General features: G+C 37.2%; 54 protein-coding genes, 4 tRNA genes and 2 pseudogenes (2 of these 60 only partly in view). 22 read left to right on the top strand and 38 right to left on the bottom strand.

Annotation, left to right across the window (positions count from 1 at the left end; genetic code table 11):
• The 12 genes from rpoB to NSCAC_RS01660 form a co-directional block, all read right to left on the bottom strand.
• Window positions 1-2697: the 5' portion of a DNA-directed RNA polymerase subunit beta gene (gene rpoB / locus NSCAC_RS01715; protein ID WP_197744711.1), read on the bottom strand. 1413 nt of this gene lie to the left of the window's left edge; the window shows 2697 of its 4110 coding nt (coding positions 1-2697); its start codon is at window positions 2695-2697; the stop codon falls past the left edge of the window.
• Between the two features lie 199 nt (window positions 2698-2896).
• Window positions 2897-3274, bottom strand: a complete 378-nt coding sequence (gene rplL / locus NSCAC_RS01710) for a 50S ribosomal protein L7/L12 (RefSeq protein WP_197744710.1) — start codon at window positions 3272-3274, stop codon at window positions 2897-2899.
• Window positions 3275-3327: 53 nt separating this feature from the next.
• Window positions 3328-3852: a 50S ribosomal protein L10 gene (gene rplJ, locus NSCAC_RS01705; protein WP_197744709.1), complete on the bottom strand. Its 525-nt coding sequence runs from the start codon at window positions 3850-3852 to the stop codon at window positions 3328-3330.
• Between the two features lie 87 nt (window positions 3853-3939).
• Complete coding sequence (gene rplA, locus NSCAC_RS01700) at window positions 3940-4629, bottom strand: 50S ribosomal protein L1 (RefSeq protein ID WP_197744708.1); 690 nt, start codon at window positions 4627-4629, stop codon at window positions 3940-3942.
• A gap of 2 nt (window positions 4630-4631) precedes the next feature.
• Window positions 4632-5063 carry a 50S ribosomal protein L11 gene (gene rplK, locus NSCAC_RS01695; protein WP_197744707.1) on the bottom strand — a complete coding sequence of 144 codons (432 nt, stop codon included), beginning with the start codon at window positions 5061-5063 and terminating at the stop codon, window positions 4632-4634.
• A gap of 65 nt (window positions 5064-5128) precedes the next feature.
• Window positions 5129-5683: a transcription termination/antitermination protein NusG gene (gene nusG, locus NSCAC_RS01690; protein WP_197744706.1), complete on the bottom strand. Its 555-nt coding sequence runs from the start codon at window positions 5681-5683 to the stop codon at window positions 5129-5131.
• Between the two features lies 1 nt (window position 5684).
• Window positions 5685-6032 (bottom strand): preprotein translocase subunit SecE, encoded by a 348-nt coding sequence (secE, locus tag NSCAC_RS01685; RefSeq protein ID WP_197744705.1) that lies wholly within the window; start codon window positions 6030-6032, stop codon window positions 5685-5687.
• 94 nt (window positions 6033-6126) lie between these two features.
• A tRNA-Trp gene (locus NSCAC_RS01680) sits at window positions 6127-6202 on the bottom strand.
• 24 nt (window positions 6203-6226) lie between these two features.
• Window positions 6227-7417 carry an elongation factor Tu gene (gene tuf / locus NSCAC_RS01675; protein ID WP_197744704.1) on the bottom strand — a complete coding sequence of 397 codons (1191 nt, stop codon included), beginning with the start codon at window positions 7415-7417 and terminating at the stop codon, window positions 6227-6229.
• 46 nt (window positions 7418-7463) lie between these two features.
• A tRNA-Thr gene (locus NSCAC_RS01670) sits at window positions 7464-7539 on the bottom strand.
• 70 nt (window positions 7540-7609) lie between these two features.
• Window positions 7610-7683, bottom strand: a tRNA-Gly gene (locus NSCAC_RS01665).
• Between the two features lie 19 nt (window positions 7684-7702).
• Window positions 7703-7787 (bottom strand) — tRNA-Tyr (locus tag NSCAC_RS01660).
• Window positions 7788-7912: 125 nt separating this feature from the next.
• On the opposite strand from NSCAC_RS01660, the gene galE reads away from it, so the two are divergent.
• Genes galE through ubiB form a run of 7 tightly spaced genes read left to right on the top strand, consistent with a single transcriptional unit; the run spans window position 7913 to window position 14322 of the window.
• Window positions 7913-8905, top strand: a complete 993-nt coding sequence (gene galE, locus NSCAC_RS01655; protein WP_197744703.1) for a UDP-glucose 4-epimerase GalE — start codon at window positions 7913-7915, stop codon at window positions 8903-8905.
• 52 nt (window positions 8906-8957) lie between these two features.
• Window positions 8958-9497 carry an ATP-dependent protease subunit HslV gene (hslV, locus tag NSCAC_RS01650; RefSeq protein WP_197744702.1) on the top strand — a complete coding sequence of 180 codons (540 nt, stop codon included), beginning with the start codon at window positions 8958-8960 and terminating at the stop codon, window positions 9495-9497.
• A gap of 15 nt (window positions 9498-9512) precedes the next feature.
• On the top strand, window positions 9513-10838 hold the full coding sequence (gene hslU, locus NSCAC_RS01645; protein WP_197744701.1) for an ATP-dependent protease ATPase subunit HslU: 1326 nt from the start codon (window positions 9513-9515) through the stop codon (window positions 10836-10838).
• An 18-nt stretch (window positions 10839-10856) separates the two neighbouring features.
• A complete protein-coding gene (locus NSCAC_RS01640; protein WP_197744700.1) occupies window positions 10857-11258 on the top strand; it encodes a gamma-butyrobetaine hydroxylase family protein in 402 nt (133 codons plus the stop codon).
• The gene (gene ubiE / locus NSCAC_RS01635; RefSeq protein ID WP_197744699.1) at window positions 11258-12004 is read left to right on the top strand and encodes a bifunctional demethylmenaquinone methyltransferase/2-methoxy-6-polyprenyl-1,4-benzoquinol methylase UbiE; all 747 of its coding nucleotides are present in this window, start codon (window positions 11258-11260) and stop codon (window positions 12002-12004) included. Before NSCAC_RS01640 ends, ubiE begins: the two co-directional genes overlap by 1 nt.
• Before the next feature lie 21 nt (window positions 12005-12025).
• Window positions 12026-12637: a ubiquinone biosynthesis accessory factor UbiJ gene (locus NSCAC_RS01630; RefSeq protein ID WP_197744698.1), complete on the top strand. Its 612-nt coding sequence runs from the start codon at window positions 12026-12028 to the stop codon at window positions 12635-12637.
• On the top strand, window positions 12634-14322 hold the full coding sequence (gene ubiB / locus NSCAC_RS01625; protein WP_197744697.1) for a ubiquinone biosynthesis regulatory protein kinase UbiB: 1689 nt from the start codon (window positions 12634-12636) through the stop codon (window positions 14320-14322). The genes NSCAC_RS01630 and ubiB overlap by 4 nt, the downstream gene beginning before the upstream one ends.
• Before the next feature lie 2 nt (window positions 14323-14324).
• On the opposite strand, the gene NSCAC_RS01620 is transcribed toward ubiB, so the two are convergent.
• The 3 genes from NSCAC_RS01620 to NSCAC_RS01610 are packed head-to-tail and all read right to left on the bottom strand — an operon-like array spanning window position 14325 to window position 16838.
• Entirely contained in the window at window positions 14325-14939 is a 615-nt protein-coding gene (locus tag NSCAC_RS01620; RefSeq protein WP_408609562.1) for a flavin prenyltransferase UbiX, read from the bottom strand.
• Window positions 14939-16315 carry a UDP-N-acetylmuramate:L-alanyl-gamma-D-glutamyl-meso-diaminopimelate ligase gene (gene mpl, locus NSCAC_RS01615; protein ID WP_197744696.1) on the bottom strand — a complete coding sequence of 459 codons (1377 nt, stop codon included), beginning with the start codon at window positions 16313-16315 and terminating at the stop codon, window positions 14939-14941. The genes NSCAC_RS01620 and mpl overlap by 1 nt, the downstream gene beginning before the upstream one ends.
• Window positions 16316-16328: 13 nt before the next feature.
• Window positions 16329-16838, bottom strand: a complete 510-nt coding sequence (locus tag NSCAC_RS01610) for a hypothetical protein (RefSeq protein ID WP_197744695.1) — start codon at window positions 16836-16838, stop codon at window positions 16329-16331.
• 165 nt (window positions 16839-17003) lie between these two features.
• Here NSCAC_RS01610 and NSCAC_RS01605 point away from each other — a divergent pair, with 165 nt between their 5' ends.
• The gene (locus NSCAC_RS01605; RefSeq protein WP_197744694.1) at window positions 17004-18251 is read left to right on the top strand and encodes an SAM-dependent methyltransferase; all 1248 of its coding nucleotides are present in this window, start codon (window positions 17004-17006) and stop codon (window positions 18249-18251) included.
• Here the strand turns inward: NSCAC_RS01605 and secD are convergent.
• Genes secD through tgt form a run of 3 tightly spaced genes read right to left on the bottom strand, consistent with a single transcriptional unit; the run spans window position 18240 to window position 21603 of the window.
• Window positions 18240-20090 (bottom strand): protein translocase subunit SecD, encoded by a 1851-nt coding sequence (gene secD, locus NSCAC_RS01600; RefSeq protein WP_197744693.1) that lies wholly within the window; start codon window positions 20088-20090, stop codon window positions 18240-18242. The two genes, NSCAC_RS01605 and secD, sit on opposite strands and share 12 nt — an antisense overlap.
• A gap of 18 nt (window positions 20091-20108) precedes the next feature.
• On the bottom strand, window positions 20109-20453 hold the full coding sequence (yajC, locus tag NSCAC_RS01595; RefSeq protein ID WP_197744692.1) for a preprotein translocase subunit YajC: 345 nt from the start codon (window positions 20451-20453) through the stop codon (window positions 20109-20111).
• A 34-nt stretch (window positions 20454-20487) separates the two neighbouring features.
• Window positions 20488-21603 (bottom strand): tRNA guanosine(34) transglycosylase Tgt, encoded by a 1116-nt coding sequence (gene tgt / locus NSCAC_RS01590; protein ID WP_197745256.1) that lies wholly within the window; start codon window positions 21601-21603, stop codon window positions 20488-20490.
• 96 nt (window positions 21604-21699) lie between these two features.
• Between tgt and pyrF the strand changes: the two genes are divergently transcribed.
• From pyrF to NSCAC_RS01575, 3 genes are read left to right on the top strand one after another with little or no spacing between them, the layout of a single operon-like run.
• Window positions 21700-22431 carry an orotidine-5'-phosphate decarboxylase gene (gene pyrF, locus NSCAC_RS01585; protein WP_197744691.1) on the top strand — a complete coding sequence of 244 codons (732 nt, stop codon included), beginning with the start codon at window positions 21700-21702 and terminating at the stop codon, window positions 22429-22431.
• Window positions 22428-23075: a hypothetical protein gene (locus tag NSCAC_RS01580; RefSeq protein WP_197744690.1), complete on the top strand. Its 648-nt coding sequence runs from the start codon at window positions 22428-22430 to the stop codon at window positions 23073-23075. Before pyrF ends, NSCAC_RS01580 begins: the two co-directional genes overlap by 4 nt.
• 22 nt (window positions 23076-23097) lie before the next feature.
• Window positions 23098-23943: an SDR family NAD(P)-dependent oxidoreductase gene (locus NSCAC_RS01575; protein ID WP_197744689.1), complete on the top strand. Its 846-nt coding sequence runs from the start codon at window positions 23098-23100 to the stop codon at window positions 23941-23943.
• Here NSCAC_RS01575 and NSCAC_RS01570 read toward each other — a convergent pair whose 3' ends face one another.
• From NSCAC_RS01570 to NSCAC_RS01560, 3 genes are all read right to left on the bottom strand, one after another.
• Window positions 23944-24327, bottom strand: a complete 384-nt coding sequence (locus tag NSCAC_RS01570; RefSeq protein ID WP_197744688.1) for a SirB2 family protein — start codon at window positions 24325-24327, stop codon at window positions 23944-23946.
• 107 nt (window positions 24328-24434) lie between these two features.
• Window positions 24435-27008: an ATP-dependent chaperone ClpB gene (clpB, locus tag NSCAC_RS01565; RefSeq protein ID WP_197744687.1), complete on the bottom strand. Its 2574-nt coding sequence runs from the start codon at window positions 27006-27008 to the stop codon at window positions 24435-24437.
• Between the two features lie 136 nt (window positions 27009-27144).
• Window positions 27145-27621, bottom strand: a complete 477-nt coding sequence (locus NSCAC_RS01560) for a glutathione peroxidase (RefSeq protein WP_197744686.1) — start codon at window positions 27619-27621, stop codon at window positions 27145-27147.
• Window positions 27622-27778: 157 nt separating this feature from the next.
• On the opposite strand from NSCAC_RS01560, the gene NSCAC_RS01555 reads away from it, so the two are divergent.
• Window positions 27779-28489 carry a type I restriction-modification system subunit M N-terminal domain-containing protein gene (locus NSCAC_RS01555; protein ID WP_197744685.1) on the top strand — a complete coding sequence of 237 codons (711 nt, stop codon included), beginning with the start codon at window positions 27779-27781 and terminating at the stop codon, window positions 28487-28489.
• A gap of 74 nt (window positions 28490-28563) precedes the next feature.
• Here the strand turns inward: NSCAC_RS01555 and NSCAC_RS01550 are convergent, their stop codons facing one another.
• Both NSCAC_RS01550 and NSCAC_RS01545 read right to left on the bottom strand, forming a co-directional pair.
• On the bottom strand, window positions 28564-29247 hold the full coding sequence (locus NSCAC_RS01550; RefSeq protein ID WP_197744684.1) for a lysophospholipid acyltransferase family protein: 684 nt from the start codon (window positions 29245-29247) through the stop codon (window positions 28564-28566).
• 22 nt (window positions 29248-29269) lie between these two features.
• Window positions 29270-30109, bottom strand: coding sequence for a PHP domain-containing protein (locus tag NSCAC_RS01545; protein WP_197744683.1), 840 nt, complete (start codon window positions 30107-30109; stop codon window positions 29270-29272).
• 64 nt (window positions 30110-30173) lie between these two features.
• On the opposite strand from NSCAC_RS01545, the gene NSCAC_RS01540 reads away from it, so the two are divergent.
• Window positions 30174-30788 carry a septation protein A gene (locus NSCAC_RS01540; RefSeq protein ID WP_197744682.1) on the top strand — a complete coding sequence of 205 codons (615 nt, stop codon included), beginning with the start codon at window positions 30174-30176 and terminating at the stop codon, window positions 30786-30788.
• 3 nt (window positions 30789-30791) lie between these two features.
• Window positions 30792-31091 carry a YciI family protein gene (locus NSCAC_RS01535; RefSeq protein ID WP_197744681.1) on the top strand — a complete coding sequence of 100 codons (300 nt, stop codon included), beginning with the start codon at window positions 30792-30794 and terminating at the stop codon, window positions 31089-31091.
• Here the strand turns inward: NSCAC_RS01535 and NSCAC_RS01530 are convergent.
• From NSCAC_RS01530 to NSCAC_RS01505, 6 genes are all read right to left on the bottom strand, one after another.
• Entirely contained in the window at window positions 31088-32515 is a 1428-nt protein-coding gene (locus tag NSCAC_RS01530) for a sulfatase-like hydrolase/transferase (protein WP_197744680.1), read from the bottom strand. The two genes, NSCAC_RS01535 and NSCAC_RS01530, sit on opposite strands and share 4 nt — an antisense overlap.
• A 21-nt stretch (window positions 32516-32536) precedes the next feature.
• On the bottom strand, window positions 32537-33250 hold the full coding sequence (phoU, locus tag NSCAC_RS01525; RefSeq protein WP_197744679.1) for a phosphate signaling complex protein PhoU: 714 nt from the start codon (window positions 33248-33250) through the stop codon (window positions 32537-32539).
• 19 nt (window positions 33251-33269) lie between these two features.
• A complete protein-coding gene (gene pstB, locus NSCAC_RS01520) occupies window positions 33270-34127 on the bottom strand; it encodes a phosphate ABC transporter ATP-binding protein PstB (protein WP_197744678.1) in 858 nt (285 codons plus the stop codon).
• A 14-nt stretch (window positions 34128-34141) separates the two neighbouring features.
• Window positions 34142-35803: a phosphate ABC transporter permease PstA gene (gene pstA, locus NSCAC_RS01515; protein ID WP_197744677.1), complete on the bottom strand. Its 1662-nt coding sequence runs from the start codon at window positions 35801-35803 to the stop codon at window positions 34142-34144.
• Between the two features lie 4 nt (window positions 35804-35807).
• On the bottom strand, window positions 35808-38063 hold the full coding sequence (locus NSCAC_RS01510) for an ABC transporter permease subunit (RefSeq protein WP_232086001.1): 2256 nt from the start codon (window positions 38061-38063) through the stop codon (window positions 35808-35810).
• A 71-nt stretch (window positions 38064-38134) separates the two neighbouring features.
• Complete coding sequence (locus tag NSCAC_RS01505; protein ID WP_197744675.1) at window positions 38135-39115, bottom strand: PstS family phosphate ABC transporter substrate-binding protein; 981 nt, start codon at window positions 39113-39115, stop codon at window positions 38135-38137.
• Between the two features lie 151 nt (window positions 39116-39266).
• On the opposite strand from NSCAC_RS01505, the gene NSCAC_RS01500 reads away from it, so the two are divergent.
• The 3 genes from NSCAC_RS01500 (at window position 39267) to NSCAC_RS01490 (ending at window position 43776) form a co-directional block, all read left to right on the top strand.
• Window positions 39267-40604: an OprO/OprP family phosphate-selective porin gene (locus NSCAC_RS01500; protein ID WP_197744674.1), complete on the top strand. Its 1338-nt coding sequence runs from the start codon at window positions 39267-39269 to the stop codon at window positions 40602-40604.
• Between the two features lie 501 nt (window positions 40605-41105).
• Window positions 41106-42254 carry an OprO/OprP family phosphate-selective porin gene (locus NSCAC_RS01495; protein WP_197744673.1) on the top strand — a complete coding sequence of 383 codons (1149 nt, stop codon included), beginning with the start codon at window positions 41106-41108 and terminating at the stop codon, window positions 42252-42254.
• A 115-nt stretch (window positions 42255-42369) separates the two neighbouring features.
• Window positions 42370-43776, top strand: a complete 1407-nt coding sequence (locus NSCAC_RS01490; RefSeq protein WP_197744672.1) for an OprO/OprP family phosphate-selective porin — start codon at window positions 42370-42372, stop codon at window positions 43774-43776.
• A gap of 4 nt (window positions 43777-43780) precedes the next feature.
• Here the strand turns inward: NSCAC_RS01490 and cysQ are convergent, their stop codons facing one another.
• The 7 genes and pseudogenes from cysQ to NSCAC_RS08860 form a co-directional block, all read right to left on the bottom strand.
• Window positions 43781-44611, bottom strand: a complete 831-nt coding sequence (cysQ, locus tag NSCAC_RS01485) for a 3'(2'),5'-bisphosphate nucleotidase CysQ (RefSeq protein ID WP_197744671.1) — start codon at window positions 44609-44611, stop codon at window positions 43781-43783.
• Window positions 44612-44620: 9 nt separating this feature from the next.
• Window positions 44621-45175, bottom strand: a complete 555-nt coding sequence (nudE, locus tag NSCAC_RS01480) for an ADP compounds hydrolase NudE (protein ID WP_197744670.1) — start codon at window positions 45173-45175, stop codon at window positions 44621-44623.
• 21 nt (window positions 45176-45196) lie between these two features.
• Complete coding sequence (locus NSCAC_RS01475; protein ID WP_232085956.1) at window positions 45197-46021, bottom strand: M23 family metallopeptidase; 825 nt, start codon at window positions 46019-46021, stop codon at window positions 45197-45199.
• Window positions 46022-46026: 5 nt separating this feature from the next.
• On the bottom strand, window positions 46027-46269 hold the full coding sequence (gene yidD, locus NSCAC_RS01470) for a membrane protein insertion efficiency factor YidD (protein WP_197744669.1): 243 nt from the start codon (window positions 46267-46269) through the stop codon (window positions 46027-46029).
• A 72-nt stretch (window positions 46270-46341) separates the two neighbouring features.
• A complete protein-coding gene (gene lolA, locus NSCAC_RS01465) occupies window positions 46342-46992 on the bottom strand; it encodes an outer membrane lipoprotein periplasmic chaperone LolA (RefSeq protein WP_197744668.1) in 651 nt (216 codons plus the stop codon).
• An 11-nt stretch (window positions 46993-47003) separates the two neighbouring features.
• Window positions 47004-48536 (bottom strand): annotated as a pseudogene (locus NSCAC_RS08865) (DNA translocase FtsK); the annotation flags it as partial.
• Window positions 48537-49718: 1182 nt separating this feature from the next.
• Window positions 49719-50306, bottom strand: a pseudogene (locus NSCAC_RS08860) (DNA translocase FtsK 4TM domain-containing protein); the annotation flags it as partial.
• A 442-nt stretch (window positions 50307-50748) separates the two neighbouring features.
• Between NSCAC_RS08860 and trxB the strand changes: the two are divergent.
• From trxB to ada, 3 genes are all read left to right on the top strand, one after another.
• The gene (trxB, locus tag NSCAC_RS01455; RefSeq protein ID WP_197744666.1) at window positions 50749-51711 is read left to right on the top strand and encodes a thioredoxin-disulfide reductase; all 963 of its coding nucleotides are present in this window, start codon (window positions 50749-50751) and stop codon (window positions 51709-51711) included.
• Window positions 51712-52053: 342 nt separating this feature from the next.
• The gene (locus tag NSCAC_RS01450) at window positions 52054-52515 is read left to right on the top strand and encodes an ester cyclase (protein WP_197744665.1); all 462 of its coding nucleotides are present in this window, start codon (window positions 52054-52056) and stop codon (window positions 52513-52515) included.
• 268 nt (window positions 52516-52783) lie between these two features.
• Window positions 52784-53839: a bifunctional DNA-binding transcriptional regulator/O6-methylguanine-DNA methyltransferase Ada gene (gene ada / locus NSCAC_RS01445; protein WP_197745254.1), complete on the top strand. Its 1056-nt coding sequence runs from the start codon at window positions 52784-52786 to the stop codon at window positions 53837-53839.
• Between the two features lie 128 nt (window positions 53840-53967).
• Here ada and NSCAC_RS01440 read toward each other — a convergent pair whose 3' ends face one another.
• Window positions 53968-55221, bottom strand: coding sequence for a M48 family metallopeptidase (locus NSCAC_RS01440; protein WP_232085955.1), 1254 nt, complete (start codon window positions 55219-55221; stop codon window positions 53968-53970).
• 87 nt (window positions 55222-55308) lie between these two features.
• Here NSCAC_RS01440 and orn point away from each other — a divergent pair, with 87 nt between their 5' ends.
• Window positions 55309-55863, top strand: coding sequence for an oligoribonuclease (orn, locus tag NSCAC_RS01435; protein ID WP_197744664.1), 555 nt, complete (start codon window positions 55309-55311; stop codon window positions 55861-55863).
• 1 nt (window position 55864) lies between these two features.
• Here orn and NSCAC_RS01430 read toward each other — a convergent pair whose 3' ends face one another.
• A complete protein-coding gene (locus NSCAC_RS01430) occupies window positions 55865-56722 on the bottom strand; it encodes a sulfurtransferase (RefSeq protein WP_197744663.1) in 858 nt (285 codons plus the stop codon).
• A gap of 198 nt (window positions 56723-56920) precedes the next feature.
• Between NSCAC_RS01430 and NSCAC_RS01425 the strand changes: the two genes are divergently transcribed.
• Window positions 56921-57671 carry the 5' end (the start) of an NAD(P)H-hydrate dehydratase gene (locus NSCAC_RS01425; RefSeq protein ID WP_197744662.1) on the top strand. Its footprint extends 770 nt past the window's final position, so the window shows 751 of its 1521 coding nt (coding positions 1-751); the start codon lies at window positions 56921-56923; its stop codon lies off the right edge, out of view.

Here is a 57671-nt window from a genome sequence, read left to right as displayed (position 1 = left end):
AGTTATTTTACCTACTAAAATATCACCAGGACTTACTTCTGCACCTATATATACAATGCCTACTTCATCTAATTTAGATAAAGCTGCCTCGCTTACATTAGGTATATCACTACTAATTTCTTCTGTACCTAATTTAGTGTCTCGAGCTAAACAAATAAGCTCCTCTATGTGAATTGAAGTAAACCTGTCCTCTTCTACCACTTTCTCTGAAATAAGAATCGAATCTTCAAAGTTGTACCCATTCCATGGCATAAAAGCTACAAGTAAGTTTTGTCCTAATGCAAGCTCACCCATATTTGTTGAAGGACCATCCGCTAAAACGTCCCCTGTATTTACTATATCGCCTGGTTTAACTAAGGGTCTCTGATTAATACAGGTATTTTGATTAGAACGAGCATATTTGGTAAGGTTATAAATATCTACACCTTGCTGTTGATCTAAGTTCGATTTTTGGGTATTTACTCTTACCACAATCCTTGTAGAATCAACAAAATCCACAGTGCCCGCACGATTAGCGTTAATCATCACACCTGAATCTCGCGCTACTACTCGCTCCATTCCTGTGCCTACTAGAGGTGCTTCTGATTTTAAAGTAGGGACTGCTTGGCGCTGCATATTAGAACCCATTAAGGCTCGATTTGCATCATCATGTTCCAAAAAAGGAATTAAAGATGCCGCTGCAGATACTATTTGCTTTGGAGAGATATCAATATATTGAACTTTCTCTGGTGGTAAAAGAGTAAATTCGTTTTTATATCGGCAAGATACTAACGTATCTGATAGATCACCTCTTTCACTAATAGTGGCATTAGCTTGAGCAATAACATATTCTCCCTCTTCAATTGCTGACAAGTAATCAATTTCTTCAGTTACTTTCCTTTCTATAACTTTTCGATATGGTGTTTCTATAAACCCATACTGATTAGTTCTAGCATAAATCGATAAAGAACTAATTAAACCAATATTTGGACCTTCCGGTGTTTCAATAGGGCACACTCGACCATAATGAGTAGGGTGCACATCACGTACTTCAAACCCTGCTCTCTCTCTAGTAAGTCCGCCTGGTCCTAGAGCCGATATTCTTCGCTTATGTGTTATCTCTGATAAAGGGTTATTTTGATCCATAAACTGTGAAAGCTGATTTGAACCAAAAAATTCCTTAATTGCTGCAGATACTGGTTTCGCATTAATCAACTCTTGAGGCGTTAACCCCTCTGATTCAGCAAGACCCAACCGTTCTCTTACTACTCGCTCTACACGTATTAAACCAATACGAAACTGATTTTCAGCCATTTCACCAACACTACGTATCCTGCGATTACCCAAATGATCAATATCATCTACACTTCCCAATCCATTACGAATTTTGATAAGTGCTTTAATAACATCAACAATATCTTCTTTTGATAATGTTCCAGAACCAGTAGTACTCTCTCTTCCAAGATGGCGGTTGAATTTCATTCGCCCCACTGCAGAGAGATCATAACGTTCAGGATTAAAAAATAAATTCTGAAAAAGATTTTGAGCCGCTTCTTTTGTAGGAGGTTCTCCAGGCCGCATCATTCGATAGATTTCTATCTGCGCCTCTAGAGCTGAGTTAGTGTAATCTAGTTGTAGCGTATCTGAAATAAATGAACCTTGATCTAGATCATTGGTATAAATAAGGTGAAAATGCGAAATATTGGCACTGTTTATAGTGTCTAATAATTCAATCGTAATTTTATTATTTGCTTTAGCTAAAATTTCTCCAGTATCTGAGTCGATGATATCTTGAGCCAGCGTCTTTCCTGTTAAAAATTCTCTAGCAGATTCGGGGATAGTTAATACGTTTATTTTTGCTTTTTCTATTTTTTTAATATGTAATGATGTAATTCTCCGATCAGCTTCGACAACTACTCTTCCGCTCTGATCTTTAATATCAAAAGAAAAAGTCTCTCCTCGAAGTTTTTGAGGTACTAAATCCAATGTATAGCTTGAATTTTGATGATGAACAGCAATTACCTCAAAAAATAAAGCAAGTATTTCTTCAGTACTATAGCCAAGTGCCCGTAACAATATTGTGATTAATAATTTACGCCTACGATCTATACGAGCGTATAGGCAATCTTTTAGATCAAATTCAAAATCTAGCCAAGAACCACGGTAAGGAATTATTCTAGCTGAAAAAAGCAATTTTCCAGAAGAATGAGTTTTTCCTTTATCATGCTCAAATACAATCCCAGGTGAACGGTGTAATTGAGAAACAATAACCCGCTCAGTTCCATTAATGACAAAATTACCTTTTGGTGTCATCATGGGTATTTCACCCATGTAAACTTCTTGCTCTTTTATATCTTTAACTATTTGCTCATTTGCAGAAACTTCCTTATCATAAAGAACAAGGCGTAAATTAACTCGTAATGGTGCCGCATAGGTTAATCCACGAGTATAACACTCTCTAATATTAAAAAGCGGAGATCCAAGAGAATAACTGACATAATGTAATTCAGCATACCCAGTATAGCTTTTAATTGGAAATATACTTTCGAATACAGCATGCAAACCCTTGTTATCTCTTTTCTCTGGAGATATATCCTTTTGTAAGAAATCTGAAAAAGAGTTAATTTGTGTTGCTAGTAGGTTAGGAATATCTAATATACTATAGAGTTTACTAAAATCCTTGCGAATGCGTTTCTTCTCAGTTAGTGAGTAAGACATTTCAATTACCCTGTTTGGCGCTTATATAAAAATCAATACCTAACTCTAGAAATCCAGAATTAGGTGTCTCTATTGAAATAATATCTAAAAAAGAAAAAGGCTGGTAAATATTTACCAGCCCTCTTAAATGGAGAAAGTAAAAATCATAGACTATATATTTATAGATTATATATCTAAGCTATAGCTATACGACTCTTCATTATTTGATTTCGATAGTAGCGCCAGCTTCTTCAAGCTGTTTTTTAATATTTTCTGCCTCTTCTTTGGAAGATCCTTCTTTAACTATAGAAGGAGCACCCTCCACCATATCTTTAGCCTCTTTAAGGCCTAAACCAGTAATGGCACGTATCACTTTAATAACCTGTACTTTATTTGAACCGAAGTTAGCCAAAACTACATCAAACTCTGTTTTCTCTTCGGCCTTAGCTTCTATCCCTGATCCTACAGGTGCAGCCACTGCAACTGGTGCAGCAGCACTTACTCCAAACTTTTCCTCCATTGCTTCTATTAACTCGACTACATCCATGACAGTCATGTTCGCAATTGTTTCTAAAATTTCTTCTTTTGCTACAGCCATTTTCTACTCCGTCGATCTTCCTGATTATAAATTACAATTTATATACAAATTCGTTATTCTTTTTTCTGTTCTCGAACAGCAGCAGTAACACGTGCTAATTTTGCTACTGGTTCAGCTAACGTACGAACCAATTTGCTAATTGGTGCCTCTAAAATCCCCATTAACATAGCAATTGCCTGATCCTTAGTAGGCATATCTGCTAGAGAATTAATAGCCTCAGAAGGTAATAATTTTCCTCTAAGAGCGCCTGATTTTACTTTTAATCGATCGTACTCTTTGTTAAAATCTCGTATTACCCGAGCAGCGGCACTAGGCTCTTCAAGTGAAAACGCAAATATTAAGGGACCTTTTAGCTCTGAATTTATACATTCAAAATCAGTCCCTGCTAAAGCCCGAGCTACTAAAGTATTGCGTATCACCCGTAAATAAACATTTTCTTGGCGAGCCACTACTCTTATTTTTGTTATCTCAGAAACTGTTAGCCCGCGGTACTCGGCCGTAACTATAGAATGAGCTTGGGAGGCAACATTTGCAATTTCAGTAACGATTGTCTGCTTTGCTTCCAAATTAAGACTCAAATTCAACTATCTCCTTTGATGTTAGACAACATAAAAACAATATCCGATCTAAGCTATTTTCCTTAACTATCTAATATATATTCTCTATTATAAACTACTTTGATCTATAGCTAATCCCGGCCCCATAGTCGTTGATAAAGCTAATTTCTTTAAATAAATTCCTTTAGAAGAAGATGGCTTTAATTTCATTAAATCTTCAATCAAAACCTTTAAATTAGCTTTGAGCGAGTCCACATCAAACGATACTTTACCTATTGAGCAATGTATAATTCCTGCTTTATCAGTTCTATAACGAACTTGACCAGATTTAGCTTTTATAATTGCATCAGCTATATCGCTAGTAACTGTTCCTACTTTTGGGTTTGGCATTAACCCTCGAGGTCCTAAGATAGTACCTAGTTGACCTACTATGCGCATTGCATCTGGAGATGCAATAATAACATTAAAAGGTATTTGACCTGATTTAATTGTTTCTGCTAAATCTTCAAGCCCAACTGCATCCGCACCAGATTCTTTTGCTATATCAACATTAGCTCCTTGGGTAAATACGCCCACTTTTACTATTTTTCCAGTTCCGTGAGGAAGTACAGTTGCACCACGAACTACTTGATCTGATTTTCTTGGATCTACACCAAGAATAATAGCTGTATCTATAGATTCTTCAAATTTTACTTTAGAATTTTCTTTAAGCAGGCTTAGTGCATCATCTACTGAGTAAAACTTTCCGGAATCTACTAATGTATTAATCTCTTTTAACCTTTTACCTATCTTAGCCATTTCTAGGTACCCTCTACCTCTAATCCCATACTACGAGCACTTCCTGCTACTGTTCGAATAGCTGCCTCTTGGTTGGCCGCAGTTAAATCAGGCATTTTAGTTCTAGCGATTTCTTCTATCTGTGATAAATTCACTTTACCAACCTTATCACTATTAGGACGGCTACTCCCAGAATTTACTCCCGCTGCCTTTTTTAGGAGTACAGATACAGGAGGGGTTTTAGTTATAAAAGTAAAGCTACGATCAGAATATACTGTAATAACTACGGGAATAGGCATTCCTTGCTCTAATCCTTGGGTTTGAGCGTTAAATGTTTTACAAAATTCCATAATATTAACGCCTTTCTGCCCTAGAGCAGGTCCCACTGGTGGGCTTGGATTTGCTTGACCAGCACGAACCTGTAATTTAATGTAAGCTTCTATTTTTTTTGCCATAACTCATCTTTTGATTATTGTCGTCGTGTATTCAAATTCGACAAAACTACAGATTATTAAGTGACTTAACTATTAGTACTATTCTTCTCAACCTGCCTGAATTCAAGCTCAACTGGAGTTGATCTACCAAATATTAACACAGCAACTCGTAATTTGCTTTTTTCGTAATTCACTTCTTCAACTACACCATTAAAATCTGCAAAGGGACCATTAATAACACGTACTACTTCTCCTGGCTGGAATGGAATTTTTGGTTTAGGTTGAGCAGCCATTTCCTGTATTTGGTTCAAAATTTTCTGAGCCTCAGAATCCATAATAGGTACTGGCTTGTCACCAGATCCTCCAATAAACCCTAATATTTTTGGAGTGCTCTTTACTAAGTGCCAAGTTTCATCATCCATTTCCATATGTGTCAGAATATATCCAGGGAAAAATTTACGTTCACTCTTCCTTTTTTTCCCCTCTCTTATTTCTATAACCTCTTCAGTAGGTACTAAAATTTCCCCAAATCTCTCCTGCATATTATAACGAGCAATACGCTCCTGAAGCATTTTTTTTACCTGCTGTTCTAGTCCAGAGAATACATGTATTACGTACCACTGTTTATGGTTATTAGACACACTATGCTCCCTGCCCAGTTAATAATCGAACAGCCCACATAAGTAATGAATCGAATAACCACAGTATGCTTGCTACAGTAATTACCATGAGTAGCACAATCAAAGTGGTCTGAGTTGTCTCTTGCCTCCCGGGCCAAACAATTTTACGGAATTCTATTTGGGTGTCCCGCATAATCCCTACCACTGATTGCCCACGATCCGTGTTTACTACTGCCACTAAGGATGCGATAAAACCAATAAGCAATATTACTATACGTAGAGAAATAGGCTGATTGCTAAAATAATAGAACATCCCTATAGTTAGGGTTAGTAATAGAAACGCAAATATAAATTTAGCAGTATCAGTCATGAATACTCACAGAATACAAATTAAAGGCACCATTCTACTAATAATATTAAAATCACGCCAGTGTTTAATTAGCAATAATCTTAAACTAAGACTATGGCAGGTCAGGAGGGAGTCGAACCCCCAACCTGCGGTTTTGGAGACCGCTGCTCTGCCAATTGAGCTACTGACCTATATATTTAAAATTTGATATAAATTTACTCAATAATTTTACTGACCACACCTGCACCCACGGTACGACCACCCTCTCTAACAGCAAAACGTAACCCCTCTTCCATAGCAATAGGTGCAATTAAGCTGACCGTAACCTGAATATTATCTCCAGGCATTACCATCTCCACCCCTTCTGCTAAATCAACTGACCCCGTTACATCTGTAGTTCTAAAATAAAACTGAGGTCGATATCCCGTGAAAAACGGTGTATGACGCCCCCCTTCCTCTTTTGAAAGAATATATACTTCTGCTTGAAACCTAGTGTGTGGCGTAATCGTTCCAGGCTTTGCTAAAACTTGCCCACGCTCCACATCTTCTCTCTTCGTTCCACGAAGCAGTATACCTACATTATCTCCTGCCCTGCCTTCATCTAGCAGCTTACGAAACATCTCAACCCCTGTACAGGTGGTCTTCTGCGTTGCTTTTATCCCTACAATTTCTATTTCATCGCCTACTTTTACAATCCCTCGCTCAGCCCGACCTGTCACAACAGTACCACGACCTGAAATTGAAAATACATCCTCTATAGGCATTAAGAAAGGTTGATCTATTGCTCTTTGTGGCTCTGGGAAATAAGAATCCATCGCCTCTACTAGTTTTACAATAGCAGGCATGCCTATATCACTTTCATCCCCTTCTAGGGCCTTTAAAGCACTACCTACTACAATAGGAATTTCATCTCCTGGAAACTGATAGCTATCAAGAAGCTCCCTAACCTCCATTTCTACTAATTCTAATAGCTCCGGATCATCTACCATATCCGCTTTATTTAGAAAAACCATAATGTTAGGTACACCTACTTGACGAGCAAGTAAAATATGTTCTCTAGTTTGTGGCATTGGACCATCTGCCGCCGATACAACAAGAATAGCTCCATCCATTTGAGCCGCTCCTGTAATCATATTCTTGACATAATCCGCATGTCCAGGGCAATCTACGTGTGCATAATGACGAGCTTGACTTTCATATTCTACATGGGAAGTAGCAATAGTGATCCCACGCTCCCTTTCTTCCGGAGCATTGTCAATTTGATCGTAAGCTTTAGCTTCCCCTCCGTATTTCGCCGAGAGGGTCTTTGTCAATGCCGCCGTCAATGTGGTCTTCCCGTGATCTACGTGACCAATCGTCCCTACATTTACATGGGGCTTCTTTCTTTCAAATTTCGCCTTGGACATAATAAAATTCCTAAAACACCTAGATAAACATAAACTATTCTAATTCTGGAGCCCACAACCGGATTTGAACCGGTGACCTCTTCCTTACCAAGGAAGTGCTCTACCGACTGAGCTATGTGGGCAAATGCCTATCATTACCCAGTAACTTCAAAACTAACCTTAAGATTAAATATATTACATTTAAGGTAGCTTTGGAGCGGGCGATGGGAATCGAACCCACATCATCAGCTTGGAAGGCTGAGGTTCTACCACTGAACTACGCCCGCTATTTTAGCATTATAAACATGGTGGAGGGGGGAGGATTCGAACCTCCGAAGGCGGAGCCGTCAGATTTACAGTCTGATCCCTTTGGCCACTCGGGAACCCCTCCCGATGCAAACTTATAATTTTCTTTTTTTTAAGCTAGAATGTCAATATAAATAATTCAATTAATTTAAATAACCGCTATTTAAACTTTATAGTTAGCCATATACCAACTCATATTTTATAAATTTTATGGAAAAAAAAGGAATATTAGTCACTGGAGGTGCGGGATATATTGGTAGTCATGTTGTGCTGCAATTAGCAGAAGCACACCCTACTGTAGTTGTTCTCGATAACCTTTCAACAGGTTTTGCAGATGCAGTAATTGGTGCCAAACTGATTATTGGAGATGTTAAAGATAAGTACTTAGTGAAAAATATCCTTAAAGAGTACTCGATCAATACGGTGCTGCATTTTGCAGCCCACACTATTGTACCAGAATCTGTTTCCAATCCTCTTAAATACTATGCTAATAACACTTGTGCTACACGAAACTTTTTAGAGTGCTGCGTTGAAGAAGGTGTGAAAAATTTTGTATTCTCATCTACGGCAGCAACTTATGGTATCCCACCTACACCAACTGTTACGGAAGATACACCAACAAATCCTATAAATCCTTATGGCTCTTCCAAGCTTATGAGTGAATGGATGCTGCGGGATTTATCTCAAGCAACTCATCTTAACTATGTTATTCTACGCTATTTTAATGTAGCGGGTTCTGATCCTAAAGGTCGCATTGGTCAATCTACTCAGAATGCCACCCTATTAATTAAAGCAGCCTGTGAAGTAGCAGTGGGCAAAAGGGAAAATATTCATATTTTTGGGGTAGATTATTCAACCCTAGATGGTACGGGTATTCGAGACTACATCCATGTGGAAGACTTAGCTAAAGCTCATTTACTTGCCCTAGATTATTTAAGATCAGGAGGACAATCAATTATCCTTAATTGTGGTTATGGTCATGGCTATAGTGTGCGTGAAGTACTTGATTCTGTACAAAGGGTATATGGGAAACCAATAAAAATTATTGAATCCCCTCGCCGACCCGGAGATCCTCCTCAGCTTATTGCTATAGCTGATAAGATAAGAGATACTTTGAAATGGGTACCCCAATGTGACAATTTAGATTTTATCGTAAAAACATCCCTAGACTGGGAGCGAAAACTTTTACTTAAAGATCATTAGCTTAGTACTCTGTTACACTACTACCTATTATGTAATTTAGGAGTATACACATTTGGAATATTTTCATGGCACAACCATCCTTTTGGTAAGGCGTCAAGGACGAGTCGTGATTGGTGGTGATGGGCAGGTGAGTATGAACACTATCATCATGAAAGGAAATGCCCGTAAAGTACGACGTTTATATCATAATCAGGTGATCGCCGGGTTTGCTGGAGGTACTGCTGATGCATTTACACTGTTTGAACGATTTGAAGCTAAATTGGAAAAATACCAAGGTAATTTAGTTCGTGCAGCAGTAGAGCTAGCTAAAGATTGGCGTTCTGATCGATCTTTAAGGCGGCTTGAAGCACTACTTGCTATCGCTGACTGCCAAACATCTTATATTATTTCAGGTAATGGGGATGTAATTGAACCTGAAGATGATCTTATTGCCATTGGATCAGGTGGGCCTTATGCACAATCTGCAGCACGAGCTTTACTAGAAAATACTGATTTTAATGCACGGACAATTGTTGAAAAAGCTATGACAATTGCGGCTAATATTTGTATTTATACCAATACTTACTTAACCATTGAAGAACTTTCAAACTGATCACTCATATCATTTATGTTTGAACTTACTCCACGTCAAATTGTTCAGGAATTAGATAAACATATTATTGGGCAAGCAGCAGCAAAGCGTGCAGTGGCTATTGCACTTCGTAATCGATGGCGCAGACAGCAAGTCACAGAAGATCTTCGTAGTGAGATTACTCCCAAAAATATTCTTATGATCGGCTCTACTGGCATAGGAAAAACAGAGATAGCACGCCGCTTAGCAAAACTTGCTAATGCACCTTTTATTAAGGTTGAAGCTACTAAATTTACAGAGGTAGGTTATGTAGGGCGAGATGTAGACTCGATTATTCGAGATTTAGTAGATATCGCTATTAAAATACTTCGTGAGCAGGAAATTTCTAAAGTATACTATCGCGCTCAAGATACTGCTGAAGAGAAAGTACTTGATGCCTTACTTCCAGCCCCAAGAACTGCACTTTCAGAATCAAGAGAAGAAGAGTCAAATACTCGGCAGAAATTTCGTAAAATGCTCAGAGAAGGAAAGTTGGATGAAAAAGAAATAGAAATCGATTTGCCTATCACATCTATGGGAGTTGAAATCATGGCTCCCCCTGGCATGGAAGAAATGACAAGCCAGCTTCAAAGTTTATTTCAAAATTTAAATGGTTCTCGTACTAAAAAGAAGAAACTAAGGGTAAAAGAAGCCCTTAAGTTATTAACTGAAGAAGAGGCTGGGAAATTAGTCAATGATGAAGACTTAAAAGTGCGTGCAATAAAAAGCGTAGAGCAAGATGGAATCGTGTTCTTGGATGAAATTGATAAAATTGCAAAGCGTTCTGAATTTTCAGGCACTGATGTCTCAAGAGAGGGAGTGCAACGAGATTTACTACCTTTAATCGAGGGAAGTTCAGTTTCTACAAAATATGGCATAGTTAAAACTGATTATATTTTATTTATCGCCTCTGGTGCTTTCCATCTTGCTAAGCCTTCAGATCTTATTCCGGAAATACAAGGACGGTTACCTATACGGGTAGAATTAAATGCACTTACCATTGATGATTTCATTCGTATTTTAACTGAGCCAAGGGCCTCTCTTACTGAGCAGTACATCGCATTGCTAAAAACTGAAGGTATTTCTTTAACTTTTTCTAAAGATGGGATTGAACGGATTGCCCATATGGCTTGGCATATCAATGAGCGTACTGAGAATATTGGTGCTCGACGCCTCCATACTATTATGGAGCGTCTATTAGAAAGCCTCTCTTTTGAAGCTGAGGATTGCGTAACCAAGGAAATAATTATTGATTCCCATTATGTAAACAGCCAGCTTGGAGATTTAGTAAAAGACGAAGATTTATCTCGCTATATTCTATAGAAATCTTATTTCTAGTCTATGACAATTTCCCAATCAATTCCTACTATCATCAGATTACATCGTACTTCCTGTACTCTTGAGCTTGAATTTAATGATAGAACTAGGTATTTATTGCCATGTGAATTCCTAAGAGTATATTCTCCTTCAGCAGAAGTGCAAGGTCATGGTAATGAACAAAGAGTATTACTTATTGGAAAAGAATCAGTAACGATTAAAAATATCGAATCGGTTGGAAACTATGCGATTAGATTATATTTCAGCGATGGGCATAGTACTGGACTCTATTCCTGGAAGTACTTATATGAACTTGGAGAAAAACAGGAGCAATTGTGGCAAGATTATTTAAATCGATTGCAACAAGTAGGTTATACACGTAGAGAATCCAATACTAAAACAATTACTGATAGACAAGAGAAGTAATGGATCAAAAACAAACCACTCATTTTGGCTTTCAAGAAATAGCTATAGAGGAGAAAGCTCGTCGAGTAGCTGAAGTTTTTCATTCAGTTGCTAATCGCTATGATGTAATGAATGACCTTATGTCTCTGGGTATTCATCGGTTTTGGAAGCATTTTGCTATTGAATTAAGTAATATCCGCCCAGGAATGCAGATATTGGATGTAGCAAGTGGTACTGGAGATATTGCAAAATTATTTTCTGATCGGTTAGGTAAGAGTGGGCATATTTTCCTCACTGATATTAACTCTAGCATGCTTACAAATGGTCGAAAACGATTAATTAATTTAGGCAAAATCGGAAATTTAAGCTATACACAGGCTAATGCTGAAGCGTTACCATTCCCTAATAATTATTTTGACCGGATTACTATAGCATTTGGGTTACGCAATGTAACAAATAAGCTGGCAGCTCTACAATCTATGTATCGAGTATTAAAGCCGGGAGGGCAATTATTAATTTTAGAATTTTCAAAACCTATGCCATGGGTGACTCCAATTTATGATAAATATTCTTTCTGGATACTTCCTCAGCTTGGCAAATTAATTACTGGGGATGCAGACAGCTATCGCTATTTAGTGGAATCTATTCGTAAACACCCTGATCAAAATACATTAAAGGAATTGATCCATTCTGCAGGCTTTGATCATTGTACATTCTATAATCTAAGTCAAGGTATCGTAGCGCTTCATAAAGGTTATAAATATTAATATTATCCAAGGGATATAATTGTGTCTACGCCTTCTATTTTATTGGCACCAATTGCTGCGATTATTAATACTATTTTACAATACCACCCTAATCACAATCAGCGGTTAATAAATCTTTCTGGAAAATATCTAAAAGTTGAGCTGACAGATCTCCAAATTGAAATTTTCATTAAAATCACCGCAAGTAATATTGAGTTAAGTACCTTCACAGAAGCTATACCAAAAGCTACTCTATCTGGAACAACTTTGGCTTTCTTAAAAACAGCAGTTTCCTATGCTCAATCTCCTAAGATTCTTTTTACAGGTGATATTCAAATCCATGGAGATGTGGAGTTTATCCAGCAGCTTAAGCAGTTTGTTCAAGAATCTAACTTAGATTGGGAAGAAATACTCTCCAAATACACAGGGGACATCCTAGCTTATCAAATTAGCAGTAACGTACGATACGTTAAATCTTGGGGTAGTAATACAGTGAAAGCATTAAGCCAAAGTCTAACTGAATATTTACATGAAGAAATACAATTATTACCCAATCATGGAGAAGTTATTCATTTTCTTGATACGGTAGATCACCTGCGTGCTCAGTTAAATAGATTAGAAGCTAGAATTCAACGATTAACGCATCAGTTATGAAACTGTATCAATTTTTTCGCCTCTTTTATATTAATTGGACTTTATTACGCCATGGGCTTGATGAAATTATCCTTGCTACCCACCTATTTCGCCCTATACGTTTTCTAGCATACATTCTTCCTGGTCGTTGGCGTAAAACAGTTTCTAGTGCTCCTAGAGGAGTACGTATTCGAAGAGCCTTAGAAGATTTAGGTCCTATTTTTGTAAAGCTTGGGCAAATACTCTCTACTCGTTATGATTTACTGCCTAGTGATATTACTGATGAGCTCTCCTTACTGCAAGATCGAGTCGCTCCTTTTCCCTATGATCAAGCTAAAAAAATTATCGAAACAGCTTATGGGCAACCTATTTCAAAGGTATTTGCATCTTTTGATAGTCAACACCTAGCTTCTGCTTCAATTGCTCAAGTTTACGGGGCAGTACTTCAGGGTGACATTAAAGTAGTTGTTAAAGTAGTAAGACCGGGAATTAAACGCATTATTCAAAGTGATATAGAACTTTTACATATTCTTGCTGGGTTGGCAGAGAAATACTGGTCTGAAGGCCCCCGGCTTCATCCTCGTGGTGTAGTCGCAGAGTTAGAAAAAGTCTTATATGATGAGCTTGATATGATTCGAGAAGGTGCTTCTGCTTCTCAATTGAAGCGTAATTTTACTGGATCGACTAACCTTTATGTGCCTACGATTTATTGGGACTATACCCGATCCAATGTGTTAGTAATAGAACGAGTATATGGCATTCCTATTGGAGATATTAAAAAACTTCAACGGTATGAAATAAATTTTCAGCGATTAGCAGAAACTGGGGTTGAAATATTTTTCACTCAAGTATTTCAGCATAGCTTTTTTCATGCAGATATGCATCCAGGAAATATACTAGTTTCTACTGAAAACCCTGAAAATCCTTCCTATATCGCAATCGATTTTGGGATTATGGGAACTTTGGGAACAGAAGATCAGCATTATCTAGCTGAAAATTTTCTTGCCTTCTTTAATCACGACTATCGGCGAGTAGCTGAACTTCACGTAGATGCTGGCTGGGTAGCATCTAATACTCGAGTAGATGAATTTGAATCTGCAATTCGTAGTGTTTGTGAGCCTATTTTCGATCGACCTTTAAAAGATATTTCGTTTGGTCAATTTTTAGTACGCTTATTTCAGACTGCTCGTAGATTTCACATGGAAGTACAACCTCAGCTGGTTTTATTACAAAAAACTTTGCTCAGTATTGAAAGCCTAGGTCGTAGTCTTTATCCAGATTTAGATCTATGGAAAACAGGAAAGCCTATTTTAGAACGGTGGATGAATCAGCAAACAGGCCCCTATGCAGCCTATAGTGCATTAAAAACGAATATGCCAAGGTGGGCAAATACCCTTCCGGAGATACCTCTATTAACCTATGAGGTAATTAAGCAAGCTAGTAAAGGTCATTTACGTATTCGATTGGCACCTGAAGATCTTAGTGCATTAAATCAGGAAATACGTAGAGCGAGTTTAAGAGTCACTACTGCAGTAGTAGGAGCGGCTCTATTGCTTGGGTCAGCAGTTATTTATAGTGTGAATAATGCTTTACCTATTGTGTGGGAGAAGATCCCTTTATTAAGTTGGTTATTTGCTGGTATAGGTTTAGTATTTATTACTATTGCTTGGCGCTCAAAACGTAATATAAAACAAAATATAGATTAAAATTAATTCTCTCCCCAGCGGGTGAGTAGCTGATGAGGAATTTTCGCATGATCTAAGATGCGTGCCACGATGTAGTCTACCAATTCTCCAATATGTTGTGGCTGATGGTAAAATCCAGGATTTGCTGGAAGGATAACAGTACCTAATCGTGCTAATGTGAGCATATTTTCTAAGTGAATTGCTGAAAAAGGGGTTTCTCTGGGTACTAGAATTAATTTTCGTTGCTCCTTAATCATTACATCAGCTGATCGCTCAATTAAGTTATCATTTGCACCTCGAGCAATTGCAGAAATAGCACCTACAGTACAAGGGCATATTATCATAGTTGGAACACAATGGGATCCACTAGCTAAAGGAGAGGTCCATTGGCTTTCGCTATAACAACGAATTAATTCTAGTGCTACTGAAAAGTGATTTGCTAAATATCTTTGTAGATCTTTTGAGCGAGAAGGAAACTGTAGATCCGTTTCCATAGCAATAACAGTATAAGCTGCACGAGAAATCATTAAATGCACAGTAATATTTGCTTTTAGTAAACACTCTAATAACCTTAATCCATAACTGATGCCTGAAGCACCAGTCATTGCTAAAGCAATTTCCTTGTTAGAGCTATACACTAAACACTTTTTTCTTTAAATGCAGTGAGTAATCGTTGATGAAGATTATCAAATCCACGATTACTCATAATAACAATATGATCCCCAATTCTGGCTTGAACTAATAAGTAGTCAATAATTTTTTGAGTGCTATTTACAATCAACAATTCTTTACTTTCTAAATCATGCTTTACTGAATCTAAAGACCAAGGAAGGTCTTTAGGATGGTAAATTACTACTTGATCTGCTTGTATCAGTGCAGAAGCTAAGCTATTTTGATAAATACCTAGTTTCATAGAATTAGAACCAAGCTCAAGTACTACAATTAATCGATTATTTCCTACTTTTGCACGTAACCCGTAAAGTGTTTCTCTAATCGCTGTAGGATGATGGGCAAAATCATCATAAAGAGTAATTCCACCTACTTCGCCGTATATCTCTAGTCGCCGTTTTACTCCTTGAAATCGTGCAAGTGCCAGACAAGATTGATGAGTAGGTATTCCTATATGAAGTGCTGCCCTAATTGCAGCAAGTGCATTATTTACATTATGATGACCTAATAATTGCCAGTTAACTTGCCCTTGATAAACATCATTATCCCAAACTTCAAAACTACTACCATCATTGTTTATAAGGCTAGCAGTGAGGCCATGTTTTTCTCTATTAGCAGAAAAATAAGTAACAGGAGTCCAGCATGCCATATTAAGCACTTCATTCAAAGAAGAATTACCTTGAGGCATAATAATTAGGCCATTATTTGCTACAGTACGTATTAAATAATGTACCTGCTGCTGAATTGCTTTTAAATCCGGAAAAATATCCCCATGATCGTACTCTAAATTATTTAAAATAAGTGTTTGAGGGCGATAATGGATAAATTTAGAGCGCTTATCAAAAAATGCAGTATCATATTCATCCGCTTCTATCACAAAATAAGGATTTTGACCCAAGCGAGCAGAATTATTCAAGTTTTTGCAAATTCCCCCAATAAGATATCCAGGCTTGCGATCGGTATATTCTAATATCCAAGCAAGAAGACTACTTGTAGTTGTTTTTCCATGAGTACCTGCTACTGCTAATACCCATCGGTTCTTTAAAATATGATCTGCAAGCCATTGAGGTCCTGAAGTATAAGGTATTTTTTGAGCTAAAACATACTCTACTGCAGGATTACCTCGAGACAAGGCATTACCTATGACAATTAAATCAGGTACTGGCTGCAATTGTGCAGAATCATAGCCTTCATAAACTGAAATACTTGCTGCTGTTAATTGATCGCTCATAGGAGGGTAGATATTATGGTCTGAACCTGTCACATGAAAACCAGATTCCTGAGCTATAAGCGCAAGCCCTGCCATAAAAGTACCGCCTATTCCTAATATGTGAATATGTTTCATAGAAATAAGCTAATTATATGGATGGGAATATAAAACTCATAAGTTTGACTGTAATTGAAACATAAACTATGGTAATTAAAATTCCCATAGTTAAGGATACTGTAAGTGCATCACGAAAAATATATGCCTTTACCATGACACTCCACACCATATGTCCAGCTAAGAGTGACAGTATAAAATCAGGTGAAAATCCAGCTTGCTGAGTTGCTTTTTTTAAATATACCAATAGAAAAAGGGCTAACACCTTAAAAATTACTCCAGATCCCACTAGAGCAATTAAAGTCTGCAATAATCGAGATCGATAACCTTTTGTAGACAATAATCCCCAAGTTAACCCTACAATGATCGCTGTATCAATCGATATAGAAAACAATCCTTGCATAGGAGATAAATGTAATAGAGAAATAAGCCATCCTACTCCCATGTAAACCCCTAGTACTTGATAAAATACTCGCCATGAAACAGGGGCATCTGAAGGACCTGCTTTAAACAAACATAGATCGGTAAAATATTTTATTAACATTGACTTCAAGTAGATTCTATAACATTCATCTTAATATCTAAAGTAACTTATTATTAAGCTAATAGAAAGTAAGGAACGATTAATCTATCCTTGATTAGCAAGGGCGGATAATTATATTATTTTTATAAAGGTATCGTGCTAATCTCTATTTATTGTATCAGTCTCATGGTAAAAGAAATGGAACAAACTCCTCCAGCAATGCAAGAAACAACAGATGGTGCTAGTCAGTGGCTAACTACCAAGATCAAATCTCTAATAAAAGATATCCCTGTAGATGTTACTTTATGGGATAAGAGACATATTTTAGGTGGAATTCAACCTGCCACTGCTCATATTACAATCCATAGTCGAATTGCTTTGCTTAAAATTCTTATTGATCCAGAATTATATGTGGGCGAAGCTTATGTAAATGGTAAGCTCACTATCAAGGGAGACTTAGTTACTCTAATTAAATTTTGGGGTAGTCGGGATGTTAATGATCGTCCTGGGTTGGGGTATCAAATCCGAAAATTGATTTTTGATATAAGGGCAAATACTCTTTCTCGAGCTAAGGGCTATATTTATCATCACTATGATATTAGCAATGACTTTTATAAACTCTGGCTTGATAAGAATATGTCTTACACTTGTGCTTATTTTCCAGAGCCTAATATGGAGCTAGAAGCAGCACAAGTAGCAAAAATGGAGCATATTTGTAGAAAACTAGAACTTAAACCTGGAGAGAAAGTAGTAGAAGCAGGTTGTGGTTGGGGTGCTTTAGCCATCTATATGGCTAAGCATTATGGTGTAAATGTCCAAGCCTATAATATCTCTAAAGAACAGCTTGCTTATGCTCAAGAGCAGGCCAAAATTCAGAATCTCAGTGACAAAGTTCAATTTATTGAAGATGATTACCGTAATATTTCAAGTAAATTTGATGCTTTTGTTTCTGTAGGAATGTTAGAACACGTGGGTAAAGCTTGCTATCCAGAGATGGGATCAGTGATTCATCGGAGCTTAACCCCAGAAGGGAGAGGGTTACTACATTTTATTGGCCGTAACTATCCTCGCCATATTAACCGCTGGATACGCCGGCATATTTTCCCTGGCGCTTACCCTCCAACCCTATGTGAAGTGATTTCAGATATTTTTGAACCATGGAATTTTTCGGTTACAGATATCGAAAACTTAAGACTTCACTATGCAAAAACACTTGAGCATTGGCTAGTGCGTTTTGAAAAAAAAACCGATCGAGTAAAAGAGATATTTGATGAACAGTTTGTACGAGCATGGCGACTTTATCTTGCAGGTTCTGAGGCCTCTTTTTTAAGTAGCCGATTACAACTATTTCAAATCACTTTTACCCGAGGTACAAATAATAATTTAGCTTGGAATCGTAACCACCTCTACCAAATGGATGGATTAAATATGTAACTTAGTGTTACGACGACCTCCATAAATAAAATTAACGATTGCCCGAGTACCAATAATTGCAGTGAACATAGAGGTTAAAATCCCTAAGGATAGGGTAACTGCAAATCCTTTTATGGGACCGCTACCAATGCCAAATAATACTAGCCCAGCAATGAGGGTTGTTAAGTTTGAGTCGGCAATGGATGCAAAGGCATTACTATAACCTGCATCTATACTATTTTGTGGGCTATTTCCGTTACGAAGTTCTTCGCGAATTCGCTCAAAAATAAGTACATTAGCATCTACTGCCATACCTACCGTAAGCACAATTCCTGCAATGCCCGGCATGGTTAAAGTTGCCTGCAATAAAGAAAGTAAAGATACCAATAAAACTACATTGGTGGCTAATGCTAGATTTGCAATTATACCAAAAACTTGATAGTACATTGCCATAAATACAAATACGACTAAAAAAGCTACTAATACAGAGCGAATCCCTTTATCGATATTATCTTGTCCTAAGCTAGGTCCTATAGTACGTTCTTCTACAATATCTGTAGGTGCAGCTAAAGCCCCTGCTCTTAGCAGAAGGGCTAAGTTACGTGCTTCCTCTGTTGAATCAAGACCAGTAATTTGAAATCGTTTACTGAGCTGATCTCGAATAGTAGCAATATTAATGACTTCTGCTACCTGCCGATGTACTTTTACTGGATTACCATCAGTATCTGTTTTATTTTCCACTTTCGTTTCAATAAACACTACTGCCATTGGTTTACCGATATTTTTCCCAGTAATTTTACTAAAAGAGCGAGCACCTTGACCATCTAAAGTAACATATACTGCAGGGCTACTGGTTTGCTGATCAAGCCCAGAAGAAGCATCTGTAATATGACTTCCTGTTAAAATCGTTCTTTTTTGTAATAAAACGGGATTTCCACCTCGTTCATAATAAATTTTAGAGCCTGCAGGTGCTCTACCTTCAGTAGCTGCATGGGTAGTATCTACGAGATGAAATTCAAGTGTTGCTGTTGCTCCTAAAATCTCTTTAGCACGAGCCGGGTCTTGCACCCCAGGTAATTCTACTACAATATGATTTTGTCCTTGTTGTTGGATTGTAGGCTCGGTTACTCCAAGTTCATTAATACGATTACGCAGAGTGGTGATGTTTTGCTGAACGGCTAACCGTTTAGTTTCTGCCTTTTCTTTCTCATCTATAATAGCTCTTAGATGGTGAGATTGGTCTTCGTCTACAGGTTGTAATTGAAGCTGAATATATTGATTATGAATTATTTTTTGTGCTTCATCTCGCTGTGCTATTTCCCGAAATTTAACCTCTACGCCCCCTTCTGGAATACGACTAATACTTAAATAACGTATTTTTTTCTCCCGTAGTAGGCTACGAAAATCCTCTACATAGCGAGTTTCTGCTTGCCGTAAAGCAGCATCCATATCCACTTCCATAAGAAAGTGCACGCCACCTCTTAAATCTAACCCTAGACTCATGGGTAATGCACCTATTGCACTTAACCATTTAGGTGTTGTAGGTGCTAAATATAGTGCTACCGAATAACCATCTTCTAGCTTCTCTCGAAGGGTATCTTGAGCTTTAAGTTGGGTATCTGAGTTTGAAAATAAAATTGAAAGTCGCTTGTCTTCCAAATGAACAGATTGATAATCTAAGCTCTGCTCTTTAAGAGCTTGCTCTATTTCAGCAACTAGTTTTGGTTCTAAATTACTGCCTCGGGTAGCTAGAATTTGTAAAGCAGGAATATCACCAAATAAATTTGGCAAAGCATAAAGTATACCAATAGATACTACACAAATAACTAATAAATTTTTCCAAAGGGGGTATCGATTCATCGGAGATTTACATTCTTCTTACAGTTTTTCAAGAGTGCCTTTGGGCAGCACAGCGTTTATAGAGGGGCGGCGCACTTTAATATTGACTCCCTCACTAATTTCTAACACAGCAGTATTATCTGAAAGTTCTACTAAACGCCCCATAATACCACTATCTATCATTACTTCATCTCCTGCTTTTAATCCCTCTAGGAGTTTAGTATGCTCTTTTGCACGTCTCTGTTGAGGACGAATCAAGAAAAAATAAAATAGAAGTAATAAAGACAAAAAGAAAAAAAGATTAAATAATAATCCAGGAGGTTGAGGTGCCGCTTGTTCTTGTGCCCAAGCAGAAGAAATAAAAAAATCTAAAATAGAAGGCATCGCTGCATAATCTCCAAAAAAAATAAAAGATTGATTATCTCACAGAGACTCTCTCTTGCCCACGATCGGTATAAAATTTAGTAACAAATTCTGCTAATTTTTTTTGCTCAATTGCATCTCGCAAACTCTTCATAAGAAATTGATAATAATATAAATTATGAATGGTATTTAGCCGTGCTCCTAGCATCTCATGGCTTTTATCTAAGTGATGTAAATAAGCACGACTATAATGCCGACAAGTATAACAACCACAATGCTCATCCAAAGGACGAATATCATTACGGTAAGTGCTATTTCGAATCCGAATGACTCCTTTTTTTACAAATAAGTAGCCATTACGAGCATTGCGGGTAGGCATGACACAATCAAACATATCTATGCCCTGACTCACTGCTTCTACAATATCTTCTGGTCGACCTACTCCCATTAAATAGCGGGGTTTATTCACAGGCATTTTAGGAACAATATGAGCAAGTACTTCTAGCATCACCTCTTTAGGCTCTCCTACAGATAACCCTCCTATGGCATAGCCATCAAAACCGATCTCTACTAATCCTTGTAAAGATTCCTCTCGTAAATATGGATACATTCCCCCTTGAACAATACCGAATAATGCCCCAGGAGATTCACCATAAGCTATATGGGATCGTTTAGCCCACCGTAAAGATAGCTGCATTGATTCATAGGCTATTTTTTTATTAGCAGGATAAGTAGTACATTCATCAAAGATCATCACAATATCGGATCCTAACCCTCTCTGTACTGCAATGGATTGTTCAGGTCCAAGAAAAATTTTAGTGCCATCAATAGGGGATTGAAAATGAACGCCCTCCTCACTAATCTGTCTCATAGCACCTAAGCTCCACACCTGAAATCCACCAGAATCGGTAAGGATAGGCCGATCCCAATGAATAAATTGGTGTAGACCTCCATGATCTTTAACTATATTTACACCGGGTCGAAGCATAAGGTGAAAAGTATTACCAAGAATAATTTCAGCACCTAAAGTTTGTAGCTCTTCAGGGCTTATTCCTTTTACTGCCCCGTATGTACCTACTGGCATAAACGTAGGGGTTTCAATAGTGCCTCGTGGCAACCTAAGTTGTCCTTTTCTAGCAAAACCAGATGTAGCTAATAATTCAAATTCCACTTTCATTAATTTTAGAGATAGAGATTAAGTTAATATTAACCATGAAGCATATATTACGATTAATTTAAATAAATTTCTGATTATAATAAACGAGCCATGATCACTAAAGTATCCCCAATTATTGTTGCTTTAGATTATTCAGATACTAACCAAGCCCTTAATTTGGTAGATCAGCTAGATCCTATTCGATGCCAGGTTAAAGTAGGTAAAGAATTATTTACCTTAGCAGGACCGCAGCTTATTAATGCTTTAATAGATCGAGGATTTAAAGTTTTTTTAGATTTAAAATTTCATGATATTCCTAACACGGTTGCACGAGCTTGTGCTATTGCAGCCGATCTTGGAATATGGATGATAAATGTCCATGCTTTAGGAGGAAAAGCAATGCTTATTGCTGCTCGAGAATCATTGGCTCAATACTCTCAAGCTCCTTTACTCACTGCGGTTAGCCTTTTGACTAGCATGGATTCTACCACGCTAGAGCAAATTGGTTTATCAGGATCTATTGAAGAAAATGGCTTACGTTTAGCACAACTCGTCTATGAAGCCAGGCTAGATGGAATTATTTGCTCTGGGCTAGAAGTACCATTATTCCGCCAGTCTTTTGGTAAAAATTTCTTATTAGTTACGCCAGGGGTACGTCCAATAGGTACTGAAGCAGGAGATCAAAAACGAGTTCTTACACCAAAACAAGCGATGACAAATGGATCTGATTATCTTGTAATCGGTCGTCCCATTACGCAAGCTAAGCATCCTATGCTTGCTTTAGAAGCAATAGAATTAGAAATAAATGAGGAAAAGGCTATGAATAATGAGGAAAGGCTATGAATAAAGAATTAAAAATTATTTTTTTAAGCACAGCACTATGCATTAGCGTTTTTCTACATACTTTATCTATGGCAGCTAATTTTCAGTCAGTAAATATTGATAAACAACTGCCTAGTTATTCTGGGGTAGTACAGCAATATATTTTAAATACTAAAGGAGAAATTGATGGGTTGCTCCTAAAAGAGGGTATGGAAATCATTACACCCTCTGAGCTATCTACAGTGCTTGCTTATTCTATTCATCCTAATGATAGAATTATTGTTTATGGAATAAAAGAGGCAGATATTCCTCTTATTGAAGCACTATTAATTGCAAATCAAACTAATGGGAAAGAGGTGGTTATTGATATTCAAAATAAGAAAAAGAAAGTGAATTACCTAAAGGTGGAAGATGAGGTACGCATGGTTTTACACGGTTCCCGAGGTGAAGTAGAAGGAGCAATATTGAACGATGGAACAATCATACGGTTACTTCCAGCCCAATTCCATCAATTTGGCGAGCTAATCCATCAAGGAGAATCCCTATTTGTTGAAGGAAATGAAATTGAGAGTGTTTTAGGCCAAGTAATTGAAGTTAAAAAATTAGGGGCAACAAAAAATAACCTAAAATCTGTTCCTGTAACACCATTTTTCTTCGGACAATAACTAACTGAGTTTGATATAAAAAATGACAGCTAAATCAGTACTTATTACAGGATGCTCTAGCGGAATTGGTCGTTGTACCGCTTTAGGGCTTAGAGACAGAAGTTATCGAGTATTTGCTACTGCTCGTAAAGAGCAAGATATTAAAAGTTTAGCTGATGAGGGATTAGAGACAATCTATTTAGATCTTGCCGATAATTCTTCAATTATTAAAGCAGCAGAGACAGTACTTGCAAAAACTAAAGGAAAACTCTACGGATTATTTAATAATGGTGCCTATGGTCAACCCGGTGCCGTAGAAGATTTAAAAAGAGAGGTACTGCAGGCACAATTTGAAGCTAATGTATTTGGTACCCAAGAACTTACTAATTGCTTAATTCCTGCCATGCGTGCACAACAAGAAGGTAGGATTATTTACAATAGCTCAATTCTTGGATTTATTTGTATGCCCTATCGAGGGGCTTATAATGCAAGCAAATATGCCCTAGAAGGACTTGCCGATACTTTACGTTTGGAGTTATATGGAAGCGGTATTCAAGTCTCTTTGATTGAACCGGGTCCTATAATCAGTAAATTTAAAGATAATGCGGTTCAAAAGTACTTTGATCATATTGACTCAAAAGCCAGTCCCCACTATCAAACTTATCAACATATGGAACAGCGACTACAAACAGAGGGACCTACTCAACCTTTTACCCTTCCTCCAGAAGCAGTATTAAAAAAGGTGATTCACGCACTGGAATCCCCTCAACCTAAAATACGTTACTGTGTCACCATACCCACCTACGCATTTGCTATTTTAAAGCGAATACTACCCCATCGAGCAATGGATAGTTTACTTCGTTGGGCTGCTGAAAAAGAAAATAGGTAATCAACCCCATGGAATGGGATGTTTACTATGGGCCACTGCCACAATATAGAAAAACAGAGCATAAGAAATAAATAATGTAGCGATTCTTATTGATTTAGTCCGTCCTCGAGTTAAGGCAATAGCACCAAATACAATATAGCCAATTAAAGCAAGTACTTTAGCTGTAAGCCAACTGTTAACAAAAGGATATTGGTTAATAATAAATGTTAGCCGAATGGCACTAGCAAGTAAGATGGTATCTATAATAGGAGGAATGACTTTCACCCAAAGCCGGTTAAGTAGATCAGAAGAAGCTAACATCCACCAAGCACGAATCGTAAAAGAAATAAAAGTGATGACTACAAAGGCAACGTGTATATGTTTAAAAAGATGATAAGAATCCATAATAGAAAATTATTCTGTTTTAGAAAAAACTGATGCTAAAGACCCATATTTTTCCCTATGGGATCTTTAGCAGCTTTATAGTTAGAATACTTTAAATATTACTCTTTTTAACTATTAAAAAGGAAATGATCCCTTTCAGTAGTCACCTTGATCGTATCACCAGCTTTGATTTTTCCAGAAAGAATCTCTTGAGCAAGAGGGTTTTCAAGTTCCTGCTGGATAGCTCTTTTTAAAGGTCTTGCGCCATAAACAGGATCAAAGCCAATTTCTGCAATTTTTGCTACCACTTCATCAGGCAGTGATAATTGCATCTCCTGTTCTGCCAAGCGCTGTTGTAAATAAGCGATTTGAATTTTAGTAATCGCCAACAGTTGATTCTGCTGTAAGGGGTGAAATACCACCACATCATCAATCCGATTAATAAATTCAGGACGGAAATGCTGACCTACAATTTCCATCACTGCCTGTTTCATTTGTGGATAATTTTCTTCCCCTATCATCTCTTGAATCACTTGAGATCCTAGATTAGAAGTCATGATCACAATAGTATTGCGAAAATCTACCGTACGACCATGACTATCGGTCAACCGACCATCATCCAGCACCTGTAATAGAATATTAAATACATCCGGATGGGCTTTTTCTACTTCATCTAATAAAACTACAGAATAAGGTTTACGGCGTACCGCTTCTGTGAGATAACCACCTTCTTCAAACCCTACATAGCCGGGAGGAGCACCAATGAGTCGAGCAACTGAATGTTTCTCCATAAATTCGGACATATCTACTCGAATCATGGCTTCTTCTGTATCAAATAAAAATTCAGATAATGTTTTACATAGTTCCGTTTTTCCCACACCTGTAGGACCTAAAAATAAAAACGATCCATTAGGACGATTAGGGTTAGACAATCCAGCACGGGATCGACGAATTGCATTACTTACGGTTTCCACTGCTTCTTTCTGTCCAACAACTCGTTGCTGTAATGCCTCCTCCATTTTTAACAGTTTATCCCGTTCCCCTTCCAACATTTTAGAGACAGGAATCCCAGTCCACTTAGAAACCACTTCGGCAATTTCTTCATCAGTGACTTTATTTCGCAGGAGTTTAAAATCATGATGTTCTATAGCAGTAGCGGTATTAAGCTGTTTTTGTAGCTCTGGAATCCGACCATATTGCAATTCTGACATTCGAGCTAAATCTCCAGCACGATGGGCAGCATCGAGTTCTAATCGGGCTTGCTCCAGCTTTTCTTTAATCCCCTGTGCTCCACTTAGGGTCGCTTTCTCTGCTTTCCAAATCTCTTCTAAATCAGCATATTCTTTTTCTAAACTACTTAAATCAGTCTCCAAAGTTTCTAATCGTTTTTTAGAGGCTTCATCCGTTTCTTTTTTTAATGCTTCTCGTTCAATTTTCAATTGAATAATCCGCCTCTCTAGGCGATCCATAGGCTCTGGCTTAGAATCAATCTCCATTCGAATCCGACTGGCTGCTTCATCAATAAGATCAATCGCTTTATCTGGTAGCTTTCGATCGGAAATATACCGATGGGATAAAGTCGCAGCTGCTACAATTGCCGGATCAATAATCTCTACTCCATGATGGACTTCATAACGCTCATTTAGCCCTCTTAAAATAGCAATTGTATCTTCCACACTAGGTTCATCTACCAATACCCGTTGAAATCTCCGTTCAAGAGCCGCATCTTTTTCAATATATTGGCGATATTCATCTAAAGTCGTAGCCCCAATACAATGAAGTTCGCCTCGAGCCAGAGCAGGTTTAAGCATATTACCTGCATCCATAGATCCCTCTGCTTTACCCGCCCCTACCATGGTATGAAGCTCATCAATGAATAAAATAATCGTACCCTCTGCTTTGCTTACATCTTTCAGCACAGCTTTGAGTCGTTCTTCAAATTCCCCACGGAATTTTGCCCCCGCAATAAGTGCTCCCATATCTAAGGCAAGTAACCGCCTATTTTTAAGCCCTTCTGGTACCTCTCCATTAATAATCCGCTGGGCAAGTCCTTCTACAATTGCGGTTTTTCCAACGCCGGGTTCACCGATGAGTACTGGATTATTTTTAGTCCGCCGTTGTAACACTTGAATAGTACGGCGAATTTCATCATCTCGCCCAATGACTGGATCAATTTTTCCTTGCTCAGCACGAGCAGTCAAATCAATAGTATATTTCTCTAAAGCCTGCCGCTGATCTTCTGCGCCCGGATCATTTACTTTTTGCCCCCCACGGATCGCATCAATAGCTCTTTCAATAGTTTTTTTACTGCCATTATTTTTACGCAATAATTCTCCTGCTTGCCCTTTATCTTCTGCGACTGCAAGAGCAAATAGTTCACTTGAAATATACTGATCTTGCCGTTGTTGAGCGAGCTTATCGGTTACATTAAGCAATCTGGCTAAATCTTGAGAAATATGAATTTCCCCCGGTGTGCCGTGTACTTGGGGAATTTGCTGCAATGCACTATTGAGTTGGCTATGAAAGTTATTTACATTGACTCCTGCCTGCATAAGCAACGGAGATGTCGTTCCCCCCTGTTGCTCCAATAAGGAAATCATCACATGCAAAGGCTCTAAATACTGATGATCATGTTTTAAAGCAAGACTCTGCGCATCTCCCAGTGCTTCTTGAAACTTAGAAGTGAATTTATCTTGTCTCATGGTGCCCTCTAATTTTTAAATATATTTCTTATTAAGATGGGGACATAGCGAGTAAATTTAAAGATTAAAAAATAATAAATGATCTTAAATTTATGAAAGTTTGTTAAAAACACATAATATTTAAGACTATGTAAAACTAGAGTAGCTGTTCAATATCTTTTTTTATAGACTCTGGTGTATTTGTGGGCGCATACCGTTTCACTACTTTTCCAGCGCGATCTACTAAAAACTTAGTGAAATTCCATTTAATCTTCTTAGATCCCAAAATACCCGATTGTTCATCTTTTAGATATTGATATAAGGGGTGGGCATGGTTTCCATTGACTTCAATTTTTGAGAAAAGTGGAAAACTCACATCATAAGTAGACGAACAAAACGCTTGAATTTCAGTTTCATTGCCCGGTTCTTGATGACCAAACTGATTGCAGGGAAAACCCAATATCTCTAACCCTTGATTTTTATACTGTTGGTAAAGTGCCTCTAAACCTTTATATTGAGGCGTGAACCCACATTTACTTGCTGTGTTTACAATCAGTAATACTTTGCCTTGGTATTCTTCAAGGGATTTATGCTGCCCATCAATAGTAGCCACTTCATAATCATAAATATTCATTGAGGATTTATTACCTAATTTAAATAGTGGTTTTCAGACTAAGTATCTACATTCTAGAGTGTAACTCATAAAACCAGCTCTATTGCTAATTGCTACTGAGATTGAAAGGCTAACTGGAATTGAATATATTGACCGCATTGCAATATGAGGTTAAAAAATGACAGCTGCACCTAACAATACAGATACAACATTAGCGAGCTTTATTTGGAAAAACGCAGATGACCTATGGGGAGATTTCCCCCATACAGACTTCGGTAAAATTATTTTACCTTTCACTGTGTTAAGGCGTTTAGAATGCGTTTTAGAGTCAACCAAGGATGCTGTTCTCGACGCTTACGCACGGTTTAAAGACCAAGATATGTCAATCGACGATATTCTTATTAATGTCAGCGGTAATCCTTTTTACAACATATCAAACTATAATCTTTCTAGTTTAGGCGGCACCAAAACTAAGGCTAATCTCGAAGATTATATTGCCAATTTCTCCGAAAATGTAAGGGTGATATTTGAGCAATTTGATTTTAGCACAACCATTAGCAAGCTAGCTAAAGCCAACCTTCTATTGCGTATTTGCAACAACTTTGCAGCAGTTAATCTTCATCCTGATGTTGTTCCCGACCGTACCATGAGTAACGTATATGAACACCTGATTGCCCGTTTTGGCGCAGAAGTAGGTACAGGTTCTGAGGACTTTATGACTCCTCGTGACGTAGTTCATTTGGCTGTGACTTTGTTGCTTGAGCCCGATAATGCATTGTTTGAGCAAAAGAACGGTTTAATTCGCACTATCTATTTTGAGATATGGCCCACATATTCCGACACTAACTATATAGCACTGTTTGATACTAATAATGATGGTGATATTTGAAATTGGAGCACCGTGATTGCTAAATAAAATAATCTCTCCTCTCTTTAACGTAGTGCGAAGTAACACTATGAACACTATGCTTTATTCCCTTGAATAGCTTGAGAAATCTGGGCTAAACATGCTTCTGTTAAAAGAGATTGACTAAAAATAGGATTATAGTGATGCAAAGTAACATGGCTTCTTTGAAATAAAGCACCCATGACTTGTCCTTGTCCTTTTACTCCTTTGATATGCACAGGATAAATAGGTGCTTGGGTGTGAGTTGCGAGCCAAATCGCTCCTTTTTTTAGGGAAGTAGGTGGATCACTTGGTAAATGGATTTTACCTTGAGGGAATAAAGCAATTACCTCTCCCGCTTGCAGTGCTAGTAGAGCTGCTTTTAGTGCTTTTTCAGGCTTAGTTTCCCGATCTACAGGAATACATCTCATTCCTTTAAAAAGCCATTGAAAACCTCTTCTTTCATACTCTTCTCTGGCAATTAAAAATCGCAGTGGACGAGAATTAACCGCAATTAAAAGTTGAGGATCTAATCCTGAGATGTGATTGGCGACAATTAAAGCACCGCCTGTTTCAGGTAAGGGAAGTAGCTTAGAATTAAGTCTATGGAATTTATAACAATAAATCCGATTTAAACCATCTAGATAATTTAGTAAGGTACTACCCCAATCTGCCCTATTTGCTCTTTTACAGGCTTGAAACCCTAGGACAATTCTCCAAGCAATAAGAAGCCCTAAAAATAACCACCAAATACCTGCCATTATTTTTATTTAACCCTTATATTTAATGCCACAGTTCCCAGACAGGTTGGCAATTTTTAGGAAACGGAGGAATACGCCCTAGGTCAATTTTTTTAGTATTTTGTACACCATGGTAATCTGAACCACAAGAGCCTAAAAGTTTAAGTTGATTTGCCATAGTTACTAAAAAATCAGTAGAATCTAAAGGTTGACTTCCCGAAATTACTTCTAGACCCATGCCCCCTTGCCCCTTGAATTCTTCAAGAAATTGAATCAATTGAGGTCGGGTAAGTTTATAGCGAGCAGGATGGGCAACTACTGAAACTCCCCCAGCTTCATGAATCCAAGTTAATGCCTGTTCTAAGGAAGCCCAATGATCAGATACATAGCCCGGCTTGCCTCGTACTAAATAATGGTTAAAAATATCTTGGATACTTTTTCCATAGCCCTGTTCAAGTAAAAAACGAGCAAAGTGAGTACGGCTTAAAGTGTTACCTTGGGTATATCTTAATGCTCCTTCAAGTGCCCCAATAATGCCTGATTGTTCCAGATGATCAGAAATTTTATGACCTCGTTCATTTCGATATGATCTTAAGGCACTTAATCCTGTTTGAAGTTGAGAATTTTTTCGATCAATATTTAAGCCAAGCACATGGATAGTATGCTCATGCCAAGTGACTGAAATTTCAACTCCATTAATAAGGTTTAGCCCTAAGTTTTGGGCAGTTATCTGAGCTTCGGCTAGACCTGCGGTACAATCATGATCCGTTAAAGCAAGGGTATTTACCCCTTGGTGCACTGCATGTTCTATAAGCTGAGATGGACTTAGGGTGCCGTCAGATTCAGTGGAATGGGTATGTAAATCATAAATCATAGTAATCATTGGGTAGAGTGTGTTTTATAAGATACGTATAATTAGCAGAATGTATATCTTGTAGGATGAATAGATGAAGTTATTATTTGATTTTTTTCCAGTATTGTTATTTTTTGGTGCTTATAAACTCTATGATAAATTGCCTCCTGAAGTTTTAGAAAAATTGGAGCATATTCCCTTTTTAAATTTATCTCCAGGTGATTCAGAAAATGCTATTTTAATCGCTACTGTTGTCGCTATTTTGGCCTCTGGATTACAAGTAGGTCTTTATTTTTTGAAACATGGTCGAGTAGAAACTATGTATTTAGTAACTCTAGGCTTACTTGTAGTATTAGGTGGAGCCACTTTAATTTTTCACGATCCTACCTTTATTAAATGGAAACCTACGGTAGTTAATTGGCTATTTGGTACTACTTTTTTAGGTAGCCAATTTTTTATGAAAAAACCACTGATTCAGCGGATGATGAGTACTGCTATTTCTTTACCTTCTTCTATCTGGAAGCGACTTAATCTTGCTTGGGTAATCTTTTTCTTCATCTCAGGATCTGCTAATCTTTATGTAGCCTATCATTTTTCAGAAGCAACTTGGGTAAATTTTAAACTGTTTGGCATGCTAGGGCTAACTATATTATTTGTAATTGGGCAGGCTTTTTATTTAACTAAATATCTTGAACCATCAGAGGAGTAATCTATGCTATATGCTATTGTCGGGCAAGACAGAGAAGCTAGCCTTGAGCTTCGACGAAAAATACGACCAGCCCATTTAGATCGGATTCAAATTTTAAAAGAAGAGGGGCGTTTAGTATTAGCCGGACCTTTCCCAGCTATTGATACAGAAGATCCAGGTGAATCTGGATTTACTGGCAGTTTAATTGTAGCAGAATTTCCGTCCCTAGCAGAAGCACAGACTTGGGCAAATACAGATCCATTTCTTATTGAAGGAGTTTATACACAAGTTATGGTAAAACCGTTTAAATATGTATTGCCCTAAATTTGAGGACTATCTTTGTTTTTGTCCTTAATCCGAAAGTGCATCCAAGAAACCCTATCATCTTCAAGATATTTTTGAAATTCCTTAGAATCAAAAATTCTTGGTTGATGATCCCCAATAATAATGACTTCTACACCTGTCATGGTGCTTTTATTTACAATTTGTGCTAAATCATCAAAAAATTGAGTATGGAGTTTTGCTATCCGGCAAGTTTCGCTTTTCTCCGGAATGCCATAAGTAGCACAGTTAAAAATATCTTTATGAAGATCCCGCAAATCATAAAGAGGATGGGTGTTTAAAGTAAGATAGTAGACAAAGCGTTTTTTATTATCCTCAAAAGCGTAGGGAAGATAACGATTAATAATTTCTCGATCGCAAATACCGGGAAAAGAATAGCATTGAGTATGCCAATCATCGGTTTCTTTAAAATGGCTTTCCTCAAAACCTGCTCGAGGATACCAATAAAGTCGATCATACATAAGCCCTGTTGAACCATGAATGGATACCGTCTGGTAGCCTTGGTTAGCAAGCTGCCAAGGTAAACAGTCTTCAAACCCTTGCGTTAAGGGTTTTAAATTATAGTGATGGGTATCCAGACCACAAAGTTCTTGTAATTCGGCTCGAACCGTAGAAAATCTACTGGCTAAAGTTCCCTGCTCTAACCAATCGAACTGACTAGATTGATTTAATAAAGGAGATATAATTGCTTTTTGAATTTGAGAGTTTTTCATTACACCCCAAGATTCTGCAATAATAAGTAATAATTTTTGATTAAGATCTTTAGGACTAGATTTTACCCAATCATGGGTCTGTCCCTTAAATCCTACCTGAAATAAAGGATCTGCAGATGTATAGAAATTATCTATAAAAGAAATGAGGTGCGTACTAATAAAGAAATACCCTTGACTATCGATAAGCTTATTACTCGTTGAATAAAATTTATCCGCCTCTCTAAAGGAAGGTTGCAGTGCGTAGACTTGATAAACAGTGAAGCTTAAAAGTAGTGCAGCAAGTGCAACAACAGGTTTTATTTTATGGCTAAATTTAAAAAATAAATAAACAAATCCAATAATAGTAAATAGTGTAACTACAGTGCCTAACTGCCAAATAAATGCGGCATGGGGTAACATACTCAACAAATAGTTAAGATCCTGAATACGCACAAAAGGAAAAATCAAGCCACCTATGGCAAGAAAATCAAAGGAAAGTGCAGCAGCAAAAAATAAATAAGCAATAGGCTTAAAACGAGTAGCAAATAACGCCCCTGCAATAAAATAATCTAAATTGAAAATAGGTCGAGCTACATGGAATTTAAGGGAAATACCCCAAAATAAAAAATTTGGGATAATAATTAGTCCAATAGTAAATAAAATAGAAGAAATGTGGGATAAATAATCAATATGTTTTTTTTGAGGATTAATCACTAACCTCCTATTAATATTAGACTATTTATCACGGACAATCTGCTCTATATCTTTTAATCCTACATGGCGTACATCCTTACCTTTAACAAGATAAATCACATACTCGCAAATATTGCGTACATGATCACCAATCCGTTCTACAGTTCGTCCTACCCAAAGTAGTTCTACTGCCCAAGAGATATTTCTTGGATCCTCTATCATATAAGTAATGAGCTGGCGGAGAATCCCTTCATACTGGGCATCTACTTGAGGATCTTTAGTAGCTACTTCAAGTGCTATTTCCATATCCATCTTTTCAAAAGCTTCCAAGGAATCATAAAGCATAGCTAGGGTATAGCTTGCTAAAGATTTTATGGATTCATAAATATTGGAAGGAGTATCCCATTTTGAGGATCGAATTGCTGCACGACTAATACGTTCTGCTCCATCTCCAATTCGTTCTAAATCGGTAATAATTTTAATAACTGCAACGACAAGACGCAAATCACTGGCGGCAGGCTGGCGACAGGCAAGAATCTGAGTGCACTCTTCATCAATAGAAATATCCATAGCGTCCACTTGGTATTCGTTATTGATGATTTTTCTAGCTTGCTCTGCATCCCCCTTTACTAAAGATTCCACCGATTCTGATACTTGCTGAGCGACAAACTGCCCCATTAACAATACTCGAGCACGAATATCTTCTAACTCTCTATCATATTGCCTAGAAGTATGGGGGGAAGTGATATAGAGCATAAATTCTCCTTATTTATTATTATCCATAGCGACCTGTAATGTAATCTTCAGTTTGCTTTTTTTTAGGGTTTGTAAATAGTGTACCTGTATCGCTAAATTCTACTAACTCACCAAGGTACATAAAAGCAGTGTAATCCGATACTCTTGCTGCCTGTTGCATACTATGGGTAACAATAACAATAGTGTATTCACTTTTTAGTTTAAAAATGAGCTCTTCAATCTTTAAGGTAGAAATTGGATCTAAGGCAGAAGCAGGTTCATCTAATAGCAACACTTTCGGTTCTATGGCAATTGCTCTAGCAATCACTAATCGCTGTTGTTGCCCTCCTGAGAGCCCCATGGCATTATCATGGAGTCGATCTTTAACTTCATCCCATAATGCAGCGCTGATAAGAGATTTTTCTACTACTTCACTTAACAGCTTTCGGCTTTTTATTCCTTGCAATCGTAGTCCATAGGCTACATTTTCATAAATAGATTTTGGAAAGGGATTAGGTTTTTGAAAAACCATCCCTACTTGGCGACGTAAATCTGCAACATTAATGGTTTTATCATAAATATCTTGACTATGGAGCGATACTTTGCCTTCAATACGCACTCCTTGTATTAAATCATTCATTCGATTAAAGCATCGCAGTAACGTAGATTTTCCACATCCACTAGGACCAATAAACGCAGTTACCCTCTGTTCAGGGATAGTCATATTAATTTCTTTAAGTGCATGAGTATCTCTATAATAGAGATTAAATGATTCGGCTCGTAGGCAAGATTTTTCTTTTACAAGACTTAATCGTTTAATGGCACTTTGACCAATTAAAGTAGGATCAATTTTATTTTTATATTGATGGAGTTCTAAGGAATTTTCTTGTAAATTCATAACACTTACTTAATCTAAGTCTCTGCTGTATGATACCGCTCACGTAACCGGTTACGTATAATAATTGCAGTCAAGTTTAACCCTACAATAATGAGTATTAATAGCAAAGCAGTAGCATATACTAGGGGTTGTACTGCATCTATATTTGGGCTTTGAAAACCAACATCATAAATATGAAATCCCAGATGCATAAATTCACGGTTAAGATGAATAAAAGGAAATCCTTCATCTAAAGGTAAGGTCGGGGCAAAACTTACTACACCAACCAGCATAAGCGGTGCTACCTCCCCAGCTGCCCTGGCAACAGCAAGAATAAGCCCTGTAATCATAGCAGGGGCAGCCATAGGTAATACAGTACGCCATAGGGTTTCTGCTTGGGTGGCTCCTAGTGCTAAACTCCCTTCTCGAATTGAGCGAGGTATTGTTGATAGCCCCTCTTCCGTAGTAACGATGACTACAGGCACGGTTAAAATCGCTAGTGTTAAAGAAGCCCAAAGTAACCCAGGTGTACCAAAGGTAGGTGCGGGCAATACCTCAGGAAAAAACCATTGATCAATATTGCCCCCTAAAAAATAAACGAAAAATCCAAGACCAAAGATCCCATAAACAATAGAGGGAACCCCTGCTAAATTATTTACAGCAATCCGTACAATACGTACAAGTAGACCTTGTGTTGCGTATTCATGTAAATAAACAGCAGCAAGTACTCCAAAAGGAGTCACTAAAATAGACATAATAAGCACCATCGCTATGGTGCCAAAAATAGCAGGAAATACGCCACCCTCAGTGTTTGCTTCTCGTGGATCTTTGACGATAAAGTCGTAAATTTTTTGGAATGAATAGTGAACTCTTTCCCCTATTCCCATTTGATTAGGATGATATAAATGAATAATTTTTGAGAAAGGAATATCAATCAACTGCCCATCAGCAGCCTCAAGTATTAATTCATCTCGCTTATTTTGTCGGTATAGGCTATTTAATTTTTTTTCTGATTCTTCATATCTTCGTTGGAGATCTTGGAATTTCACTTCAGTTTCATCGTAAACTGCTTTATCAGTAATTCCTTGAATTTCAAGCTTCCTACGATAGAGTCTCAATTTTTCTAAGCGATTATTAACAATATTAATTTCATGTTTTTTTATATAGATTACTTGATTGGTAAGTACATGAGATCTGGCTAATCTTTCTTGAAGGACACTCCATAACTTATTTGCTTCTTTTATTTCTGCAATAATTTTTCCACGCTCTTTAATAGCTTTAATATAACCATAAGCATTTCCCCATTCTTGGCGTTCTATAGTAACTATATCTTTAGGGTAGTCTTGCTCTTTAATTTTGTTATCTGAAACCCAAACAAAATCTTGATTAAAAAAATCTCGATTTCCTAATCTAAGTAACTTTCTAGTATTTACATTTGTTTTATTAAATATTGAAATCCCTATCTTTCCTGATTGGTTTAATTTATCTTGTGTTTGGTTAATGATTTCTCCAATATATCGGATTGATTCCTCATTTTCTTGAGCATAACTAATTTCTACCACCCTTTTGGGCCAAAAGTTTCCTAGGCTATTTATAAAAAGCAAAGTAATTAGTCCCAATATCATTACCATACTGATACTAACCGCACCTGCTGCAAGCCAAATCCAAGGGCCGCCAGATTTAAACCATTTTTTCATATCTCTATAAAGTACTATACCTTGCTCTTAATTTCTGGCGAACAATCTCAGCAAACGTATTAAAAGTAAAAGTAATTATAAATAAAAGTAGTGCTGCAAAAAAAAGAATGCGGTAGTGGATACTGCCCACTTCAGCCTCTGGTATCTCCACGGCAATATTAGCAGAGAGTGTACGTAATCCTTGAAAAGGATTGAAATCCATAATTGGGGTATTTCCAGCAGCCATGAGCACAATCATTGTCTCCCCTATGGTACGACCAAAACCAATCATAATCGCAGAAAAAATCCCAGGACTAGCTGTGAGTAATACTACCCGAGTTAAGGTTTGCCAAGGAGTTGCTCCCAGTGCTAAAGATCCGGTAGTTAAATGTTTAGGCACACTGAAAATTGCATCTTCAGAAATAGAAAAAATAAGAGGAATCGTAGTAAACCCCATAGCGATTCCAATAATCAATGCATTACGTTGATTATAGAGAATTCCAAAATGATTAGAAATCCACTGGGATATATCTCCATTAAATAGAATTACCTCTAATGGTTTATTAACTGATAAAGCTAAAAACCCTATTCCTACTATAATAGGAACTAGTAAAAATATTTCCCACCCATTCTGGGTCCATTGCCGTAACCAAGTAAATTTATATTGCCAATAATAAGCAAAAATAAATATGGTGATGACCAATAATAAAGGGAAAATAAATATACTGAGTAAATTTTCTTCTACTATAGGAGCTAACCATATCCCCGCAACAAAACCTAGAATTACTGTGGGTAGTGCTGCCATAGTTTCAATAGCAGGTTTAATAATTCTACGCATCTTAGCACCCATAAAATAAGCCACATAAATGGCTGCCATAATTGCAATGGGAATAGAGAAAATCATGGCATAGAAGACAGCCTTAAATGTACCAAATAAAAGAGGGGTTAGGCTAAATTTTGGTTCAAAAATATCGCTAGCTGCTGAAGACTGCCAAACAAATTCTGGCTCTTGCCGATCTTCATACCAGATTTTGTTCCATAAGCTTTGCCAAGAAAATTCTGGATATGGGTTATTTATATCTAAGAAGAAAATTTTATTTTTAGAATCAACAGTTAATAATTTATCTCCCTTTAAAGAGAGGCTAGCTAATTTTAAAGGAAGATGGGTAATTTGTATTACTTTAAGTGTTTTATGTCCTGTTGCGTGGTACAAACCAATATAACCTTGAGTATCTATTGCAAAAAACACTTTACGTGTAGATTCAGAAATAATTGCCTGAATAGGAGCATGCTGCTCATTAAATACCCTGACCTTAGAGAGTATAGGTTGGTTATTGTTATCCTTCACAGGAAACCATTGGCTAATTTGACCTAAAGAATCGCCGACTAAAAGGGAAATCTCTCCAACCAAAGATGCTAATGCAGTTATTTTGACATCTCTTGGAACTGCTTTTGCTCTTTGGATAAGCTGAGGATTCTCCCATTCTTTAGCTTGATAGATATTTAAATAACCTTGAGAATCGGCTAAATATAACGCTTGCTGAAGAGAATTTATAATAATATGCGTAGCAGTTAATGAGTTTAAGTTAATGATTGTAGTTAACCCTGTTGGTGCTTCCTCCAGTTCATTTAAATGTTGAGAGAAACGAGTTAAAACAAGCCGATTATCTTCGGTAACTGCAGCAACGATAATTTGTTCTTTATCAGCTTGGATATTTACTAAATTAAGAGGCTGGTATTCAGGATCAATTTGAATAGGAATGGTACCCAAGGGGTAAGTAATTTCAGGAGTATTACTACTATCTGTGTAGGAAGTAGCATAATTAGGATAAAAAATAATTCCTTTACCATCAGATAATCCATAAATGCTTATTTTGTTCCTGTGACTTGTAGCAAAACTGGTTATCTTAATTTCTACATTCTTAGAGGTAGGGATCTGAATTTTTTTAAGAAGTTTCTCATTTTCAATAGAAAAGAAGGTTCCTTGCCCCTGATCATTTAATTGAAGTCCTATAGTATTCTCTTCATTCATTCCCAAATAAGAGGTAGTCTGAGGATAATCAAGGTGTATTTCTTTAAATTTTATCTGCGGTAAATAAAATAAAGGCACAACAATATAAAGCAGATAAAAGAAAATAAGTATTACTGTAGCAATAACGCTAATACCGCCAAGAACAATATAGTAACGTGCTAGCTTATCTTTAAAGATACGCCAGCGACTAAATTTTGCAGTCAATGAAGGAGAAATGAGACGTTCTTTATTCCTTAGATTAGATATCATCACTTAAGGGTGAATATTAAAATCTATATAGTCGAGTAATTATTTAAGTTTTTTTAAAAAACCAATCTCTATTATTCTGTATTTAGCTTAGTAAGCTCTTGGTTAACAATAATACTATTTAAAGGGGTGTATCCTCCTTTAATTACAAGCTGTTGCCCTGTTTTTGATAAAATCATTTTAAGAAACTCTTCCTCTAATGGGGGTAGATTCTGGTGAGGAGGCTTATTTACATAAATATAGAGAAATCGTGCTAAGGGATATTGATTTGTAATCGCATTTTCTGAAGTAGCTGCTATGTAGGGAGCACCTATATGAACTGCTAACGCAACAGGATGCACACCTATAGAATTATAACCGATACCTGAATAGCCAATTCCATTAAGAGAAGCACTAATTCCTTGAACTACTGATCCTGATCCCGGTTGTTCATTGATAGTATCTTTAAAATCCCCTCCACAGAGTGCTTTTTCTTTAAAGTAACCATAAGTACCAGAGGCCGAGCTTTTTCCAAAAAGTTGAATACCTCGGGTTACCCATTTATTTGTAAGTCCAACCTCCCCCCAATAAGCTATATTATTAGGGTAACCACATTTGCGTGTTGCTGAAAATATGGCATCAACCTGATCTAGGGTCATCTCTCTAATAGGATTATCTTTATTAACATAGACTGCCATAGCATCTATAGCTACTCGAATCGGAAGCGGATCGTAGCCATATTTCTTTTTAAACGCAGATATCTCTCCTCCTTTCATTTTACGGCTCATAGGTCCCAAATTAGCAGTATTTTCAATAAGTGCAGGAGGGGCTGCTGAAGATCCGGGGATTTGTATCTGAACATTCACACTAGGATAGTAATTTTTAAACCTTTCAGCCCAAAATGCCATTAACCCTGCCAAAGTATCTGATCCAATCGTAGATAGGTTACCCGTAATTCCACTCGATTTTATATATCTTTTCAATTGAGGGTCTAATTGTATCTGTTCAGCAAATAAGTTTGTATTAAGAACTATATATAAAATTAATCCTATAGCTAGATATAAGCTTTGTCTCATATTTGTAAGGAAAATTTATGTTTTTTTGGCTATTCTAAACTATGTTTATATAAAGTAAATTTTACTTATTAATAGTATGTACTTAGTAAAATTGCACTTAAAAAGAAAGGGAAATACTTTGTATATTCAAATAAAAAACCATTTTACCTGTATGATCCTTTTAGGGGTAGTAGCTCAATTTACCGCTATTTTTACTCATGCTGGAATACTTGATATATCTTCAAAAGAAATAGTCAATGCTCCAAAATCTAATAAGACTAATGATAAAGAAGAATTTCAGCAAAAAAACCAAGAAACTGCGGAAAACTTTAACCCTATTACGACTGAAATAAATAATGGTGGTTTTAGAGCAAAATCAGCTGATGGCAATTTCACCTTAGATTTAGGAGGCCGAATCCAAGTAGATTTTATTTCTTTAAGCGGAGTCCAGAATTTAGACACAGATCGAGGAGATCTACGACGATTACGATTAAATATTACAGGCACTTTATATAAAGTTTGGGATTATCGGTTCGAATCTGATTTTGGTGGTAATGATTTTACCGATAATTTTGGAATTAATAATCCAGTGCTTACTTATGGGTTTTTCAAATTTACCGGATTTAACCCTGTTAATTTTACTTTTGGCTATCAAAGGGTGCCAGTAAGTATGGAATCTATAGTAGGGAGTAACTGGACTACCTTTCAAGAACGATCCTTAGCAAATTCTCTTATAAATAACGAAGTCATTGGACGCCGCCGCTTAGGCTTAGTGATGGAAGCCTCTGGAGATCAGTGGACTCATTGGACTGCTCAAACGGGTTTTTATGGTGCTGGTTTTAATAATATTATGGAATCTGCTGAAAATTGGGGCGCTTCAGGAAGGGTTACTTTTGCCCCGATCGTTAACCCTAGCCAAGTAATTCATATAGGTGGTTCTACCTATTATCGTAACTTTACTAATGATCCCAGCCTTGATTTTTCAGTAAGCCCAGAATCTCATTTATCTCCTAACTTTATTGGAACAAATTTAATACCAGGGGCACAAAATACTTTATTACTACAAGGTGAACTCTCTACTGTATGGGGTGCTTTTCATGCCCAAAGTGAATATCTCTATACCCAAATTGAGCGTAAAAGTAGTTTATCTCAGCCACACTTTAATGGTTGGTATACTCAGGCAGGCTATTTTCTGACAGGGGAAAGTCGTAATTATATTCCTCGTAAAGGAGCCTATGGGCAAACTAATCCTAATCACCCTATGGATCAAGGCGGTTGGGGTGCTTGGGAGGTCGCAGCTCGCTATAGTACGATTAATTTAAATAGCCAAGGAATATATGGCGGGGAAGAAAATAATTTTACGTTTGGAATAAACTGGTGGGCAACCCATAATACTTTGTTTAGAGCAAACTATGTGCATGCTATGGCAAATAGCCACAATTCATTAGCACGATCCCATAAAAAATTTAATGCAGATATATTTATGATGCGTGCACAGCTAAATTTTTAAATTATTATCTTTCTTCTATTAGCTACTTGAGTCTTCAGTCTTCTACCCCATGAAAATCACTCAATAGCCTTTGAAAGGCTATTCCCTTATATTCCGTTTGTCTATTCCTGTAAAAAAATAGTTTAGTCAGTCTTACCTAAGAAACACATAACGTAATAAAGCAGGTATTAGTAATGTCTACCATCCATTGGTGGGCAGAGCTCTTTATACCATTCATATACTGTTAAGCATTTTGAAATATGCTTAGTTGAAAAACATTTAACAAACAAAATCACTAATACAGAGCTTAGAGTGTAAAGAGAAGGTTTTTTGCATCCTCAAATAAAAAATAATTATTTATATACGCTTATTTTAGGAATAATCTTTCAATTTTGCTCTACTACTCTAAGTAGAGCCGAGACGAAAAGTACTCAAATACTCAACTCATTTTTAAATGAAACTCAAAAAAACCTGAAAACCAATAATAATATTAAAACAGCAGTAGACCAGAATGGTTTTAGAGTGAAATCAACGGATGGTAATTTTACCCTAAATTTAGGTGGTCAAATTCAAGCAGATTTCGTTTCAACTCATATTAATAATATTAACGGATTACTAAATCATATTAATGATTTACGTTTAGATTTACGCAGAGCACGAATTAATATTACAGGTAGTCTATACAAAGATTGGCATTATCGGTTTGAAAACGATTTTGGTGGTAATGGTTTTGATGATAATTTAGGAATCAAAAACCCAGTGCTAACAAATGGTTTTTTTAAATTTACAGGATTTAAGTCTGTAAATTTTGTTTTAGGCTATCAAAAAGTACCCTTCAGCCTTGAATCAATTGTTGGTAACAATTGGACTACATTTCAAGAGCGTTCATTAACAAATAGTTTTATTAATAATTCAGTGATTGGTCGTCGCCGCTTAGGTGTAGTGATAGAAACTTTTGGGGATCGGTGGATACATTGGGCTGCACAAACGGGTTTTTATGGTGCTGGTTTTTCTAATATTGGGCAGTCTACTGATAACTGGGGTGCATCAGGAAGAATTACCTTTGCTCCTATTGCAAAACCTAATCAGGTAATTCATATAGGCGGTTCTATCTATTATCGTGACTTCGAGCACTCACCTAACCTCTCTTTTATAGTAAGCCCAGAATCTCACTTAACAGATCAGCTAATTGGGACTAATATTGCAGAGACGAAAAATACTTTAATATTGAATGGAGAGATTTCAACCGTATTAGGAGTATTTCATGCTCAAAGTGAATATACGGATACTCAAATTGAACGTAAAAACAATTCACAAGTAAACTTTGATGGCTGGTATACTCAGGCAGGCTATTTTCTGACAGGGGAAAGTCGTAATTATATTCCTCGTAAAGGAGTCTATGGGCAAACTAATCCTAATCACCCTATAAATCAAGGTGGTTGGGGCGCTTGGGAGATTGCTGTTCGTTATAGCACGATTGATCTGAATAATAAAGGTATATATGGAGGGGAAGAGCATAATCTAACACTTGGTATGAATTGGTGGATAACCCATAATGCACTGCTTAGAGCGAATTATATCTATGCTATTGCAGATAATAATGATCAAATATTATCTAGTGTGCAAGATCATGTAGATATATTTATGATGCGTGCACAGCTGAATTTTTAAAACATCTACTCAGCAGAATAATAGACTATTTATTTCTACCCTATTATTTATCTCTTTTCTTTACTTTATCTAATTAACTAGGTAGCATTTCTGAAAATTAACTTAGGAACTATTTATGAATAATAGATACTCGTCAAAAGTTAGTAATATTTTGATTTATAAAATAATTTTTAGCAGTACAATATTATCTATTGCGCACGGAGAAGAAAATAAAAACAATAAAGTTTTAGATTTTAATTCTTCTACTAGAAAGGAAAAAATAAAAGATAAGCAAGAAAAAACCAGCAATACAAACACTCTAAGTACGGGGTTAAGTAAAACGGGTTGGGAGATAAAAACCAACGATGGTTATTGGCGACTCACTATTGGTGGGTTTGAACAGGGGGATGGGCAAATTAATTTTAACACTGGGGATGCTTCTGATCCTGCCATTAAAAATGGTGCTGCTTCTCGTCGAACCCGTATTCGTTTAGATGGAGTTTTATACAGGGATTTTGGCTACAAATTTGAATATGACTTTGTCCGCACAGTCAATCAGCTTGCCATTGCAAATATTACTGAGTCTTGGGTAAGCTATACGCACCTAAATCCAGTCACTTTTAAAATTGGACAAATTAAAGAACCTCTTACTTTGATTAGCTCTACCAGTGATCGTTACCTAGAGTTTATCGAACGGCCCTTATTTGCTAATGCGTTTATTGAAAATCCTAATCCTTATAAATTAGGTATTAGTGTAGAGGCTTATAATACTCGATGGACTACTCGAGCAGCACTCCAAACTCAAAATACGGGGCTTGGGGTTGGAATCTTTGAAGATACTCGCTACCAACTTGGTGGACGTATTACGGGTCTTCCTATTTATCACAATCCAGCTCAATTAGTTCATCTAGGAATATCAGGTAGCTCTACTTGGATTAGAAATAAGTTAAACCCTACAACAGGCGCACTAGAAAATCCCCCTCTTACCTATTCTTCACAGCCTTTTGCTAATGTAGATCGCACTCCATGGACAAATACCGGTCCATTAACAGCTGGTAATAGAATCTTAGAGAATGTAACACGGCTTGGGGCTGAATTATCTCTAGTTTCAGGACCGTTTTCTTTTCAAGGAGAATATATGCAGGCTCGTTTAACTGGCGTAGGTTATTCTAATGCTGACGTATTAGATGGTTATTATGGCACCTTTAGTTATTTCTTTACTGGAGAGTCTCGGGTTTATGATCATAAAATTGGTGCGTTTACTCGTGTAGAGCCTAAAAGAGACGTTGGCTATGGTGGCTGGGGAGCATGGGAAGTGGCAATACGCTGGGATCAATTAAATATGAATACCCCTCATGTGAGTGGTGGCAATACTCAAATGGCAGCAATTGGACTGAACTGGTATTTAAACCCTCACATCCGACTTATGGCGGATTATGGTTATGTGGTGAATGAAGTTGCCCCTGAAACTAACCCAATGATTGCTAAGTTTAATGGGCTTAACCCCAGTATTATAGAGGTTCGAGCACAGGTCGATTTTTAAAAATTTATATATTGTTATTATTTTTTATATCATCTGAGATAAATTGCTGCCAATAATTGCTATCTGTTGCAACGGTTAAAAAATAAGGATTAAGCAAAGAATCTTTTGTGTTATAACGTAGCACCTCTCCTTTTAGATCAATGACTGACCCTCCTGATTCTTCTACAATACATTGAGCAGCTCCGGTATCCCACTCAGAAGTTAATCCAAATCGTGGATAAATATCGGCTTTACCTTCAGCAACTAAGCAAAATTTTAAAGAACTACCCATGGCGATTAGGTGATATTCCCCTATATCTAGCAAGAAAGCTTTTAAATAGCTATCGCCATGGGATCGACTTCCCACTACTTGTACAGGTACTCCCTCAGTCCTAGATTTGGTTTTCAATCCAGTTATCTTTCCTTTTTTTCTCCGATAAGCACCATACCCTTTTGCTGCATAATATAATTGATCTAATGCAGGTGCATATACTACTCCCAAAATGGGCTGATTATTTTCTATTAAAGCAATATTGACGGTAAACTCCCCGTTACCTTTAATAAATTCTTTAGTACCATCTAAGGGATCAACTAGCCAATATTTTTGCCAAGTGGAACGTTCTGAAAAAGGTATTTTTTTAGATTCTTCAGATAAGATAGGTATATCTGGGAATAGAGACTTTAATCTTTGAACAATTGTTTTATGAGCCATAAGATCCGCCTCTGTAAGCGGAGAATAATCTTTTTTATGAGCTACCGTAAATCCTTTACGATAAATAGTAAGGATTTTTTCGCCGGCTAATTCGCTAATATCAATAATTGAATCTATAAACTGGGTAGATATATTTAAAAACATAATAATTTATTATCTATTGAATCTTTCTTTGATCATAAACAAAGCTGCAATACTACGTGCTTCAGTACAATCTTGTCTTGCAATCAAATCAGTTAATTTTGATAATTTCCAAGGAACTACTTCAATTTCTTCAGGTTCATCTCCATCACGGTGTTCTTCATATAGATCTTCTGCCAAAACTACATGAATATGGTGGCTCATATAACTAGGGGCTAAAGTAAAAGAGGTTAAATAAGTAAGCCGATGTGCACCATAGCTTACTTCTTCCATAATTTCTCGGTTTGCGGCAGCGAGCAAGTCTTCTTCTGCTTCAACATGCCCTTTAGGTAAGGCAAGTTCATAGCGTTCAGTACCCACTGCATACTCTCGAACAAGTAACACAGTCTCTTGATCCAGCATAGGCACGATTAAAACTGCCCCACGAGTATCACTTTTAAGTCGCTCATAGTGGGTATTTACACCATTAGAAAAATGTAAATTGACATGTTCTACATGAAAAAATCTTGTTTTAGCAATGGTTTTAGTAGTTATTATTTTTGGCTTAGATCGATTTGTATTTACCATTTTGTTTTTATGGAGATAATTTTATTCTTTATTAATTCTTCCCATAGGCGGAACTAAAAGCTGAGGGTCAAGGCGAGTTTGAAATAAGTTAATACGCCAATCTAAATGAGCTCCTGTAACTCTTCCTGTCGCACCTATTTTAGCAATAGGTGTACCCTGCTCTACTCGCTCTCCTTTTCTCACTAAGGTCTGCTGTAAATGCAAAAATGCAGAAGATAATCCATAGCCATGATCAAGAATAAGTGTCCCCCCGGATAAAAACATATTTGGATGGGCTAGGGTAACTATCCCAGCAGCAGGTGCCTTTACTATAGTACCTGCAGGAGCAGCAATATCCACTCCATAGTGGGGTATTTTAGGTTTACTGTTTAAAATTCTTTGACTACCGTAAACACCGGTAATAGGCCCCTCAGCAGGCCAAATAAATCCAGTTAAAAAATCAGTACGATGGTCATTGGTTGTTCTTGCCTTTTTTACAAGTGCTGCCTCTTCTTGAATCCGAGCAAGGTGATTATTATTGGGGGTTACTTTGCTTTCGGAAACTCCATTGATCCGTTGAATCTTATATTCTCGCTGGATAATATTAAGTTTTTTAGTTTCTTTTGTTCCATTAGATAAAATTATTTCGAGTACTGAGTTTGGCTTTGCGTCACGACCAAATCCAAGTAGAAATAGCCCACTTTCTGATATTTGTATGGGTTGATTATCAAGAAATACTTGTGCTTTAGGCTCTGTGTGTCCTATTACCAGTCCCCCTTGGGTTAGAGATCCTTTTAACTCAACTGCCCACCCTAGTTGGAGTGATAGCCCCCAAATTAAAAATATTCTAAGTAAGTGAGAAAACACTATTTTTACTCATGAGAAGAGAATGGATATTTTTTTATATCAGGTACCGGATCAAGACCGCCTGGATGGAAGGGATGGCAGCGTAAAATACGTTTTAACCCTAACCAACTTCCATAAAACCCGCCATAGCGTTGAATTGCCTCTTGAGTATACTCAGAGCAAGAAGGATAGTAACGGCAATGATTACCAATAAAAGGGCTCACTGCGTACCGATAGACGTTAATTAAAATTAATAAAATTCTTTTCATCACTATCTAAGCTTGTGCGATGATAAAGAGGTAATATAATCAAAGTTCAATTTATTTCGCTAGTTTAAGTTTTTATTCATCATAAATAACATCTGCCCCCTCTGGAGGAGTAAAAGTAAACGTACTATCCTCAAAAGAGAGACCTATTTTTATATTGTAAAAAGAAAGCTGAGTCACTTGATTTAAGTTATCATAGAGCTTCATTTCTCGTAGGTTTTTTCTTTGAAATCCTAGTAATAACCGCTTAAAAGCTCCCTCTTGATCTTGGGGAATGACCTCTATCCAAGCTAAATTATCTTCAGAAGAAAGTGCATTAACTTGATATTCGTCTTCGGGTAAATCCTGTCCTGCCAGTAAAAGTGCAGGTGCATCTCCTAAAGCTTGATTTAAACTTTTTACGGTGACTTGTTCTAACTCTCTATCGTAAAACCAAATTTTACTTCCATCTGCAACAATGAGTTGAGTAGAAGGTTTTTTATAATCCCAGCGGAATTTTCCGGGGCGTTGGAGAGAAAAAACCCCTTGACTTTTCTCTATAATCTCTTCTTCCTCACTTAATACAGTTTGATTAAAGTCTGCAACAAGTGTCTGGGTTTTTGTTAAAAAAGATTCTAAGTTTCTTTTTGGATCTGCAGCTATCGCCCTAATAGGCAGCATAGTTATGCCAATAAGCAAAACAATCACTAGGTTTTGCCTAGGCAGCTGTAATTTTTTAATATACATTTGAATGAAAATTATTCCGGTGGAGGAGGAGCAAGCACCTCTCGATTACCATTTGCTTGCATTGGACCTACAATTCCAGTTTGCTCCATTGTTTCAACTAATCGAGCCGCTCGATTATACCCAATCCTTAACCTTCTTTGTACCCCAGAAACTGAAGCTCTCTGGGTTTCAGTCACTACTCGCACTGCTTCATCATAGAGGGGATCATCTTCAGAATCACTACCATTTGCTCCAGAATTGCCTTCTCTAAATTCTGGGACTCCTTGGGTAATTTCTTCTATATACTTAGGTACACCCTGCTGTTTTAGAAATTCAACTACTTTATGTATTTCATGATCATCAACAAATGCACCATGTATTCGTTCTGGTGTAGCTGTACCTGGAGGGAGATAAAGCATATCTCCTTGACCTAAAAGCTGTTCAGCTCCTGTTTGATCTAGAATCGTTCTAGAGTCAATCCTAGATGAGACTTGAAATGCAATGCGGGTAGGAATATTTGCTTTAATTAGGCCAGTTATCACATCTACAGAGGGTCTTTGAGTTGCTAAAATTAAGTGAATTCCAGCAGCTCGTGCTTTTTGAGCTAATCGTGTAATAAACTCCTCTACTTTTTTACCTACAACCGTCATCATATCCGCAAGTTCATCAATAACTACGACAATCATTGGTAATGGTTCAAGCAATGAAGCTTCACTATTGCCGTTTGAGTGCGATGAATGTAATGGATTAATTAAAGGCTGATTGGCTTGCATGGCACTTTTTACTTTATGGTTAAAACCCGCTAAATTACGCACACCTAATGCTGCCATAAGGCGGTAACGTCGTTCCATTTCAGCAACACACCAACGCAATGCATTTCCTGCCTCACTCATATCAATCACGACGGGTGCAAGTAGATGAGGAATACCTTCATAGACTGAAAGCTCTAGCATTTTAGGATCAATGAGAATAAGCCGTACCACATCAGGTGTCATTCTATAGATCAGACTTAAAATCATAGTATTAATTGCTACTGATTTTCCAGATCCTGTAGTTCCTGCCACCAATAAATGGGGCATTTTAGCAAGATCTACGGTGACTGGGTTTCCAGTAATATCTTTTCCTAAGGCAAGAGTTAAAGAACTCTCCTGACTACTAGAATCAATACAAGATAACACTTCAGAGAGATGTACAATTTCCCGATTTTCATTAGGAATTTCTAAGCCTACTACTGGTTTCCCGGGTACAACCTCTACTACACGAACGCTAAGTACTGAAAGGGCACGAGCTAAATCCTTAGCCAGCCCTGAAATTCTACTGACTTTTACCCCCGGAGCAGGTTGTAATTCAAAACTAGTAATTACAGGCCCTGGATGTGCATCAACCACTTGTACCTCAACCCCAAAATCACTTAAATTTTCCTCTACTTGACGAGAAAGTACTTCAAGTTCTTCCTCGGAATATCCTCCCTGTGAGGCAGAGGGTTTATCTAATAAAGATAAAGGAGGTAGCCTATTGTTTGAGCTGGATAAAGAAAAAGATACCTCAGAATTTTTATCCTGCCTCTTAGGTTTAGAGTGAAAATTTACTACCTCTACTACTGTTTCTTTTAGGTGTGAACCTAATGGATTTTCCTGAGTATGAGGTACTGTTTCGTTAAAAGAATTACTACTATTTACCTTTAATTCTATTACTGTGGATCTTTGATTTTGTTGCGGAGATTGAATTGGCTCTATAGGCTGGTTTTTAGCTATATCTCCATTAGAATCAGTGGGGGCAATTTTCCGATTTTGAAGGGGTTCTCCTCTAAAAGGATTACCATTATTTACTCCTAGTCCAGTTGAGATTGGTCTTTGAATTTGTTGTGGTTGAATTGATTCAATTGGTTGATTTTTAGATATATCAGCGTTGGGCGGGATAATCTCTTGAGAATGGGGTGATATTTCGTTAACAGAATTACTATTACTTACCTTTAAGTCTGCTACTGTAATTTTTTGATTTTGCCGTAAAGTTTGTGGTTGCACCGATTCTATTGAGTGATGCTGGATCGCATTTGTATGGGTAGGAATAGTATTCCGATTTTGAGGGGATACCTCTTTAGCAGGGCGATCATTAGGTACTGGTTTTTGTATGATATCGCTTTTGATACCTAAATTTGGATTAAATTTAAACTGGGTGCTAGTCTGCCTATTAATGTAGGATACTCTCTCCGTACCTATATTTACGGAGTTTGTTACGTTTTTATGCTCATACGTTTCCAATTCAGATTGATTCTGCACATTTATGCGTGCTCTAGAACTTTGATTCATAAAATCTATAGTCTTTTGACCCTCTATTCCTTCAGTGATAGAAGGATTTGCTACTTGCTTAGGTGGTGAAGGGCTATCTATTTTTACATGAGGATCCTCAGAAGCTATTGGAGAATCTGATATCAGTGTAGCTGTCTCTCTTTGTGAATTTTCTTTTGTGTCAGAAGAAATATCAGTATTAGCAGCTAAGGATTGATCTTCACTTTTAGTCGTTATATTTAATTCTTGATCTAAGCCGGTGTTTGTAGCTGCTTGTCTTTCTCCATCTAGGGTGGGCTCAATGCGGTCTTTATTACTAAGTACTTTCTCAGGAGATTCAAAACTAGGTATTTTAAATAGCTGAGTTCTATGAGTTACTTTTTTCACACTCTCTATTTTTTCTGGAAAGAATTTATGCTTATTTTCTATAGCTTTAAGAATAAAGCTGCCAGTTTTATCCATAATTTGAAGCCAAGAAAACGGAATAAACCAGCTAATTCCAGTAAAAAAGAATCCTAATAAAATTATCGTCGTGCCTAAAAAACCAACTATAGACTCTAGACTATGTTGAAGCATAACACCTAATAGCCCTCCTTCTACATTAGGCAAGGAGCCTGCAGGAATATTTGAAAAATACTGAGCGGCTAAACCAGATGCAGCCCCTAGAGTTAGAATAAATCCTATAGCTTTAAATAACCAAGAGTAAACTAAGTATTTCTTTTGACAGGTTTTACGCTTGCTTAGTGCTAAAAGCCCAATATATGTCATTGCCATGGGTAATAAATAGGCCGGATGCCCCGTTAAATAATAAAGCAGATCTGCTAGCCATGCTCCCACCTTTCCTCCACTATTATGAGTGCTTTGCTCAGCACTTCCCGTGTGAGACCAGCTAGGATCGCTGGGTGTATAGGTAAGTAAGCAAATAAAGAGGTAAGCGGCTATGGCAAGAGATGCAATAAATATCCCTTCTTTAACCCGATGGTTAATATGTAAACTGATAGGTATACGGTTTCTAGAACGCTTGGTGATGGTAGAGGCTTGAGCCATAACAAAAACAACCTATTTTTATACAAAGCAATACTATTGTTTCTAGCTATTCAAACTTTAATAAATTTACTTTTTACACTTAATATAGAAACCTAAATAAAGAAAAAATTTAAATTAAAATAAAGTAAATTCAAGAAAACTAGTCAAGAATTTCACCTTGTTTTAGAATATGGGCTATATATAGCCAGATAAGATAGGAATTATAAAATCTCACATTTAGAGACCATAAATAGCTATGGGGTTCATCAGTTAAATAATAAAAATTTAAAATAATCTGAACCTAGTTGTTTATTATAGCAATCTCAGTTTGTTACACAATAACTTGAATTTAATCTTTTCCTACTATGTATACTCTTAGTACCGTATTCTAAACATAATTGGAATCTGACTATTAGCATCATTATAGCTATGGAAAAATAAAAAACCTTAAATGGAGTTATTCATGTCTGAAAAAATAAAGCATTGTCGCTTACTTATTTTAGGATCTGGTCCAGCCGGCTATACTGCTGCCGTTTACGCAGCTCGTGCAGCACTTAACCCGGTACTAGTTACTGGTTTAGAGCAGGGAGGGCAACTGACAACTACCACTGACGTTGATAATTGGCCAGGGGATGAGCAAGGGGTTCAAGGACCGGATTTGATGGAGCGAATGCGTAAGCATGCAGAGCGTTTTGGCACTCAAATAGTGCATGATCAAATAGTTAAAACTGACTTCTCTAAAAAACCTTTTGCATTAACAGGAGATTCTGGGCTTTATACTGCAGATGCAGTCATTATTACTACAGGTGCTTCTGCTAAATATCTTGGTCTACCCTCAGAACAAGCCTATATGGGGCGGGGTGTTTCTGCTTGTGCCACTTGTGATGGATTTTTCTATCGTAATAAGCCAGTTGCTGTAGTCGGTGGTGGTAATACAGCAGTTGAAGAAGCCCTTTATCTTGCTAATATCGCTAGTCATGTTTATGTCATCCATCGCCGAAATTCTTTTAGATCTGAAAAAATTTTAGCAAATCGATTGTTACAGAAAGCAGAAAAAGGTAATGTAACCATTCATTGGAATCATACTTTAAAGGAGATACTAGGCGATGATGGTGGAGTCACAGGGGTATGCATTGAGGATAGGTTAAATCAGAAACTAACTGAAATACCTGTTCACGGTGTTTTTATTGCCATTGGTCATAAGCCTAATACAGGTATTTTCCAAGGACAGCTTGATATGGAGCATGGTTACCTTCAAGTACAAGGAGGAAACCGAGGGTTTGCAACTCAAACGAGTGTTCCTGGAGTATTTGCAGCAGGCGATGTGATGGATTCAGTGTATCAACAAGCAGTCACTTCTGCAGGATCTGGATGTATGGCTGCTTTAGATGCTGATAAATATTTAGATGGCCTAGGTTATTCTTAAATAACTAGAACCACTACTCCTAGCCCATTACTCAAAGAGCTAGGAGTGTTTTCTATCCTAAGATAATCTAGTGCTCAAATTACTTTATATCCACCGCCAATTATTGGCTACCATATTTAAATTCACATAAAGCTTTACAATAAATCCATAATCTTCTTTCAAAGATAGAATCTTTTTGTAACAACAAAGTGTTCTTTTAGTGTTTATTCTAAATTTTTAAGCTGATATAAACGGCAAGAATCGGAGTTTTAAACAGTAACTGAACATATATATTTTTACCTAGATGGTTAATTAATTTTAATGATCTAAATAAAAATATTAGTGTTCATGAGGATTTTTAAAATGAGTAAAGAAGAGCAAAATAAAGCTATTGTTGATCGCTGGTTTACCGAATTTTGGGGGACAAACTTCAATATTGCAATTGTTGATGAAATTGCTGCACCTGATATGCTAAGTAAGTATTCAGTACATTTTCCCCGTCGTGGTCGTGAACCTATAAAAGTCTTTATAACTGAGTTTCGTGCTGCATTCCCTGATCTTAACTTTTGGCGTACAGCTGATCTCATTGCAGAAGGAGATTATGTGATAGGTCAATGGGAAGGGGGTGGTACTCATACCGGAACCGCATTTGTCGATTTTAGCGTTGGTAGGCTGCCTGCTGCCACTGGTCGCAAAATGCACTTTAACGGTGTTTCAGTGCTAAAGCTAATTGATGGCCAGATTTCAGAAGAAATTGGCTATGATGATAGCCTGACTGTATTAACTCAGCTGGGTCTGATTACTCCAACACAAAAAATTTTTTAAATTACTTAGAGTCTTAAAAGAATGCCAATCACTTAGTGTTGGCATTCTGCTTATTTTCTACCGCTTAATCAAAAATTCCCCTCTTACTTATGCATACTTAATTTAATGTAGTGAAGCCCTAGTATTAGGAATATAGATAACGGTTTCTATTTCTGAAATAAAACGATAGCTTCAGAAATTTAATTGCAAGAAACAGAGTGTTTAGAACTAAATTTCTTATTATTTTAATTCTGTTATTAATAATAACAGGACTGATGATGTGAATTTGATGGTTGCTTATGAAACTGAAGATGAACGCTGGTTAGCTGTACAAACGCGAGATACTGCTGCTGATGGTTATTTTGTCTACGCTGTGCGCACTACAGGTATATATTGTCAGCCAAGCTCGGCAGTACGGCTACCTAAGCGTGAAAATATAGAATTTTTTGATACTCCAGAGCTTGCTGAAGCAGCAGGCTATCGTTGTAGTCGCCATATTAGTAGCGATCAGACTGAAACAGCTATCGAACATGCTGCATTAGTGACTCGTGCTTGCCGTATCATCGAAACATCAGAGACATTACCTCAGCTCGATAGTTTAGCGGCTAAGATAGGCTTAAGCCCATATTATTTTCATCGTTTATTCAAAGCCGAAACTGGTTTAACTCCTAAAGCATACAGCTCAGCATATCGAGCCTGTAAACTACGCAAAGAGCTCAGTAGCTCAAACTCATCCATTACTGATGCTATTTATAATGCAGGTTTTAATTCTAATAGCCGATTCTACGAATCCTCGGATCAATTACTAGGAATGCGTCCAAGAGACTATCGTGCCGGAGGTAATGGTGTAATTATTCGTTTTGCAGTAGGGCAATGTTCATTAGGAGCTATCTTAGTAGCCCAGAGCCAACGTGGTATTTGCACTATTCTGTTGGGCGATAACCCAGATACACTTGTATGCGATTTACAAGATCAATTTCCTAAGGCTGAAATTATAGGTTGTGACAACCAATTTGAGCAATTAGTAGCTAAGGTTGTAGGGTTTATTGAAGCACCTTCAATTGGATTGCATCTACCATTAGATATTCAAGGTACTGCCTTTCAGGAGCGTGTCTGGAGCGCTCTACGTAAGATTCCTTTGGGTACTACTGTAAGTTATACGGAGATTGCAAAGCATATCGGCTTGCCTAAAGCAGTACGTGCCGTTGCTAATGCCTGTGCAAAAAATCATATCGCTATAGCGATTCCCTGTCATCGTGTGATACGGCTTAATGGTGATCTTGCAAGCTATCGTTGGGGTATAGATCGTAAGCGTGAATTGTTACGTCGTGAAGCTCAATTTTAAAGCGATTATTATAAATGAAAATATATTAATGAAATACAAAAAAATTACTAAGAAAATAAAAAGAGCGATTTTCTAGCTTGCTAGCCTAAGAGAGATCGCTCTTTTTATCATATTTCTGACGGAATCTATTAAGCGGTTTTTACTTCATATGCTTGCAGATGAGCAAGGCGAATAGGTGCCGGTGGATGAGAATCGTAAATAGCTGAATGAATCGGATCAGGCGTGAGAGTATTGGCGTTCTCCTTATAGAGTTTTACTAATGCTTGAGCCAAATCTTGGCTATTTGCAGTCTTCGCTGCAAAAGCATCCGCTTCAAATTCATAGCGACGAGACATATAAGTCAATATGGGATGTAGAAAAAAGCTTAAAATAGGCACAATAATCATAAATAAAACCAGTGCCATGTAGGTAGATGAGTGACTTACTCCCAAACTTTGATAAAAAGTTGATTGATCACTTAACCAGCCTAATAGGGCCAATCCTCCCAAGCTAAGTAAGGACATCACCACTATATTCTTCATAATATGACGACACTTAAAATGCCCTAACTCATGAGCAAGTACGGCTTCTATTTGCTCAGGGCTTAGAGACTCTAGGAGAGTATCGAAAAATACAATCCGTTTATTATTGCCCAACCCAGTAAAATAAGCATTACCATGCCCCGATCTACGAGAGCCATCCATAATAAAAATCCCTTGGCTCTTAAAGCCGCAGCGAGTAAGTAAATTCTCTACCCTACTTCTAAGCTCTTTATCTTCCAAAGGAGTAAATTTGTTGAAAAATGGGGCAATAAATGCGGGATATGCCCACATCATGAGTAAAGAAAAACTAAGCCAAGCTAACCAAAGATAAAGCCACCAATGCACGCCCATATGCCCCATAAGCCAGAGTGCACCAAATGCTACTGGTACACCAATGGCAAGCATTAATACGCTTTGCTTGATAAGATCTTGAAGAAATATTGCTGCAGTCATTCGGTTGAAACCAAACTTTTGCTCAAGAACAAAGGTGCGATAAATACTGATGGGCAAATCAATTAAAGTACCTATTAAGCCAAAGCTAATTAGCACTGCAACACCTGTAGAAATTTCTCCCCATCCACGTGCTTGCCAAAAACGATCCAGCCATTCTAAACCACCACCTAAAGTCCAAATCAGTACAATAAAAACATCTAAAACCCCATTAATCATCCCTAGTTTAAGTTTGGCTACTGTATAATCGGCTGCTTTTTGATGTTCTGTAAGGGAAATATGCTCTTCAAAAGGCTGGGGTACTTGTTCTCGATAGCTTACTACATGATAGAACTGACGGCGGGCAAGCCATAACTCTACTCCTAACATAATACAAATGATGACAACAAATAATGAGCTATAGATAGTCATGGTAGTAATTCTTTAGCTAAGTCTATTTAAAAAATGGCTTCTGTTAAAATGTAACACAATTATTATACTACTACGGGTAATTGATTCATGGCTCAAGATCCAAGTAATTTAATCTGGATAGATTTAGAAATGAGTGGTCTAGATACCACACAAGATGTGATTTTAGAGATTGCTACTGTGATTACCGATAAATATCTTAATGTACTTGCGGAGGGTCCAGTATTTGCTGTCCATCAAGAAGATAGTATTTTAAACGGAATGGATGAGTGGAATACTAAGCAGCATGGAAAATCTGGATTAACCGATCGGGTACGTTATAGCACGATTAATGAGCAAATGGCAGAGGAGCAAACCATATCGTTTCTTAATGAATATACCCTACCTAATAGGTCTCCCATGTGTGGCAATAGCATTTGCCAAGATCGAAGATTTTTAGCCCGTTATATGCAAAAACTAGAATCTTATTTTCATTATCGAAATTTAGACGTGAGTACAATTAAGGAACTTGCAAAGCGTTGGGCACCAGAAATCCCTAAGGGATTTAAAAAAGGAAGTGCCCATCTTGCTTTAGCTGATATCTATGAATCTATTCAAGAGCTTGCTTACTACCGTACTCACTTTATTCGATTACCCGAACCTTAAACTAGCCTGTGGTGACTGGATTTTCTGGATCGCTAGTCCAACCACTCCAAGAAGGTGCATATAGCTTAGATCCATGGAGTCCTGCTATTTCCATAGCCAATAGGTTTTGGCAAGCAAACACGCCTGATCCACAAGAATGAACTACGGTACTTGGATCCCGATCTCCAATCAGCTTTATAAACGCTTCTCGTAAATCAGATGATGTGCAGAAATGCTTATCCTCTTGTAAATTCTCCGCTGCAAAGCGATGCGTTGCACCAGGAATATGGCCAGGAACTGGATCTGCATTATTTTTCCCTAAGTACCGATCTTGGGGTCGGGCATCAACAATGCATACTTGATGATTATCCACTGCATGACGGAGATCTTGAGTAAAGATCGCTTTGTTAGAATCAAATGCTACCGGAGCAACTTGAGTAGGAGTACGCTCAACCGCTCCTGACTCAACGGGGTGTCCAGCTCTTTGATAAGCAGAAAATCCTCCATCTAAAATTTGTACTGGTACATTCATCCAGTGCATTATCCACCATAGCCGAGCAGCAGCCAGCATAGCACCGGAATCATCATAGGCAATGACGGTAAGCTCTGGACTCCAACCCCAGCTACTTAGAGTTGCTGCCCATTGTTCAGCACTTGGTAAGGGTTGTTTCCCTAATAGATCTTTTCCTTGTCTAGAAAGATCGGAAAGGTGATTATTTAAATGCGCATAGACTGCTCCAGGAATATGGGTAGAAAGATAACTTTGGTAGCTCTCCTCTGGAGCAGCAGGATTAAATCTACAATCTACAATCAAAAGTTGATCTTTATTTTGAATTTGAGCAAATTCGTCAATACTAATTAAGGGCGTTGGATGATTCATGGGATTTGATGAAATAATAAAAATATATTAAAAGATAACTTTAGTCATTAGTCATTCTACAGCAACAGAAATAAATAACGCTAATTCAAAGATAGCTTATTTCAAGATTTTCTTAGGTAATTATATAATCAAAAATTAAACATACTTTAATTACTCATTCATTTAATAAAATCAATAATTTACTTAAATAAAATAAGTATGGAATTTTTACCCTTTGCTCTTTATCAGGTGCATCAAGTACGCCAATTAGATCAATATGCCATTGAACAGCTAAAAATTCCTAGCATTACTCTCATGGAGCGTGCAGGAATTGTTGCCCTTAAACAATTACGAAAACATTGGCCTTACGCACGGCGAATCGTTGTGGTATGTGGATCAGGGAATAATGGTGGAGATGGTTATATATTAGCTCGTCTCGCCCACCAAATAGGACTTCACATTATTTTATGCCAAATAGGTGATGGTAGTAAACTCAATGCAGATGCCCTTCAAGCAAAGCAAAGTTTTATTAATAGGAAAATTCCCATCCTTCCCTTTCATCCCCAATATCTTAAATATAGCGATATCATTGTAGATGCCATTTTTGGCACAGGAATTAATCGGGAAATTACTGGAATTTGGGCAGAAGCAATTCATGGAATTAATAACTCTGGTCATCCTGTACTCTCCATAGATATTCCCTCTGGGCTTTGCGGCGATACGGGAAATATATTAGGGGTTGCGGTAAAAGCTCATTTAACCGTAAGTCTTGTAGGTCTTAAACAAGGTATGTTTACTTATTTAGGACCCGATTATTGTGGCAAAATTAGCTTTAATTCCTTACAACTACCAGATAGCACCTATAAAAGCATCACACCTAAAGTATACCGCTTAAATTTTCGAAAAGAATTACCCATTCTTCCATCTCGCATACTTTCTGGATATAAGAGTTCCTATGGTCATGTTCTCA

Source organism: Candidatus Nitrosacidococcus tergens, from assembly GCF_902810445.1.
GTDB lineage: Bacteria > Pseudomonadota > Gammaproteobacteria > Nitrosococcales > Nitrosococcaceae > Nitrosacidococcus > Nitrosacidococcus tergens.
The sequence above is the reverse complement of the archived record's forward strand: the minus strand, read 5'-3'. Positions and strand labels throughout refer to the sequence as shown.

What these genes read in the sequence shown, in the direction of transcription:
- rplL (WP_197744710.1), bottom strand. Translation starts at nt 3,274, where the DNA reads ATGGCTGTAGCAAAAGAAGAAATTTTAGAAACAATTGCGAACATGACT.
- rplA (WP_197744708.1), bottom strand. Translation starts at nt 4,629, where the DNA reads ATGGCTAAGATAGGTAAAAGGTTAAAAGAGATTAATACATTAGTAGAT.
- rplK (WP_197744707.1), bottom strand. Translation starts at nt 5,063, where the DNA reads ATGGCAAAAAAAATAGAAGCTTACATTAAATTACAGGTTCGTGCTGGT.
- secE (WP_197744705.1), bottom strand. Translation starts at nt 6,032, where the DNA reads ATGACTGATACTGCTAAATTTATATTTGCGTTTCTATTACTAACCCTA.
- tuf (WP_197744704.1), bottom strand. Translation starts at nt 7,417, where the DNA reads ATGTCCAAGGCGAAATTTGAAAGAAAGAAGCCCCATGTAAATGTAGGG.
- galE (WP_197744703.1), top strand. Translation starts at nt 7,913, where the DNA reads ATGGAAAAAAAAGGAATATTAGTCACTGGAGGTGCGGGATATATTGGT.
- hslU (WP_197744701.1), top strand. Translation starts at nt 9,513, where the DNA reads ATGTTTGAACTTACTCCACGTCAAATTGTTCAGGAATTAGATAAACAT.
- NSCAC_RS01640 (WP_197744700.1), top strand. Translation starts at nt 10,857, where the DNA reads ATGACAATTTCCCAATCAATTCCTACTATCATCAGATTACATCGTACT.
- ubiE (WP_197744699.1), top strand. Translation starts at nt 11,258, where the DNA reads ATGGATCAAAAACAAACCACTCATTTTGGCTTTCAAGAAATAGCTATA.
- ubiB (WP_197744697.1), top strand. Translation starts at nt 12,634, where the DNA reads ATGAAACTGTATCAATTTTTTCGCCTCTTTTATATTAATTGGACTTTA.
- mpl (WP_197744696.1), bottom strand. Translation starts at nt 16,315, where the DNA reads ATGAAACATATTCACATATTAGGAATAGGCGGTACTTTTATGGCAGGG.
- NSCAC_RS01610 (WP_197744695.1), bottom strand. Translation starts at nt 16,838, where the DNA reads ATGTTAATAAAATATTTTACCGATCTATGTTTGTTTAAAGCAGGTCCT.
- NSCAC_RS01605 (WP_197744694.1), top strand. Translation starts at nt 17,004, where the DNA reads ATGGTAAAAGAAATGGAACAAACTCCTCCAGCAATGCAAGAAACAACA.
- secD (WP_197744693.1), bottom strand. Translation starts at nt 20,090, where the DNA reads ATGAATCGATACCCCCTTTGGAAAAATTTATTAGTTATTTGTGTAGTA.
- yajC (WP_197744692.1), bottom strand. Translation starts at nt 20,453, where the DNA reads ATGCCTTCTATTTTAGATTTTTTTATTTCTTCTGCTTGGGCACAAGAA.
- pyrF (WP_197744691.1), top strand. Translation starts at nt 21,700, where the DNA reads ATGATCACTAAAGTATCCCCAATTATTGTTGCTTTAGATTATTCAGAT.
- NSCAC_RS01580 (WP_197744690.1), top strand. Translation starts at nt 22,428, where the DNA reads ATGAATAAAGAATTAAAAATTATTTTTTTAAGCACAGCACTATGCATT.
- NSCAC_RS01575 (WP_197744689.1), top strand. Translation starts at nt 23,098, where the DNA reads ATGACAGCTAAATCAGTACTTATTACAGGATGCTCTAGCGGAATTGGT.
- NSCAC_RS01570 (WP_197744688.1), bottom strand. Translation starts at nt 24,327, where the DNA reads ATGGATTCTTATCATCTTTTTAAACATATACACGTTGCCTTTGTAGTC.
- clpB (WP_197744687.1), bottom strand. Translation starts at nt 27,008, where the DNA reads ATGAGACAAGATAAATTCACTTCTAAGTTTCAAGAAGCACTGGGAGAT.
- NSCAC_RS01560 (WP_197744686.1), bottom strand. Translation starts at nt 27,621, where the DNA reads ATGAATATTTATGATTATGAAGTGGCTACTATTGATGGGCAGCATAAA.
- NSCAC_RS01555 (WP_197744685.1), top strand. Translation starts at nt 27,779, where the DNA reads ATGACAGCTGCACCTAACAATACAGATACAACATTAGCGAGCTTTATT.
- NSCAC_RS01550 (WP_197744684.1), bottom strand. Translation starts at nt 29,247, where the DNA reads ATGGCAGGTATTTGGTGGTTATTTTTAGGGCTTCTTATTGCTTGGAGA.
- NSCAC_RS01545 (WP_197744683.1), bottom strand. Translation starts at nt 30,109, where the DNA reads ATGATTACTATGATTTATGATTTACATACCCATTCCACTGAATCTGAC.
- NSCAC_RS01540 (WP_197744682.1), top strand. Translation starts at nt 30,174, where the DNA reads ATGAAGTTATTATTTGATTTTTTTCCAGTATTGTTATTTTTTGGTGCT.
- NSCAC_RS01535 (WP_197744681.1), top strand. Translation starts at nt 30,792, where the DNA reads ATGCTATATGCTATTGTCGGGCAAGACAGAGAAGCTAGCCTTGAGCTT.
- phoU (WP_197744679.1), bottom strand. Translation starts at nt 33,250, where the DNA reads ATGCTCTATATCACTTCCCCCCATACTTCTAGGCAATATGATAGAGAG.
- pstB (WP_197744678.1), bottom strand. Translation starts at nt 34,127, where the DNA reads ATGAATTTACAAGAAAATTCCTTAGAACTCCATCAATATAAAAATAAA.
- pstA (WP_197744677.1), bottom strand. Translation starts at nt 35,803, where the DNA reads ATGAAAAAATGGTTTAAATCTGGCGGCCCTTGGATTTGGCTTGCAGCA.
- NSCAC_RS01510 (WP_232086001.1), bottom strand. Translation starts at nt 38,063, where the DNA reads ATGATATCTAATCTAAGGAATAAAGAACGTCTCATTTCTCCTTCATTG.
- NSCAC_RS01505 (WP_197744675.1), bottom strand. Translation starts at nt 39,115, where the DNA reads ATGAGACAAAGCTTATATCTAGCTATAGGATTAATTTTATATATAGTT.
- NSCAC_RS01500 (WP_197744674.1), top strand. Translation starts at nt 39,267, where the DNA reads ATGATCCTTTTAGGGGTAGTAGCTCAATTTACCGCTATTTTTACTCAT.
- NSCAC_RS01490 (WP_197744672.1), top strand. Translation starts at nt 42,370, where the DNA reads ATGAATAATAGATACTCGTCAAAAGTTAGTAATATTTTGATTTATAAA.
- cysQ (WP_197744671.1), bottom strand. Translation starts at nt 44,611, where the DNA reads ATGTTTTTAAATATATCTACCCAGTTTATAGATTCAATTATTGATATT.
- nudE (WP_197744670.1), bottom strand. Translation starts at nt 45,175, where the DNA reads ATGGTAAATACAAATCGATCTAAGCCAAAAATAATAACTACTAAAACC.
- yidD (WP_197744669.1), bottom strand. Translation starts at nt 46,269, where the DNA reads ATGAAAAGAATTTTATTAATTTTAATTAACGTCTATCGGTACGCAGTG.
- lolA (WP_197744668.1), bottom strand. Translation starts at nt 46,992, where the DNA reads ATGTATATTAAAAAATTACAGCTGCCTAGGCAAAACCTAGTGATTGTT.
- trxB (WP_197744666.1), top strand. Translation starts at nt 50,749, where the DNA reads ATGTCTGAAAAAATAAAGCATTGTCGCTTACTTATTTTAGGATCTGGT.
- NSCAC_RS01450 (WP_197744665.1), top strand. Translation starts at nt 52,054, where the DNA reads ATGAGTAAAGAAGAGCAAAATAAAGCTATTGTTGATCGCTGGTTTACC.
- ada (WP_197745254.1), top strand. Translation starts at nt 52,784, where the DNA reads ATGGTTGCTTATGAAACTGAAGATGAACGCTGGTTAGCTGTACAAACG.
- NSCAC_RS01440 (WP_232085955.1), bottom strand. Translation starts at nt 55,221, where the DNA reads ATGACTATCTATAGCTCATTATTTGTTGTCATCATTTGTATTATGTTA.
- orn (WP_197744664.1), top strand. Translation starts at nt 55,309, where the DNA reads ATGGCTCAAGATCCAAGTAATTTAATCTGGATAGATTTAGAAATGAGT.
- NSCAC_RS01430 (WP_197744663.1), bottom strand. Translation starts at nt 56,722, where the DNA reads ATGAATCATCCAACGCCCTTAATTAGTATTGACGAATTTGCTCAAATT.